This window comes from Streptomyces sp. NPDC005791 (assembly GCF_042871485.1).
In the GTDB taxonomy this organism is placed as follows: domain Bacteria; phylum Actinomycetota; class Actinomycetes; order Streptomycetales; family Streptomycetaceae; genus Streptomyces.
In genome coordinates, this window is sequence record NZ_JBIAIP010000015.1 from 113,215 (window position 1) to 169,204 (window position 55,990).

The following is a 55,990-nucleotide window of genomic DNA, read 5'->3' on the forward strand; positions in this document are numbered from 1 at the left end:
GCCGCGTCGTGGTTCTGTGGCACACACTGGACCGTAGGGGCCAGTTGCACCGTGTCGGCGAAGCCGGCCTCCCTTTTGGCCTGGACGAGAAGGTGCAGGACGCCGGCGAACTCCCGGCAGACGAAGGCCACGACGCCGGTCCCGTGCGGCGCGAAGAGCGGCTGGTCCCATCCGGCGACCTCGCGGCTCGCGGCCTCGACGCGGACCCCCACCACATCGAAGTGGCGGCGGTCCTGCCGGGTGATGTGCCGCCCGTCCCGCACCCAGCCGCTTCCCACCTCGTCGAGCGCGACCAGGTCGGCCTTGCGGGTGCGATCGCTGCGTAGCCCGGTGAACCATCCCAACCACTCGGCCGTGGGGGTCAGGGTGCCCGCACTGTGGTCGGCCGAGGCGGCCAGAGCTTCCAGGAAGGCCGGCTGCGGCCCTCGGGCCGACGCGGCCGGTGGCACGTAGGGAAGACAGGCGAACACGCTGCGGGCGTCCATGTTGACGACGTCGTCGCGGCGCAGCAGGGCGTGGATCTGCTTCAGCGTGAGCCAGCAGAAGTCGTCACCTGTCGAGATGTCCGCGTCGGTCTCGACGACCATGTTGCGGTTGCTCTTCTGGTGGAACCACGAGCCGTGCTCGGACTGCAGTACGTCGATGAGTGTCCGGCCGCGTCCTGGTCCGGCGAAGTGGTCCAGGTACCGTACGGAGGCGCCGCCGTGGGCGCCGGTGAAGTTGCTGCGGGTCGCCTGCACGGTGGGGGACAGCTGCAGCAGATTCCAGTTGCCGGGCTCCATCTTCGCCTGCATCAGGAAGTGCAGCACACCGTCGAACTCCTTGGCCAGGACGCCGAGTACGCCGACTTCGTGCTGACGGATGACCGGCTGCTCCCAGCTTCGGCCCGTCGCGTCGACGTCGCGCACACGCAGGCCCTCGACGGCGAAGAACCTGCCGCTGTCGTGGATCAGATTGCCCGTGTCCGCGGCGAACGACCAGCCCTTGAGCGCCGTGAGCGGTCTGGGTGTCACGCGGAACGCGTGTGCCCTCCGGCGTTCGGTGAACCAGGCGTCGAACGCCCGCGTGGACACCTTGGCGCCGTCGGTCTCCGCCGAGAGCGCCAGTCGCCCGGCCAGACCCAGGTCCTCTCGCGGTCGCAGTACGGGGACGGCCGCATCGGACCCACGGCCGGCGGGTGTGCGGACGCGTGTCGTCACGCTCGGCGCCGTCATGTGGCTCGGCCCGATGCCGCGGCCAGGGGCCGTGCCGACGCCGTCGGCTGCCACCGGTCGGGGTGGTTGCGGTACCACTCGACCACGGCTGCGATCCCCGCCTCGAAGCCGATCTGTGGACGGTAGCCGAGCTGCTCCCTGATCTTGCCGTCGTCGAGGGCGTACCGCAGATCGTGGCCCTTGCGGTCGGGGGCGGTACGTACGAGGGCCGGGTCGGCCCCGCACAGGGCGACGAGGGTGTCCGCGATCTCGCGGTTGGTGCGTTCGGTCCCGCCGCCGATGTTGTAGACCTCGCCCGCGCGGCCCCGGGTGAGCACGAGCTGCACGCCACGGCAGTGGTCCTCGACGTGCACCCACTCGCGCCGGTTGGCACCTGTGCCGTACAACGGCACCGGGGCGCCGCTGAGGAGCCGGGTGACGAAGTGCGGGACGAGTTTCTCCACGTGCTGGTGGCTGCCGTAGTTGTTGGAGCACCGGGTCGTCGACACGTCGAGGCCGTGGGTGCGCCAGTACGCCCGTGCCATCAGGTCCGCCGCGGCCTTCGACGCGGAGTACGGTGAGTTGGGCTGCAGCGGTGACTCCTCCGTCCAGAAGCCCTCGGGGATGGATCCGTACACCTCGTCCGTGGAGACGTGCACCACGCGGGGCACGGCCGTTCGCACACAGGCCTCCAGCAGGTTCTGTGTCCCGGCGACGTTCGTCCGCACGAAGTCGGCGGCGGCGTCGAGTGACCGGTCGACGTGCGACTCGGCCGCCATGTGGACCACCGCGTCGTGCCCGGGCAGCAGGTCCAGCAGAAGGGGCAGATCGCAGACGTCGCCGTGGACGAAGGTCAGCCGGGGGTGTGCGGCGGGGAGGTTGGCGCGGTCGCCGGCGTAGGTGAGGGCGTCGAGGACGGTGATGTCGGCCTGCTCGTAGCCCGGGTAGTCACCGGCCAGCATCCCGCGTACGTAGTGCGAGCCGATGAAGCCGGCGCCGCCGGTGACCAGGACCCTCATGCGGCCACCTCCACACGGGTGTGGTCGCCCACGATGAGCCGGTGCCCGTTCGTGGCTGCGGCGAGCGACACGGTGGCCGCACGGCCGATCACGGAGCCGCTGATGCCGCCCACCCGCACCACGGACGCGCCGCGCAGCACGATCGAGTCCCGGATGTCGGCATCGGAGAGTGTGCAGTCCCGGTCGATGGCCGTGTAGGGGCCGATCGTGCTGTTGTGCACGACGGATCCGGCGGCCACGATCAGCGGACCGGTCAGCCTCGAACCGGTCACCCTGGCACCGGCTTCGACCACCACCGGGCCCGAGCAGAGGCTCGTCGGGTCCACCTCTCCGATGATGCGCGGGCGCACCGCCTCCAGCAGCTCGCGATTGCACGCCAGCACGTCCTCGATGCGCCCGGTGTCCCTCCAGAAGCCGGAGTAGACGTGTGCGTCGACCCGGTCCCCCCGGGTGACCAGCCACTGGACCGCGTCGGTGATCTCCAGCTCGCCACGCTCGCTGGGGCCGATCGCCGCGACCGCCTCGTGCACCGAGGAGGTGAAGAAGTAGACGCCCGTGAGGGCCAGGTCGCTGCGTGGCTCGGCCGGCTTCTCCACGAGCCGGGTGACCCTCCCGTCGGGATCGACCTCGACGACGCCGAAGGCGCGCGGATCGGCGACCTTGTGCACCAGCAGGTCGGCGACCGGGCGTTCCTCCCGGAACCGGCGCGCCTGTGGGCCGATGCCGTCGGCGAGGATGGTGTCACCCAGGTACATCACGAAGTCGTCGTCGCCGAGGAAGTCACGGGAGACGCTCACGCAGTGGGCCAGACCGCTGGGCCGGTCCTGCTGGATGTAGCGGATCTTCGCGCCCCAGCTCCGGCCGTCTCCGACAACCGCCTCGATCTCGTGACGACGGTCACCGACCACCACACCGACTTCGGTGACACCGATCTCGCGCAGATTGTTCAGGACATGGCAGATCACGGGCTGGTTGGCGACAGGTATCAGCTGTTTGGGCATGGAATGGCTGAAAGGCCGCAGGCGTGTGCCCGAGCCCCCAGCGAGTACCAGAGCTTTCACGGCGTCCTCTTCTCGCAGACGGCGCGTCTCGTTGTTCCGGACGCGGTACGGAAGATGCGGAACTCCTCTGGAGGCGACCTCGAAGCGTGGTACAGCCGGTCGCGCGCAGCTGGCCACGTGGCTGTTCGACCCGTGCTGTAGCACCGGCTTCTAGCCTCACTCCACCCCACTGACGGACAGGTGGGCAGAACCCGGAAGGACGACCGTGAAGATTCTGTTCCTCCCCGGCGCCAGTGCGGCGACCGTGTTCGCCCTCGCTCCGCTCGCCACCGCAGCGCGCAACGCGGGCCATCAGGTCTTCATGGCGTCGACCGAGGAGATGGCTCCCTACGTCACGGGCACCGGGATTCCGCCTGTCTGTGTCTCGGCCCTGACCCCGCCGCAGTACATGTTCGCGGATCGTGACGGCAGCCCGGTCGCTCCGCCGCAGGACCCCGCGCAGGAGGAGAGCTTCGCGGGCCGGGGATTCGCGCGCTACGCGGCGGCCAGCATCGACGCCTTGGAGCGGCTCGGCCGGGACTGGCGCCCCGATCTGGTGGTCGGAGGGTCGTTGGCCTATGCGGCCGGGCTGCTCGCCGCGCGCCTGCACGTGCCCTGGGTCCGTCACTTCTGGGACCCGAGCGGGACGCGGGAGTCGGACCGCAGCGCGGCGGACGAGCTCCGCCCGGAACTGCACGCCGCCGGCTTGGAAGGGCTTCCCGAGCCGGACCTGTACGTGGACATCTGCCCGCCGAGCCTGCGTGCGCCGAAGGCCCCGGCCGCCCGGATGCTGCGCTGGGTTCCGGGCAATCAGCAGCGCCCCCTCGACAGCTGGATGTACACCCGTCCGGCCGGGAAGCGGGTGTGCGTCACGTCCGGCAGTCGTGCCGCGGACGGCCCGGTCAGAGAACGTGACTTCGCGTTCCTGCACGACCTCGCCGCCTCCCTGACGCCTCTGGGTGTGGAAGTCGTCATCGCGGCGCCGGAGGAGCTGGCTCGCGATCTTCGCCCGTCACTGGGTGCCGGCGTGCGTGCGGGCTGGGTCCCGCTGGACGTGCTGGCGCCCACCTGTGACCTCGTCGTCCACCACGGTGGCGGGGTCACCAGCATGACCGCGATGAACGCCGGAGTTCCTCAACTGGTGATCCCGCAGCTCACTCATTCCGTCGCTCCCGCCCGTCGGCTCGCCGAGTACGGCGCCGCTCGGGTCGTCCTGCCGGGCGAGGTGACGGCCGACAGCTGCGGCAGCGCCTGCGAGGATCTGCTGTCCACGGCGTCGTACGGCGAGGCGGCCCGGGCGCTCGCCGGCGAGATCGCCGCGCTGCCCCGCGCCGCCGAGGTCGTGATCGAGCTCGAACGGCTGACCACGGCCGGGTGAAACCGGCCAGAGGCCTCCGGGGACCCCCGGAGGCCTTCACGGATCAGGGGCACTGGGCCTTGGCGCTGGTCCGCTTACCGGTGATCTTCGCGGGGACGGAGGCCACCAGTTCGCCCTCCAGTGTGTGCACATAGCTGGTGCCGCTGCCGGCGAAAGTGTTTCCGCTCAGCGTCGCCTGCTGGCTGAGGGTCACGACGACCGTGGTGCCGGCCTGTTCGTCGCGAACAGGGGCGCTGATCAGGTAGACGAAGCCTTTTGCTCTGAGTGGGGCCCAGAACCCCTTGGACTCGCTCTGTCCCACCCCGCACGCCTGCCCGCTCGCGGTCAGGGCGAAGGTTCCGCCGTAGGCGTGCCCGGGCCGCTCGAGCCAGATGTCCCACACCCCGGCCGGGCGAGCCGCTCCCCGGTGCGCGTCCGGGGCGGCGGCAGCGGCCGTTCCGGGCGACAGAGCTGTCGTGAGTGCTGCGAGGGCGAGCAAGGCCGGTGCTCCGAGGCCGCGGCGTCTACCACTGCGTCTCATTTTCGCCTCCTGGTGGCGTGTTCATGATGGGTGGGCCCCCACCTTCACGGGACGTGCTGGAGGTTTCCTCAAGCGACGCTGCAGCGAACCGCGCGAGTCCACCTGGGCTCGAGGGACGGCGCCGTATCGTCGGTGCCGGTGAACCGATGAGGGGAGCAGTACCGGTATGAGCGCATCCGCCCGCGAGATCCTCGACCCGGGCAGGCTGAACCGGGCGTTGATGGCGCGTCAGCTCCTGCTCCGCCGCTCCGATCTCGAACCCGCGGGTGCGCTCTCGCACCTGCTGGGCGTCCACGCCCAGGTGCCCAACGACCCCTACGTCGCCCTCTGGTCGCGCCTGGAGGGGTTCGAGCCCGAGGCCTTGAGCGACATGCTGGCGGGACGTCAGGCGGCGCGCATCGCTCTCATGCGCTCCACCCTGCATCTGGTCACGGCCGACGACGCCCTCGCCCTGCGTTCCTTCGTCCAGCCGGTTCTCGACCGGGACCTGTACCGCAACAGCACGCACGGTCCCGCTGTCGCGGACCTGGACATGGCCGCGCTGGTGGCGGAGGGAAGGCGTCTGCTGGACGCCACGCCCCTGACGGCAGGCGAGCTGGGCGCGCTGCTCCAGGAGAGCCGCCCGGACCGTCGGCCGGTGTCCCTCGCCTACGCGGTGCGCAATCTCGTGCCGCTCGTCCAGGTGCCGCCCCGAGGTCTGTGGGGCGCCTCGGGCAAACCCCGGCACGCGACGGCGGAGGCCTGGCTGGGAGCGGACCTCGACGCGGGCGCCGCCGAGCCGGCCCGGGTGGTTCGCCGCTATCTCGCGGCGTTCGGGCCGGCGACCGTGAAGGACGTGCAGTCCTGGTGCGGTCTGACGCGGCTGCGGGACGTGCTGGAGAGCATCCGCGAGGAGTTGGTGACCTTCGAGGACGACCGCGGCAGGGAACTCCTCGACCTCCCCGACGCGCCGCGGCCGGATGCCGGTGTGCCGGTCCCGCCTCGGTTCCTTCCCGAGTACGACAACGTCTTCCTCGCCCACGAGAACCGGGAGCGCATCATCCCGGACGGCCTCTCCTTCGCTGAGTACTCCCGTACCCGGGGCTTCTTCATGTCAGCGCGAGGGGGAATCCTCCGCGGCAATCTCCTCCTCGACGGGTACCTGCGCGGAGTGTGGCGCGCGAGCCGGGTGCGCCGGGACTTCACTCTCGAGGTCGACGTCTTCACCCGTCTTACCCGGCCGCAGGAGACCGCCGTGGCACAGGAGGGCGAACGGCTGCTGGCCCTCGTCGCCGAGAGGGCCGACAGCGTTCAGGTCGTCGTGAGGGAGGCGAAGCCCTCCGACCAGTAGGCGTCCACCGATTCCTCGATGCGGCGGCGGGGCCGCCACCGCAGCAGGTCCCAGGCCACACCCGTGTCGACCTGGGCCCACTCCTCGGCGGCGACGCCCCCTGCGCGCACCGGGGCGGCCCGCTCGACGACCCGCGCGTCGATACCGCTTCGCTCGATGAGGAGCCGCACCAACGTACGCACCGGGACGGCCTCACCGCTCCCGACGGGGATCGCTTCGAGCGAAGCGGCGCCCGAGGACACGGAGGCGGCTGCCCGCACCGCCTCCGCCACATCCCGTACGTCCACGTAGTCACGATGCGCGGTCAGTCGCCCGAGGTGCACGACCGGCTCGACGCCCTCGCTCCGTGCGCGTGACAGCTGCTCGGCCACCACACCGAGCAGACTGCGCGGAGGGCTGCCCGGCCCGGCGACATTGGCCAGGCGCAACACCACGGCGTCCAGCCGCCCCCGCGCCGCCGCAACCCGCACGACTTCCGTGGCGGCCAGTTTGGCCCTGGCGTACGGCGTGCGGGCGCGCGGAACGGTGTCTCTGCCGATGCTCGCGCCCCACGGCAGCGGGCCGTATTCGAGTACCGATCCCAGATGAACCAGTCGCGGTCGCTGCGGCAGCAGCTCCAGCACCTTCACCAGGCGCTCCGTCGGAGTGGTGATCGCGGACCGCATCTGCTCGTCCGAAAGACCCCAGATGCCGCCCGTCGCGTTGACCACGATCCGGGGCCGGTACGACGCCAGTACGGCCGCCGCGGCTGTCGTGGGACCGGCCGTGATGTCCATCAGGACGTGCCGGCCGGGTGGCGCGGACCCGGGCGTGCCGCGGGACATGGACACGACGTCGAGGCCGGCCCTGCCGAGCGTCTCGCACACCTGACGTCCGACGAACCCGGTGCCGCCGATGACGACCGCCACCTCCCTGGCCATGATGTCTCCCTCCCACGTCGCGGTCCCTCGTCGGTCAATGTCCGGCGGTGGCCGGCGCCGGCGCCGGCTCGGCCGGGACGGCTTCGGCCGGGGCAGGTTCGGGCTTCCGGCCACGCGACCAGCGCCGCATCGCGGGCCGCTCCACGAGGGCGTACAGACCCCACGCCGTGACCATCGAGACGGCGAAGCAGCCGACCAGGAAGGCGATCGCGACCGGGGTGGACCACTGCGGGCCCGCGAGTTGCCCGAAGGCGTCGGGGCTCAGACCGAACGAGCGGTGCGCGTACTGCATCACGAGGTAGTGCGTGAGGTAGAACGCGAACGAGATCTCACCCAGCCAGCGGGCCGTCCGCCCGCTCAGCAGGGTTCTGCGTCCCTCGACGTCGGCGACGGCCGCGGCCGGAACGAGCAGCGCCAGGGGGATCACGGTCATCGCCACGTAGTCGTAGAGGAAGTGGACCGGCAGGTAGAGGGAGGCGAGATAGCCGACGGCCATCAGACCGACCGCGGAAGGGAGGCCGAGGCGGATCCACCGGCCGCTCAGCACGATGCGCGCCATGATGATGCCGAGGACGAACTCCAGTAGCCGGGCGACCGGGAAGACGTAGACGAACCAGATCTGCTGCCACGAAGCGGGACCCCACGGCCATTGGGGCGCGTCCGGGACGAAGGCGAGCGACACCGCGGGGACGGCGATGACCAGCGCGACGGTGATGCCGGCCGCGAACCACAGACGGTTCGGCCGGATGCGTCCCAGCAAGCGGAAGATCACCGGGAAGAGGAGGTAGAACACCGCCTCCACCCCCAGCGTCCAGGCGACCCCGTTCCCCGACTCCAGATAGGAGTGGTCGGGCACCCAGACGTGCAGCAGCGTCAGGTTGAGAAATGCCTTCCCCGGGGAGAACGCCAGATTCGCGAGGAGAATCAGGACGACCGCGATCACGAACATCACCAGGTGATTGGGGAAGACCTTGAAGAAGCGGCGCCGCCAGAACGCGCGTCGTGTGTCACCAGGACGTGCGGACCAGGCGAGTACGAACCCGCTGAGCACGAAGAAGAAGGAGACTCCGACCGAGCCGAGATTACTGACGGCGAAGAGGAAGTCCCCTCCCGTCTCCTGATTCGCGAAGAGGAACTGCGTGGCGCCGTGGAAGACGAAGACCATCGCGGCGGCGATGAATCGCATTCCGGTGAGAGAAGGCAGTCGTGAAGGCCGCGCTTCCTGATTCGGTGGGTACACGAGGCACTCCTTGATGCGTGGGGTCGCGTTGACCCGAGGAAGTTGACAGCCCTTCCTCGCGGCACGGTGGAGAATGCGCTCGCATTTCGCTTACTTGCTTGATCCGGATCCACTCCGGCTCTAGCGGGCTCCCGTACGTTCTCCGGAAGTCGGTCTGCTGTCGGCAGTGTGCTGATAACCGGAGGAAATGACATGACGACCATCGATCCCCAGACGACCGCAACACCACGGGGGGAGGCTGATCCGGAACCGGAGGTGGGACGGACCCAGTGGGTCGCCCTGGTGGTCCTGCTCGTCGCGGTGTTCATGGACATGTTGGACGGAAATGTCGTCAGCGTGGCCATTCCCTCGATCCAGCGGGAGCTCGGGGCCGGCTATGCGGCCGTCCAGTGGATCACCGCCGGTTACGTGCTCACCTTCGCCCTCCTGCTCATCACGGGCGGGCGGCTGGGTGACATCTACGGTCGCAAGAAGATGTTCCTGATCGGTGTGCTGGGCTTCACCGTCATGTCACTCGCGTGCGGCATCTCCACCAGCCCGGAGATGCTGGTCGTCGCGCGCCTGCTCCAAGGCGCCACGGCAGGTCTGATGGTGCCGCAGGTCCTGTCGATCATCCACGTGACCTTCCCGAAGGGGCAGCAGGGGAAGGTCTTCGCCGTCTACGGGATGGTGGGCGGGATCGCGGCGACCGTCGCGCCGCTCATCGGCGGCCTGATCGTCGACGCCGACCTGTTCGGACTCGACTGGCGGCCTGTGTTCCTGATGAACGTCCCCGTGGGCATCGCGGGCCTCTACATCGGCTGGAAGTGCATCAAGGAGTCCCTGGCCGAGCGCACACCACGCCTGGACCTGCCTGGAGTGCTGTTGGCCATGGCAACCGTGGTGCTGCTGATTTTCCCCCTCACCCATGGGCGGGAGTACGGGTGGCCCGCATGGGGCTTCGCGCTGATGGCGCTCGCGGCCGTCGGCCTCGCGGTGTTCGTGGCCTACGAACGCCGCACGGAACGCGCGGGTGACTCCCCGCTGGTACCCCTGCGGCTGTTCCGCACCCGGACCTTCGCCGCCAGCCTGGGGCTTCAGCTGGCGGTGTATCTGTTCACCGGAGCCTTCTTCCTGTGCTGGTACCTCTTCATGCAGCTCGGTCTCGGCTGGTCCCCCCTGCACGCCGGAACGACGGCTCTCGCCTTCTGCCTCGGGGCCTTCGTCAGCTCGGCTCTCTCGGTAACCGTGCTCGTTCCGAAGTTCGGCCGCGCGGTGCTGCAGGTCGGTGCCGTCCTGCTGCTGGTCGGTCTGCTGCTCTTCCTCTGGGCGCTCAGCTCGAAGGGGGCGGCGATCGGAAGCTGGCACATGGCCCCCGCACTCTTCGTCCTCGGCGTCGGCTTCGGCTGCCTCTCCCCGCCGATCCCGCAGTTCGCTCTCTCCGACGTCTCCCACGAGGACGCGGGTTCGGCCTCCGGACTCATCAACACCATGCAGCAGTTGGGCCTCGCCCTCGGCATCGCGCTGGTGTCCGTCCTGTTCTTCCTGCCGCTCGCCTCGCAGGCGGAGCGCGGTGCCGCGGACGCCGGCCCGGACGTCCGGGTGGCGCTGCAGTCCGCGGGCGTCCCGCAGGGGGATCTCGACGCCGTCACCGCAGCGTTCCGCGACTGTACGGCGGGGGTCTCCGGCGCGTCCGGCGGCGACTGCGTTCCCGCCGCCGTGCGCGGGGACGAAGAGGCCTCGGCCACCCTGGAGAAGCTGCGGGCGGAGGTGACCGGCGATTCGTTCACCCACGCGCTCAAGATCGCGGTCATCGGCTCGATGGCGGTCTCCGTCGCCACGCTGCTCATGTCCTTCGCCCTGCCCCGCCATGTCCGGCGACAGCAGGAGGCCTGAGGTTCCGGCTGACCTCCCGCAGCTCTCTCCGCACCACGGGGACGGCTGACCGCGGCCGTCCCCGGCCCACCGCGAGGTGCCCGCCCGGTCGCGGCCGGTTCTCGACACCCCCTGAGCGCCGTGGGTGTTTCCCGCATCGAAGCATCGAAGGAGCCGTCGTGTCCCTCCCTTCCCCCACCGCCCGTCCCTGGGTCCCCCGAGTCTCTCCGGCGACGTACGTCGAAGTGCTCGCGTTCTACGCCTTTCAGATGCCGCTGCTGGAGGAACGCCGCTTCGACGACTTCGCGACGACCTTCACCCCGGACGGCGTGTACGCGCACGCCAAGGACGGTTGGGAGCTGAGGGGGCGGGAGCAGCTGGTCTTCGAGATGCGCCGGAACGTGCCGCACTACGGAACGACCGTCTTCCGGCACTGGTTCGACAAGATGGTCATCGAGGAGCGCGGCAGCGACACGGTGGAGGTCTCCTACCGCGCCCTGGTGAGCCTGACGGACGAATCCGGCGGCGTCTCCTTCGAGCCGAGTTCCACCATCGTCGACACCCTGGTCCGTTGCGACGGTGCCCTCCACACCGCCTCACGGGTCGTCACCCACGACATCCCGGACCCCGCCGACTACTGGGCCGACAGGCTCACCCAGGAGACTCCGGCAGGTGCCGGCCCGGTCCGCGGCTGAGGGACTCCCCGTCCTTCGGGACCTCTCGTACGGATCATGCCGGTGGACAGACGCCTGCGGACGGTGCGGCACGACCTCGCCCGGTGCACCCGTTCCGACCAGCGTTGCCTCACCGGTCGGCACCACACCGCACCTGCTGACATGACCGCTCACGCTCTCGTAGGGTGCAGGTCTCGGGTTCGAAGCCCGAAGGCAGCTCTGTCGAAGCCTCAGGACGCACTCGCCGTGACCTGAGGCTTCGGCCTTGGCGGAATGGCGTGGCATCGCCGCAGCGTGTCACCGTCGCGGGAGGGCACACGGTATCCATGACCGATGGCACGACGCCCGAGCGGACGGGTACGGGGCGGCTCGCAGCGGCGGCCCGGTGGTGGCGGCGCGCTTTCTCCTATGACGGGGACGAGCGCGAGACCTTGCTGGTGATCGGGAAGAGCGCCCTGGCCGCCGTCCTGGCCTGGCTGGTCGCGTACGACGTCCTCGACGCCCGGTCACCCGCCTTCGCACCGTTCTCGGCCGTGCTGATCATGCAGGTGACCGTCTACCGCTCGGTCGTGCAGTCACTGCGTTACGTCGGTGCCGTCGTCGCGGGCGTCCTGGTGCAGGCCGCTCTCGGATTCCTCGCCGGGCCCGACCTGCTGACCTTCGCGCTCGTCGCCCTCATCGCCCTCACGATCGGCCGCTGGCACGTGCTGGGCGTCCAGGGGCCGCAGGTCGCGACCGCCGCCTTCTTCGCCTTCTCGACGTACACCTCGTCGTCCGGGGACGCCCAGCGGTTCTTCCGGCTGGGGGAGATCGTGCTGCTCGTCCTCATCGGCTGCGCGATCGGCACCGCCGTCAACGTGCTCGTGGCCCCACCGCTCCGCTACCGCAGTGCGGAGTACGGCATCCGCAGCCTCGCCCGCACCCTCCACGACCTGCTGACCGACATACACCCCGTCCTTGCCGAGGAGATGCCCGACCAGGACACCACCGGCGGATGGCGTGCCCGGGCGGAACGTACCGAAGGAATGATCACGCAGGCGAGGTCGGGACTGGAGGCCGCCAAGGAGAGCCTTCAGCTCAATCCCCGGCGCCTGATGCGCCGCTATCGGGGCCTTCCTGGCTTCCAGGGCTACGAGTCCGTGCTCGGCGCACTGGAACGCACGCTCTACCAGATGGCCTCACTCACCCGTGGCCTCGACCGCTCCGGGGAGGAGGACGAGGCCCAAAGGCCGTTCCTCCGCCGGTACGCGGCGTTCCTGGAGGCCATCGGTGCGGTCGTCGAGGTGCTGACGACGCTGGACGAGACCACCCTGCTTCCGCAGGCGAAGCGGTTGGAGCGGCTCACCGGCGAAGCCGAGGCGCGCCGGGACGAGGTGGTCGAGGAGGTCCACCGGCTGTCCGTGTCCCTCGCCGACCCCTCGGCCCCGTACGGCATCCTCGTCACCGAGGCGACACGCCTCCTGGAGGAGTTCCGGTACACCAGCCAGGTTCTCCTCGACGTCGCGCAGGGCGCGGACCGGCTGTCGGACAGGCCGCGACCGTAGGCCCCCGTGTACGACGGGTCGTGGAGCGAGTGGGGCCTCCCGCCGGACCGGCACGCGAACCGCCGAGTACCGGCCTGGCGGGTGCCCGAGTGACGGGACTGTCCTGTCAGCGGCCCAGCGAGGCGACCAGGTCCGCCGCCTCGTCCAGCACCGCCGTCCCGTCCGCGCCGAGCCGGTGGTCCGCCGCGCGCAAGGCGGTGGCGCGGGCGAGGGCGTCGGCGGGCACGCCGCCGTCGTCCGCGAACCGGGAGAGCAGCGCCTGCAGCAGGCGCCGGGCCTGAGCGCCTGCGGGGAACGACGGGTCGAAGGCCACCTGGGCCAGGATCAGCGAGGTCATGGCCCGGTCCAGAGCGGGCGGCCCCTCGTCGGCCGTCAGCCAGTCGATCACCCGGGGGCCCTCCGGAGCCAGGATCACGTTCTCGGGGTGCAGGTCCAGGTGGACGATCCGGTCCTCGGGGTCCTGGGAGAGCCGTGGAAGGATCGCGTGCAGCTCCCGCAGGAGCCGCGCCAGCAGGTCCGCGCCCTCGCTCTCGGTGACCGTGCCCGCCAGCAGCGCCTCGGCCAGCGTCGGGCCGGTCAGCCGCTGCATCACCAGGTCCGTGGGGAGCGCGTCCTCGGCCGGCGGTCCGATGCGTGGGACCGGGAAGCCCGAGGCCGAGAGGTACGACATCACCGCCAGCTCACCCGTGGTGTCGATGTTGCCGCGGTAGCGGCGCAGGACCCAGGGGCCGTCGAGTGCGTACACGTCGGCGGTGCGTCCCGAGCCCAGGAGCGGGCCTATATGCATGGGGGAGAACCTACCCGTGCCGGTCCCGCCCGGGGAGTCACCAGCGCATGTGAACATCCTCGGCCCAGCCCAGCAGGTGTTCCACGGCGGACTCGGCGCCGTCGTCCGTACTGATCCGGCCGTCGTAGTGCCCGAAGCGCCGGTCGGTGCGGTGGGCGATCACACCGGCGTCCGTGCGCACGGGCCGGTTGTGGGACGGCGTGCGTCGCCATGGGCGGAGCCTGTAGCGGAGCCGGCAGGCTACTTGGCGTCCGCATAGCGCTCGACGACCGCCGTGCTGAACGGGAACCGCACCGGCGTCTCTCCGAACGCGACCCGGCCGGCCAGCTCTCCGGCCTCACGGATCGCCTCCACCACCACGGGCGCCTCCTCGGCCGGGCAGTGCACGATCACCTCGTCGTGCTGGAAGAACACCAGCTCGGCCCGCAACCCCTCGGCGGCGAGCGTCCGCCGCAGTGCCGCGAGGAGCAGCAGCGCCCAGTCCGCGGCGCTGCCCTGGACCACGAAGTTACGGGTGAAGCGGCCCCGTGCCCGGGTGTTCGAAGAGGCGTAGCCGGGGGTGAAGCCGTATCCGCCGGGACCCTCCCCGGCCGGGGGTTCCGCGTTCTCCTGCGGGATGCCCGCCTCGTCGTCCTCGTCCGCCCCGGCAGCGGGTGGGCTCGTGCGGCCCAGCCAGGTGCGGACGAGGCGGCCCTCCTCGCCGGCTTTCGCCGCGTCGTCGACGTAGGCGACGGCGTGCGGGAACCGCCGCCGCAGCGCTGCCAGGTTCTTCAGGCCGTCACCCGAGGTCTGCCCGTAGATCGCGCCCAGCAGGGCCAGCTTGGCGTGGTCGCGGTCGCCGTGGAACGCCCGGTCGGACAGGGCCTTGTAGAGGTCGCCCTCGTGTCCGGCCACCTCCATCAGCCCCCGGTCCCGGGAGATCGCGGCCAGCACCCGCGGCTCCATCTGGTCGGCGTCGGCCACGACCAGCCGCCAGCCCTCGTCCGCGACGACCGCCTGGCGTATCACCTTGGGAATCTGCAGTGCTCCGCCACCGTTGGTCGTCCAGCGTCCGCTGACCGTGCCTCCGGGCTGGTACTCGGGGCGGAAACGGCCTTCGCGCACCCAGTCCTGGAGCCAGCCCCAGCCGTGCGCCGTCCAGACGCGGTACAGCTTCTTGTAGCGGATCAGCGGCTCGACCGCCGGGTGGTCCAGACCCTCCAGCTCCCAGCGCCGGGTCGACTTCACCTTGATCCCGGCCTGCGCGAACGCCTTCACGACATCGGCCGGCAGGTCGGGCCGCACCCGTCTGCCGAACGCCGCCGACACCTCGTCCGCGGCCTCGGCCAGTCTGCGGGGCTCGCCGCCGCCCGCATAGCGTTCGCCGAGCAGGTCGTTCAGCACGTCGCGGTGCACGTCGGCTCGCCAGGGGAGCCCGGATCGGTTCATCTCGGCGGCGACCAGCATGCCCGCGGACTCGGCGGCCGTGAGCAGCCGCATCCGGCCGGGGTGCTCCGTCGCCTCGTGGCGGCGCAGCTGTTCCGCGTAGACCTGCAGCAGTGCGTCGAACGGCAGGTCGGTGCCGGAGCGCGGCTCGAAGAGGGAGGACTGGGAGCCGGGCTCGGCCGAACGGGGCGGCGGGTCGGGCGGCACCGGGGCGTGCCGCAGCCGGGCCCAGGCCGCCGCGGCGGAGCGGGGCTCCCCGAGCCGTCCCTCGTGGCCGAGCAGCAGCAGCTCGGCGCACTCGATGTCGTAGCACCGCTCGACCCGCACACCCGCCGCGAGCAGCCGGGGATAGATGCCGGTGGTCGAACGCCAGACCCAACGGACCACTTCGGGGCGGGAGCGGACGGACTCGGCGAGGTCGGGCTCGGCCAGGACGGGACCGGCGGGCAGGCCGTCGCGGGTCAGCGGCACGAGGAGCGCGCCGCCCCCTTCCGCGATGGCCAGAGCCCAACGTTCGGTCATGGGCCGAGTCTTGCACCCGGCACTGACAGCGGGCCGCGCTCGCCGGGCGGGCGTGTCCGGCTGCCGCGAGGATGCGGAACAGGGTGCGCGCGGCGCGTACCGGGAACGCGGCAGGCGGCGGAGGAGACGGTGATGGAAGCGATCGTGTACGAGCGGTTCGGTGGTCCCGAGGTTCTGCGCCGGGCCCAGGTGGAGGACGTGCACCCGGGCCCCGGGCAGATTCGGGTGGAGGTCAGGGCCGCCGGGGTCAACCCGATCGACTACAAGATCCGTAACGGCTGGATGGAGGCGGCGTTCCCCACCCCGCTGCCCGCCACGCCCGGGAGCGAGTTCGCCGGAGTCGTCGACGAGACCGGCGCGGGAGTCACGGAGTTCGCGGCCGGCGACGAGGTGCTCGGCCGGAGCGCGACCGGCGCGTACGCGGCGTACGTCGTGGCCGACGTGGGATCAGTGGCTCCCAAGCCGGAAGGACTGGGCTGGGCGGAGGCCGCCGCGCTGCCCGTGGCGACCCTGACCGCTGCCCGGGTGCTCGACGAGCTCGCGGTGGCCGCAGGCGAGACCCTCCTGGTGCACGGGGCGTCCGGCGCCGTCGGGTCCGCCGCCGTCCAGCTGGCCGCGGCCCGGGGTGCCACCGTCGTCGGTACCGCCTCTCCGGCCAACCACGACTATCTGCGGGTGCTCGGCGCGGTCCCGGTGGCATACGGGGACGGCCAGGTGGACCGGGTGCGGGAGGCCGCACCGCAGGGTGTGGACGCGGTGTTCGACGCGGCGGGCAAGGGGGCGCTGGCGGACTCGGTGGAGCTGCGTGGTGGCACGTCCGACCGGATCGTCACCATCGCCGACCCGGACGCGGCGCACTACGGGGTCGTCTTCTCGGCGGGCGGCGGGGGCCGCCCGGACGAGGGCGGACGGCTCGCGGAGTACGCGGAGGCCGCGGCGGTCGGCGGCCTGCGCATTCCTGTCGAACGGACATTCGCGCTGGGTGAGGCGGCGCGGGCTCAGGAGCTGAGCGAGGCCGGACACGTGCGCGGCAAGCTCGTCCTGCTGCCCGGGGAGCACTGAGCTCCCTGCCCCGCCTACCCTGGTCCGATGGAATCGGTGATCGACCGGGCGTGCGCCGCGGCACTGTACGCGGACAGCGACGCGGGCCTGGACACCGGCGCCTCGCTCCTCGCCGCGGACCCGTCCGCCGACGAGGACGTGCACCGCCGGGGCGAGGAGTTCGTCCGGCGGGCCTGGAAGCGTGGCTGGCAGCCCGCCGATGTCGTACGTACGGTCCGCCGCGAGCTGGACGGTCCGTACGACGCGAGCGCACTCGCCGCCGCCCTGATCACGGCGGAGACGGCGCGGTACGGCCGGCTGCCGCCGCGCTGGGCGGACCAGCTCGCCGCGTTGCCCGCCCCGGCGCCCCGCAACCGGCCCGACCGCTTCACGTACGCCTCCGCGCTCCTGGAGCTGTACCGGCTGCTGCTGCGGCTGCCGGTCATCGAGCCGGTCGGGCCGCCGCCCGGCACGGCCGCCGACGCTCCGCACCGGCCTCCGGCCCCTGGCGAACCCCGCATGCTCACCAGGATCCGGGCGCTGTTGGCCAAGGCTGAGGCGACCGGTTTCCCGGAGGAGGCCGAGGCACTCACCACCAAGGCGCAGGAGCTGATGGCCCGGCACAGCATCGACGAGGCGCTCCTCGCCGCGCGTACGCACAGCGCCGATGAGCCGGGGGCGGTCCGGATCGGGGTCGACGCACCGTACGAGAGCGCGAAGGCCGTGCTGCTCGACTCCGTCGCCTCGGCGAACCGCTGCCGTGCCGTGTGGAACAGCGATCTCGGGTTCACCACCGTCGTGGGTTTCGAGCCGGACCTGGAGGCCGTGGAGCTGCTGTTCACCTCCCTGCTGGTGCAGGGCACGGCGGCGATGACGAAGGCGGAGGCCGGACAGCGGGCCGGCGGGCGCAAGCGGACCAAGACCTTCCGGCAGTCCTTCCTGATGGCGTACGCCCAGCGGCTCGGCAGCCGTCTCGCGGCGGACACCGCGCGGGTCACCGCCGCGGCCGGCTCGGAGGCCGGCTCCGGAGGCCGCGGCCAGGGCCCCGGGACCCTGCTGCCGGTCCTGGCGGCCAGGGACGTCGCCGTCACCGGCACGGCTGAGCGGATGTTCCCGAAGACCACCACGGCCCGGCTGCGAGGGGCGACGGACGTGGAGGGCTGGACCCATGGCACGGCCGCGGCCGACCGGGCCAGGATGGGCGGAGAGGGACCGGAGATCAGCCGCTGAGGGCTGTCCCGTCAGGCCTGACGGGCGCACCGCGAGAGCGACGGCACCCCGTTGCGTGTCGGAACGCCCGCACACCTCCCGTACGTGCGTGTCGCGCGTCGTGCGCCGATGCCGTACGGATCGCGGGACGGCCCCGTAGCCAGCAGGGCGACTCAAGTCGGGTTTGTCCGGAAATCCGGTTAGGCTCGGTCCATGAGCTGGCTCCGGGCGCTGAAGGAGACGGCCCGCTCGGGGCTGACGATCGAGCGGCGGCGTCTCGAACCGCTCATCGCGATCCGCGGCGCCGCGGGCCTCGCCCTCGTCGTCGGGGTGAGTCTGGCGCTCTTCGGCCCGGTGATCGCCGCCGGCTCCGCCTTCGGCGCGTTCCAGGCCGCCATCGCGACCTTCCAGCGCAGCTGGCGACCCCGGCCCGTACTCGCTCTGGTCTCCGGTGCCAGCCTGGCCGTGTCGACATTCGTCGGCTACGTCACCGTGTCCCACACCCTGCTGTTCCTGGCCCTGCTCGTCCTCTGGACGTTCACCGCCGGCATGGCCTGGGCGGCGGGCCCGACCGGCGGCATCATCGCGGCCTCCAACGTGGCGATCATGCTGGTCACGATCACTCTGCCCACCTCCGTCGCCGACGCCGCCGCCCACGCCGCGATGATGGCGTTCGGCGGGCTCGTCCAGGCGGCGCTGATCGTGTTGTTCCCGGTGCGCAGATGGGGCGCCCAGCGTGACGCGCTCGCCGACGCCCTGGCCGCCGAGGCCGACTACGCCCGCAGGCTGCGGAGCGACCCGGTGGCGCCCTTCGACCCGGTACCGCTGATGACCGCGCGCAACGCGGCGGCGGTCACCCCCCGGCAGGCCCGGCGCCGCCCCGCCGACCTGCACGGCGCGCGCGGGGTCGCCGAACGGCTGCGGCCGGTCCTCGCCTCGCTGGCGGATCCCGCGCTGGGCGTGCCGGCCGAGGGCCCCGAGCGCTACTGGGCGCGGGAGATCCTCGGTGCCGCCGGATCCCTGCTCGACTCGGCGGCCCGGGCGGTGCGCCGCGGCGACCCGGTGCGGCTGGACGAGACGGCGCTGTCCGTACTGAAGTCCCCCGACACCGAGGTCATCCTCACCGGCCCGCCCCGCCGGGCCGCCGACCGTCTCACCTCGTTGCTCGCCGATGTCGTCGAGATCGCCGAGGGGACCGGTACGGACGACCGGACGCCCGGTGGACCGCTCGTCCCGCACCGGCGCCGGCCCACCCTGCTGAGACTGGTCCCCGTCGTCCACGGCTCGATGCGCCGCGAACTGCGCCGCGGGTCGACGATCCTGCGCCACGCGGTCCGGGTGTCGGCAGTGGCCGCGGCCGGCTACCTCATGGGGGCGGTGCTGCCGTTCGGGCACGGCTACTGGGCGCCGATGACCGCCGTGATGGTGATGCGCCCGGAATTCACCCAGACGTACTCACGGTCCGTGGCCCGCTTCCTGGGCACCGTGATCGGTGTCGCCCTCGCCACCGGCATCGTGCAGACCGCACACCCGAACGCGGAGCTCTCCGCCGTGCTCGCCGTGGTCAGCGCCGGGCTGATGTACCTGCTGATGCGCACCGGATACGCCGTCGGCCAGGTCTGTGTCTCCGCCTATGTCGTCTTCCTGCTCGGGATGGCGGGCGACGACTGGTCGCAGACCGTACCCGAGAGGGTGGTGCTGACCCTCATCGGTGGGATCCTCGCCATGGCGGCGTACGCCCTCTACCCGGCCTGGGAAACCCCGCGGCTACGCGACCGGCTTGCCAACTGGGTGGTCACGGACGGGCGGTACGCGGCCACGGTCCTGGACCGGTACGCCGACCCCGCGTCCAGGAGCCTGATGGACGTGCGCGCCGCCCTCCTCACCACCAGGGAGGCCCGCGTCGCCTGGCAGGAGGCCCTGGATACGGCCCAGCACGAGCCCGTACGTCACCGGGGCATCTCCCGGACCTCCGCGGCGGACGCCCAGGACGCGCTCGCCCAGTTCGGCCGGGTCACGATGCTCATGGAGGCCCACCTGCCCGCCGCGTCCGCCACCCCCCTGCCCGAGGCCGCCGGGCTGGCCGACGCCTTGCGCCGTGCCACCGAGGAGGGTGCGAAGGCGGTGCGGGAGCGCCGCGTCCCCGACTGGGAGCCGGTCAGGGAGGCGTTGGCGCGCCGCGACGCCGCCCTCGGCTCCGAGCCCGATCCCTTCGTGCGCAACGGGGCCACGCTGCTGCTCCGCGCCTTGGAGGACTTCTCGCGGGCTCTGGAGATCAGCAGCGGTCGGGCATAGAGCCGGGCCGTGCCCGCCCTGCCAGGGGTGATCAGAGCAACTCCGGGTAGAGGGGAGCCACATTGCCGTTTTGTTCGTCTGTTCCTCATAGAGGGGGAGGAAGAGTGAACGGATGGGTGAGCGGATCAGCGGTAAAACTGTAATCGCGTGCGCACCCGGTGTGCACGTGCATCTGCTCATGCATTGGCATATGAACACAGCTATGATCCGAGCTAGTTGACATTTGCACCTTGCAACTCGGGGAGCGTCCTGTGCACCACGTGTACAACGGCATGGCGGCCACAGAGCTTCGCGGGGTCGTCTGGCAGAAGAGCAGACACAGCAACTCCCAGGGATCATGCGTGGAGTTCGCGAAACTGCCCGGCGGGAATGTGGCGATGCGGAACTCGCGCCACCCCGACGGGCCCGCACTGGTCTATACGCCGGCGGAGATCGAGGCGTTGCTGCTGGGCGTCAAGGACGGGGAGTTCGACCACCTGGCCACCGGCTGACCGCACGGACGTCCCTCGGCCGGACGCCGGTGCGGGCGGCGGTGGCAACCCGGCCGCGCGCTGTCAGGAAGGCGTCGACCGGGGCGGATCACACCGCCGCCGGACGGTCCGTCAGTCGGAACAGGGCCCAGACCACCTTGCCGATGCCCCCGTCGGACGGCGTGTCCCCGGCCGGTACGGGAGAGGGGTGCCAGCCCCAGCTGTCGCTGAAGGACTCCACCAGGAACAGGCCCCGGCCGGACTCGGCGGAATCCGGCGCCTCGCCCGCCACGGGCCCCTTCTCGCTGGGATCGCGCACCGCGCACACCAGACGTGAGGTCCAGCGCATCAGGTGCAGGCGTACGGAGCGGTCCTGGAGCTCCCGTGCGGTCTCGGCGGGGAGGGCGTGCCGCAGCGCGTTGGTGACCAGCTCGGACACGACCAGGGCGACGTCGTCGAAGCGGTCGCCCAGTTCCCAGGAGTTCAGCGTCGTACGGGTGAATCGCCGTGCCCCGCCCACCGCTTCGTACCGGGCCGGCAATGTGCAGTAGGCCGAACCGGCGACCGCCGAGAGGTCGATGGGGGGAAGCCCCTGCCGTAACGGCTCGAGCATCGTCGATCCATTCGTCCCCATACGAGGCACTCCCGGGATTCGCGGCTGTAGCGGCACTGCTTCTGGCGGGCACTGCGGGTACAGCGGCACAACACGAACGAGCACGCAGGTGCGCGAGGGCCATGGTTCCGAATGCGCAGAGCAGATGCAAGGGCAGATGCACGTGCACGCGGAAGTTACGCCCTGTAACGTGCTGGTTCGGACTCATTTCTTCCGCTTCCTGGTTTTGAAGCTTTGGGAAAGTCTTGCCCTCTCTGTAATCGAACGAGTACGGGCTGAAGCGTTTTGATGGCAGAATCCGCCTCCGGGGTTCGGGGGAGCTCCGGAGCAAGGGAAGCGATGGGGAGGGTTGGGGAGCCGGTGTCGGCAGGGGAGTCGAGTGGTTCTGTGGTGCGGCGCATCCTGCTGGGCTCACAGCTCAGGCGCCTGCGCGAGTCGCGCGGCATCACCCGTGAGGCGGCCGGCTACTCCATCCGCGCCTCCGAATCGAAGATCAGCCGCATGGAGTTGGGACGGGTGAGCTTCAAGGCCAGGGATGTCGAGGACCTGCTCACGCTGTACGGAGTCACGGACGAGGTGGAGCGGGATGCGCTCCTCGGTCTGGCCCGTGAGGCCAACGTGGCGGGCTGGTGGCACAGTTACGGCGATGTGCTGCCCGGCTGGTTCCAGACGTATATCGGTCTGGAGGGAGCGGCCTCGCTCATCCGGATCTACGAAGTCCAGTTCGTCCACGGGCTGTTGCAGACGGAGGCGTACGCCCATGCCGTCGTCGTGCGCGGCATGCCCGGTGCGCCGGCGGCCGAGATCGACCGCAGGGTCGCGTTGCGGCTGGCGCGGCAGAAGGCGCTCGTGTCCGAGCGTGCTCCCCGCTTCCACGCCGTGCTGGACGAGGCGGCCCTGCGTCGCCCGTACGGCGGGCGCGAGGTGATGCGCGCGCAGTTGCGGCACCTGATCGACATGTCGGAGCAGCCGAACATCACGCTCCAGGTGATGCCCTTCAGCTTCGGCGGTCATGCCGGCGAGAGCGGGGCATTCACGATGCTGCGTTTCCCGGAATCCGATCTCTCGGACATCGTCTATCTGGAGCAGCTGACAAGTGCGCTGTATCTGGACAAGGCCGAAGAGGTCGCCCAGTACGAAAAGGCCATGGACCGGCTCCACAAGGACAGCCCGGGGCCCGAGGAGAGTCGGGATCTTCTCCGAGGTCTACTTCAACTGACGTGAATCGCCAGTACGATGACGAACCCACAGGAGTCTGTGCCTGCAGTAAGGGATTGCATGTCCTTCCCCAGTGAACTGGCCCGCCAGTACATCGACGGTGAGTGGCTGACCGGCAACGGTGCGTGGGACATCATCGATATCAATCCCTACAACGGCGAAAAGCTCTGCTCCGTCACCGTGGCAACGGCGGCGCAGGTCGACCTCGCCTACCGGGCGGCCGAACGCGCGCAGCGGGAATGGGCGGCGGTCAGCCCTTATGCGCGACGGACCGTTCTGGAGAACGCGGTGCGGCTCGTCGGGGAACGCAGCGACGAAATCACCGAGCTGATCATCGACGAACTCGGGGGGACCCGGGCGAAGGCCGCATACGAGGTCCGCGCCGCGCAGGAGTTCCTGCGCGAGGCGGTCGGGCAGGCGCTCCGCCCCGCGGCGCGCCTGCTGCCCTCGGTCGCCGACGGCAAGGAGAACCGGGTGTACCGGCTGCCCGTCGGCGTCATCGGTGTGATCAGCGCCTTGGACTTCCCCTTCCTGGTGACGATGAAGACCGTCGCCCCCGCGCTCGCGCTGGGCAACGCCGTCGTGGTGAAGCCCCATCAGAGCGCCCCGGTCGCCGGCGGCGGACTGGTGGCCCGGATCTTCGAGGACGCGGGGCTGCCCGCGGGACTCCTCAACGTCCTGATCACCGACAGTGCGGAGATCGGTGACTCCTTCCTGCGGCACCCCGTGCCCAAGGTGATCGCCTTCACCGGTTCGGACCGGGTCGGCCGCCATGTCGCGGCCGTCGCCGCCGGGATGTTCAAGCGGGCCATCCTCGAACTGAGCGGCAACAGCGCCCTGGTCGTACTGGAGGACGCCGACCTCGACCACGCGGTACGGGCGGCCGTCCACAGCCGCTTCCTGTTCCAGGGACAGGTCGGCATGGCCGCCCATCGCATCCTGGTGGACCGGTCCGTGGAGCAGGAGTTCACCGAGCGGTTCACCGCGGCGGTGTCCGCGCTTCGGACGGGGGACCCGCGCGATCCGGCCACTCATATCGGTCCGGTCGTCAGCGCGTTCCAGGCCGAGGCGCTCACCGCGCTGGTCGACGGGGCGATCGAGGCCGGTGCCACGGCGCTCGTGCGGGGCCGCACGCGCGGCACCGTCGTCGAGCCGACCGTGCTGACGGGACTTCCGGAGGGGTCGCCACTGCTGGACCAGGAGATCTTCGGCCCCGTGGCCCTGCTGGTGCCGTTCGACGGTGAGGACGACGGCGTGCGGCTGGTCAACGACAGCCCCTACGGGCTGAGCGGCGCCGTCCATACGGCGGACGGCGAGCGGGGCGTGCGGTTCGCCCGGCGTATCAGGGGTGGGATGTTCCACGTCAACGGCTCGACCGTGCAGGACGATCCGGCGGCCGCGTTCGGTGGCGAGAAGGGGTCCGGTATGGGGCGGCTGAACGGCGAGGCCGCCGTCGAGGCGTTCACCACGCGGAAGTGGATTTCGGTGCAGCGCGGACGAACGGTTTTCCCCTTCTGACGTTCTTCTGATTTTCCTTCTTCTGGCTCTTCCTTCTGACACGGCGGACCGAAACGGAATCCGACCTCCTGGGTCAGTACGTTGGCTGCGCGAGCGGGCGGTACGCGGCCCCCCGCCCTCGCGTCCGACGGAAGGAAGACACCATGGTCACCCACGTTCCCGCAGAGGTCTCCGGCGACGAACGCGGCGCACTCCTCGCCTTCGTCGAGGCCCAGCGCGGCGCGATCCGGCGCTCCGTGCTGGGCCTCACCGAGGAGCAGGCCGCGAGCCGCCCCGGCGTCAGCGAGCTCTGCCTCTCCGGACTGCTCAAGCACGTCGCCGAGACGGAGCTGAACTGGTTGCGTATGGCCCAGCAGCGCCCGAACGAGCGGCAGCGGGACGCAGCGACCTGGGCCGACAGCTTCCGGCTCGTGGGTGACGAGACGGTCCCGCGGATGCTCGAGTTCTGGGCGAAGGTCGCCTCGGAGACAGAGTCGTTCATCCTCGACGACGTCGACAGCATGAACGACACCTTCCCGCTGCCGCCGGCCCCCTGGTACCCCGAGAACGAGCGCTGCTCCATGCGCTGGCTGCTGGTCCATCTCGTCGAGGAGGTCGGCCGCCACGCGGGCCACGCCGACATGCTGCGCGAGGCGGTGGACGGCAAGAAGGCCCTCGACCTGGTCGCCGAGGAGGCGGGCTACCCTGGGCGAAGTTGAATACAGAGGGTGAGTGGTATGTCGGCGATCCGTCTCCTGGTCCTCGGCGCCGTGCGCCAGCACGGCCGGGCGCACGGCTACCAGGTGCGCAACGACCTGGAGTACTGGGGCGCGCACGAGTGGTCCAGCGCCAAGCCCGGGTCGATCTACCACGCACTCAAACAGATGGCGAAGCAGGGACTGCTGGTCGCCCACGACGTCGCCCCGTCCACGGCCGGGGGACCGCCCCGCACCGAGTACGAGATCACCGGCGCCGGCACGCAGGAGTACTTCACCCTGCTGCGGGCCGCGCTGACCTCGTACGACCAGAGCACGGACGTGCTCTCCGCCGGCATCGGCTTCATCGTCGACCTGGAGCGGGCCGAGGCGCTGGAACTCCTGCGGCAGCGTGTCGCCGCCATCGAGGGCTGGCGGACGTCGGTCACGGAGCACTACACGCCGGCGGACGGACCGGAGTCGCTCGGGCACATCGGCGAGATCATGCACCTGTGGGTTCATTCGGCGGACGCGGGAGTCGAGTGGACCCGCGGCCTGATCGCGCGCATCGAAGCGGGCGCGTACACCTTCGCGGGTGAGGGAGGCCCCTTCATCGGGGTGCTCGCCGAGGGGCAGGAGAACCCGTACGCCACCGGGGTCCGTGATCCCGGGGATGCCGGCTGATCAAGTTTGACTAATGGTTGCCGCCGGGTTTACCTTTCCCCTGCTAGTCAAATTTGACTACATGAGTGAGGGGTCGGTGGACACCGTGAGTGACGCGATCGTCGTCGAAGGAGTGCACAAGCGGTACGGAGCGAAACGCGCGCTGGACGGACTCGACCTCGTCGTCCGCAGTGGTGCCGTCCACGGGGTGCTCGGCCCCAACGGGGCAGGCAAGACCACTGCCGTACGGGTGCTGACGACCCTGCTGCGGCACGACGAGGGCCGGGCGGAGGTGGCGGGGTTCGATGTGCGGTCCGCGGCCGGCGAGGTCAGGCGGCGGATCGGACTCCTCGGGCAGCACGCCGCGGTCGACGAGGAGCTCGACGGCAGGCAGAACCTGGAGATGTTCGGCCGGCTGTACCACCTGGGCGCACGCCGGGCGGGCCTGCGGGCCGAGGAGCTGCTGGAGCGGTTCGGGCTCGTGGACACCGGACGCAAGGCGGTCAAGCAGTACAGCGGGGGCATGCGCCGTCGCCTCGACCTGGCGGCATCCCTGATCACGGACCCAAGGGTGCTCTTCCTGGACGAGCCGACGACCGGTCTCGACCCGCGGGGGCGGGCCGAGGTGTGGAACGCCGTCCGGTCCCTGGCCGCAGGGGGCACCACCGTGCTGCTGACCACCCAGTATCTGGAGGAGGCGGACCAACTGGCCGACCGGATCTCGGTGATCGACGACGGCCGGGTCATCGCGGAGGACACGGCCGACGGGCTCAAGGCGATGGCCGGCGGTAACCGTGTCGACGTGGTCGTCCGCGACGCGGGCCGGCTCGCAGAGGCGGCCGGGCTGCTCGGCGAGGGGGTGACCGTGGACGCGGACCGTCGGCTGCTCGGCGCACCTGCCCCGGACCGCATGCGGGCCCTGACACGGATCGTGCGGGCGCTCGAAGAAGCGGGCATCGAGGCCGAGGACATCGCGGTGCGCCGTCCCACGCTGGACGAGGCGTTCCTGTCGCTCACGGGAGCCGGCGGCGGGGCCCACGTCCCCATGGACACGGAGGTGGCGGTATGAGTACGGCGACGGCGGGACCGGGACGCATGGGCTGGGCGCTGACGGACTCCTGGACGATGACCCGGCGCGAACTGGCGCACTGGGCACGGCAGCCGGTCCAGGTGGTCGTCGGCCTGGTCTTCCCCGTGATGCTGCTCCTGATGTTCAACTACCTGGTCGGCGGCGGCAGCGGGGTCGACGGGGACAACACCGATTACCTGGTGCCCGGCATGCTCGCGCTCACCATGGCCTTCGGCCTGGAAGGCACGATGCTGGCCGTCACCCAGGACCTGCACAAGGGCGTCATCGACCGGTTCCGTTCCATGCCGATGGTCTCGGGCGCGGTTCTGGTCGGGCGGAGCGCCGCCGACATGCTCCAGTCGGTGGCCGGGCTCGCCGTGATGACCGGGGTCGGGTACGTCCTCGGCTGGCGCTGGCACAACGGCACGGCCGCCGCCCTGGCCGCGCTGGGGCTGCTGCTCCTGCTGCGGTTCGCGATGCTGTGGATCGGCATCCAGCTCGCGCTGGTGGCGGGCAGGCCGGAGATGGTGCAGGCCGTGCAGATCCTGGTCTGGCCGGTGGGTTTCCTCTCCAACGTCTTCGCGTCACCGGAGTCGATGCCGGGCTGGCTGGGCGGGGTCGTCGAGTGGAATCCGATGTCGGCCACGGCCACTGCGGTGCGCGGCCTGTTCGGCAACCCGGGCGGCGGCTCAGGATCCTGGGCCGCCGAACACGCCGAACTGCTCGCGGTGCTCTGGCCGGTGGCGCTGCTCGCGGTGTTCTTCCCCCTGGCGGTCAGGAGGTTCGCACGGCTCAGCCGCTGAGCACCTACGCGGCCCGTCAGTGGTGGAACGAGGTCTGCGCCCCCGGGTCCCGGTTCAACGGGTGCTGTTGAGCGCGTAGGTCGGGCAGGAGCCCGCGCAGGTCGCCCAGCAGCAGCTCCGCGAGGTCCGAGGAGAAGCCGTTGCGGCAGACGACACGCAGCACCGACAGGTCCTGGCGGTTGGCGGGGAAGGTGTAGGCGGGCACCAGCCAGCCGCGCTCCCGTAGCCGCCTCGACACGTCGAAGACGTCGTACGCCCGCACCTCGGGTGTCGTCGTCACCGCGAACACCGGAAGTTCGTCGCCCCCGGTCAGCAGTCTGAAGTCGCCCAGGGCCTCGAAGCCCGTGGCGAGCCGTCGCGCGATGTCCCGGGAGGCCTGCTGCACGGCCCGGTAGCCCTCCCGGCCCAGTCGCAGGAACGTGTAGTACTGCGCCACCACCTGCGCGCCGGGCCGGGAGAAGTTCAGCGCGAACGTCGGCATGTCGCCGCCCAGGTAGTTGACCCGGAAGACCAGTTCCTCCGGCAGTTCGGCCGGTGAGCGCCACAGGGCCCAGCCCACACCCGGGTAGACCAGGCCGTACTTGTGGCCGGAGGTGTTGATCGAGGACACCCGGGGCAGCCGGAAGTCCCACACCAGGTCCTCGTCGAGGAACGGTGCCACCATCGCCCCGGACGCCCCGTCCACATGGACCGGGATGTCGAGCCCGGTGCGCTCCTGGAGATCGTCCAGGGCCGCGCAGAGACCGGCGATCGGCTCATAGGAACCGTCAAAGGTGGAACCGAGGATTCCGACCACGCCGATGGTGTTCTCGTCGCACAGCTCGGCGGCCGCCTGCGGGTCGAGATGGAAGCGTTCGCCCTCCATCGGGACCTGGCGGGGCTCCACCTCCCAGTACGCGCAGAATTTCTCCCAGCAGACCTGCACATTGACGCCCATCACCAGATTGGGCCGGGCGGACGCCGGATAACGGTCGGCGTTCCTGGCCGACCAGCGGCGTTTCAGCGCCATACCCGCCAGCATGCAGGCCTCGCTGGAGCCCGTGGTCGAACAGCCCACCGTGGACGAGGGGGCGGGGGCGTTCCAGAGGTCGGCGAGCATCGCCACACAGCGCCGCTCCAACTCGGCGGTGCGCGGGTACTCATCCTTGTCGATCATGTTCTTGTCCCGGCACTCACTCATCAGCACACCGGCCTGCGGTTCCATCCAGGTGGTGACGAAGGTCGCGAGGTTGAGCCGGGAGTTCCCGTCGAGCATCAGCTCGTCGTGGACGAGCCGGTACGCGGTCGAGGGCGGCAGCGGGCCGTCCGGGAGGCGGTGCGTCGGTGGCGCCGCGACCATCGGCGCGGTCGGGTCGGCCTCCCCGAAGAAGGGGTTGAGGGCGAGCCTGCGGTGCTCGTCGGACGGTGCGGACCCGCCGTGCGTACCCGTGTGGAGCGGCATGAACGATCCCCTCAGTTCCCGGCCGCCAGTCCGGTCCTGATGGCCCGGGTGAATTTCACGACGCGCTCGGCCTGGACGCGCGCTGCCCTCAGGGTCTGTTCGGCGACCGGGATGTCGCCCTGTCCCGAGACATGGGAGGTGCCGTAAGGATTGCCGTCGACGAACTTCGACGGGTCCGTGTAGCCGGGAGGGACGAGGATGCCGCCGAAGTGGTAGATCGTGTTGTACAGCGCCAGCAGGGTGGACTCCTGACCGCCGTGGGTGGTGCTGCTGGCGGTGAAGCCGCTGTAGACCTTGTCGGCGAGCTTCCCCGCCTGCCAGAGGCCTCCCAGTGTGTCGAGGAACTGTTTGAGCTGGGCGGTGACATTGCCGTACCGGGTGGGCGTACCGAAGATCACCGCGTCGGCCCAGACCATGTCGTCCGGCGAGACCTCGGGGATGTCGGCGGTCGCCTTCGCGTGCTCGGCCCAGGCCGGATTCGAGTTGACGGCCGCCTGCGGGGCGAGCTCCGCGGCTTTGCGCAGGCGTACCTGCGCGCCGGCGTTCTCGGCGTCCTTCGCCAGCGCCTTGGCGATCGTGGAGATGGTGCCGGTGGAGGAGTAGTAGATGACGGCGACGTTGACGGACGTGGTCATGCGAGGGCCTCCGGGAGCGGGGTGGTGAGGTGCGGCGCCGGGCTTGTCGATCACGGCTGTCAGCGGCTGTGGTCCGTCATGCCCGTGATGTGGTGTCTCCTGCGGAAAGCTTTGCTCCGGTTCGTGTCGCGCGCATCCTTGCTTACGCCAGTGGAACCCAGGCGTCCGCCGCAGCGTTGATAGCTTGGGGCGGCCACGCAGCCGCGTACACACCGACCAACCCTGGAGCCCGGACCCTTGAATACGCTTGCGCTCGGCCCGAGCTGGCTGGACCCGGATTATCTGCTCAACACCTTCGGGCTCCCCGGCCTCCTGCTCATCGTGTTCGCCGAGTCCGGACTGCTGATCGGCTTCTTCCTGCCCGGTGACTCCCTGTTGTTCACCACCGGCCTTCTGGTGACCACGGGGGATCTGAAGTACCCCCTGTGGCTGGTCTGTGTCCTGGTGGCCCTCGCGGCGATCATCGGCGACCAGGTCGGCTACCTCTTCGGCCGCAAGGTGGGACCGGCCCTCTTCAAACGACCGGACTCCCGACTCTTCAAGCAGGAGAACGTCGAGAAGGCCCACGAGTTCTTCGAGAAGTACGGCCCGAAGTCGCTGGTACTGGCCCGCTTCGTGCCCGTCGTCCGGACGTTCACGCCGATCATCGCCGGTGTGAGCCGGATGGACTACCGCTCGTTCATCACGTTCAACATCATCGGCGGCATCCTCTGGGGCGTCGGGGTGACGGTGCTCGGCGCGGCCCTGGGCAAGATCGACTTCGTGCACGAGAACATCGAGATGATCCTCATCCTGATCGTGCTGGTCTCCGTGCTGCCGATCGTGATCGAGTTCCTGCGGGCCCGCAGCAAGTCGAAGAAGGAAGGCGCCGCGCACCAGGGGGACGACCACGGCCCCTCGGACGGCGGAGCCGGCGACGACGGGCAGAACCCTGCCGCCCAGCGCTACACCGGCGACCAGGCGGCACCGTACGACGCCGGTCGTCACGACGGCCCGTACGGCACCGACCAGGGCGCTCGGTACGGCGACGATCAGTACGGCACCGGCCAACCGGGTCAGTACGGCAACGATCAGTACGGCCACGGTCAGCAGGGTCAGTACGGGGGCGGTCAGCAGAACGCCGCCCAGTACGGCGCCGCGTACGGCGACCAGTACGGCAACCAGGGCGCCCAGTACGGCAGCCCCCAGTACGGCAGCCCCCAGGGCGGTGCCCAGTACGGCAGCGGGCAAGGCGGTCGGTACGGCGAGAGCCAGAGCCAGTACGGCGGGAGTCAGGGCCAGTACGGCGGAGGCCAGGGCGGCCAGTACGGCACCGGCCAGGGCGGCCAGTACGGCGGCGGCCAGGGCGGCCAGTACGGCGGCGGCCAGTACCCCGGTGGGCAGGGCGCCCCGTACGGCGACGGACAGGAAGGTCGGTACGGCGGCGCCGCGGAGCAGGGCGCCCCGTACGGCAACCCCCAGGGCGGGCAGTACGGCAGCGGCCAGCCCGCCCCGTACAACGGCGCACCCGACGGCCGGTACGGCGGTGGCGGTGCCCAGCCCGGCCCGTACGCCGACGGCGGCGCCCCCTACGGTGACCGGCCCGCGGCCCGGCCGGGCGACGGCCAGGAGGACGACCCGGGTCAGTACGGCTGGCAGAGCAGGCGCTGACCCCGCCCGCGCACGCACCGACGGCGCCCCGGTCCCCCGGCATCCGCCGAGAGGGCCGGGGCGTCGTCCTCGTGCGGTACGCCGTCAGAAGCCACGCGTTCGCTTGGCCGCCCGGCGGGACGCTCCCTCGACGGCACCCGGCACCCGCATGAACAACCGGGAGATCTCGCTCCCGAGATTGACACCGATGGCGATCGCCAGGGCCGTGGCGACCGCCGTGGACAGCGAGGTCAGCCCGGTGTCCACCTCGTTCTGCGCGACGCCCAGCAGACCGAAGTAGGTCGCCGAACCGGGCAGCAGCGGACCGATCGCGGCCGTGATGTAGGGCAACGACGAGCTGTAGTGGTAGCGCGAGAACAGCTGGCCGAACAGCCCGACCAGACCGGCGGCGACCGCCGTCGCGGCCACCGGCGAGATGCCGCCCTCGCGGGCCATCGCCCCGTAGATGACCCAGGCCACACCCCCGTTGAGGGTCACCGCGAGCACCGTGGAACGTTCCTGCTGGAGCAGGATCGCGAAGGCCAGCGTGAGTGCCATCGAGGCCAGGATCTGGAGCACCGGCCGGTCGTTGGGTACGAAGCGCGCCTCCGGGTTGAGCTCGGCGCCGAGCTGGACCCCCAGATAGAGCATCAGCAGCACACCGGCCACGATGCCGATGAAGAAGTACATGACCTCCAGGAGCCGGGCTCCCGCGGTGATGTAGTAGCCGGTCAGACCGTCCTGCACCCCGGCGACGAGGGCCCGTCCGGGGAGCAGCGCGAACAGCCCACCGGTGATCACCGCGGAGGGCCGCACATCCGTCGAATGGGTGAGGGTCAGCGCGATGCCCATCGCGGCCGGAGGCATGGCCGCAGCCGTGAACTGGTAGAACTCGGGCAGCCCGCGTCCGGCGCAGAGCCACGCCAGCCGGTCACCGAGCATCGCGCCCGCCGCCGCCACGATGAAGACGAGCACACCACCGCCGACCAGCACCGACGCCGAGCCGGCGAGCAGGCCGGCGGCGGCCGTCAGCACCCAGCCGGGGTACGGGTGCCGGTTACGGCGGATCTCGGCCAGGCGCCGGTAGGCCTCTTCCAGCGACACCTCGACGTGTTCCGCCGTGGTGATGTCGTCGATCAGCCGGAACACCGCTGCCAGCCGGGTGTAGTCGGTGCCCCGGCGGCGTACGGTGCGGCTCGCCGTCACGGGGTCGTCGACCAGCGACGGCTGGTACGAGATGGACAGCAGGGTGAAGGTGACCGTCGGCTCGCAGCGGTCGAGCCCGTACGAACGCGTCACCGCGAACATGGCGGCTTCGACGTCCTCCGCGCCCTCGCCGCCCGCGAGGAGCAGCTCCCCGATACGCAGCGTCAGGTCGAGCACGCGCGGTACGGCGGGACCCGAGTCGTCCGTCCGCTGCACGCTCTCGGGCGCCGGACGCTCCGTCACCGGCATACGCAGCATCGTGCGCATCCGGTCCTGCCAGGGGGCTTCCTTGGTCAGCCGGACCATCGGAATGCCGTGCGCGGGAGTGAACGCGGGCGGCTGCTGCTGCGCGTTGTAGCCGCTCGGCGGGACGAAGGCGGACGCGAGGGAGTCGGATCCCGGTCCGGAAGCGGAACCAGGACCGGAGCCCGACGGTGCCACCGGCTCGGTGTGCAGACCGGCCGGAAGGGCGAATTCCGACGTCGGATGGTCGTCCTCGGACGGAGCCGCCGGCTGCTCCACACCGGCCGGCGGGACGAAGGCGCTGCGTGCCTCGTCGGACTGGGGCTTCTGGTCCTCAGGACCGCCCTGTTCCGCCACCACTCGACCTCGTTCCCTCTCGACCGCTCGTTACGGGAGCGCTTCTGCCCAGTATGGGCACGGACATGGGCCGCCACACGCAACGGGCGGCGCACCGGTGAAGGTGCGCCGCCCGTTGTCCGTACGACAGGCGGGGCCGGTCGGCCCCATGCGCCGTGATCCGCGCCGTCCCGCTCGTAAGCGGAAGCCGGAGGGGGTTACGTCAGTGCTTGCCCTGCGTCTCGAGGCGCTTGTAGGAGGCCTCGATCTCGGCCTCGGCCTCGGCGCGGCCGACCCAGTCGGCGCCCTCGACGGACTTGCCCGGCTCCAGGTCCTTGTAGACCTCGAAGAAGTGCTGGATCTCCAGGCGGTCGAACTCCGACACGTGCTGGATGTCGCGCAGGTGCTCCACCCGGGGGTCGGACGCCGGGACGCACAGCAGCTTGTCGTCGCCGCCGGCCTCGTCCGTCATGCGGAACATGCCGATGGCGCGGCACTTGATGACGCATCCGGGGAAGGTCGGCTCGTCCAGGATGACCAGCGCGTCCAGCGGGTCGCCGTCCTCGCCGAGGGTGTTCTCTACGAAGCCGTAGTCGGCCGGGTAGCTGGTCGAGGTGAAGAGTCGACGGTCCAGGCGGATCCGACCGGTCTCGTGGTCCACCTCGTACTTGTTCCGCGAACCCTTCGGGATCTCGATGGTGACGTCGAACTCCACGGGTGGCTCCTCCATGATCAACACTTACGACTGGTGGTTAAGTGTCCCTCACGCAGACGAGTGCTCGCGAAAGGGGCTGGTCAACGGTGGCCGAGCCGGTGGAGAGACCGACGGACGAACCGTTGCACAGGTGGGGCAAGTGGAAAATCCCGGTGTACCCGAAGCGCGGGAACGGACGGGACGACCTCCGGCTCGTCGCAGGCTCCGCGGTGCTCGGCCTGGTGGTCGCCGCCGGCGCCGTCCTGGCCGCCGGTCCCTGGGACACCGGTCAGCGTAAGGCCGAGCGGGACCGGGTGGCCGCCCAGCAGCGCGCAGGTGGTGTACATCACGAAGAGGCCACTCCCGGCGCTCCGGAACCCGCCCCCAGTGCGCCCCCCGTCCTGAGCGCCCTAGGAGCCACGGCCGGCCTCAAGGCCCCGGCGGGCGCGAGCGGCCTCGAGACGGCCCTCGATCACCTCCTGGAAACACCGGCGCTCGGCTCCGTACGCACCGCCGTGGTCGTCGACGCGGCCACCGGAGAACAGCTGTACGCCCGGGACGCGGCGTCCCCCATGACCCCCGCGTCCACGGTGAAGATCGCCACGGCCGCCGCCGCGCTCTCCGCGCTCGGCCCCGCCCACCGCATCGCGACGACGGTCACGCTGTCCCCGGACTCCCGGACGCTCACCCTCGTCGGCGGCGGTGACCCCACCCTGGACAAGGCGGCTTTGCGCGCCCTGGCAGCGGACACGGCACGCTCCCTGCGCGACGGCGGAACAGGGGCCGTGCGGCTGGCGTACGACACCTCGCGCTACTCCGGTCCGGCGCTCCACCCCATCGGCCCCAACGAGAACATCGCGCCCGTCAGCGCGCTCATGCTCGACGAGGGCCGCCTCGACACGAGCGACCGGGGGCCCGCCCCCCGTACCGGCGACCCTGCGGGCGACGCCGCGCGGGACTTCGCGGATCTCCTCGACGACGCGGGTGTCGCCACCCGGACCGCTCCTGTGCCGGGGCGGACCCCGGCCGGTGCCCGGACGGTGGCGACACACTGGTCGAAGCCGCTCTCCGCACTGGTCGAACGGGCTTTGACCAACAGCGACAACGACCTCGCCGAGGCCTTGGCCCGGCAGACCGCGCTGAAGGCCGGGCAGCCGGCCTCCTTCGCCGGGAGCCGCCGGGCCGTGACCGCCCGGCTCAAGGCGCTCGGCCTGCCACTGGCCGGCGCCCGCCTCGCGGACGGCAGCGGTCTCGACCGCGCGGACAAGGTGACGGCGGAACTCCTGGCCCAGCTGCTCGCGCTCGCCGCCGGACCGGACCATCCCGAGCTGCGTCCCGTCCTCACCGGTCTCCCGGTCGCCGGCTTCAGCGGCACGCTCGGTGACCGCTACGACGCGACCTCCCCGGCGACCGGCCTGATCAGGGCCAAGACGGGCACCCTCACCGGGGTGAACAGCCTCGCCGGGACGGCGGTCGACGCACAGGGCCGACTGCTCGCCTTCGCCTTCCTGGCGTCGGGCACCACGTCCCCGGACGAGGCGGAGGCATCGCTCGACACCCTGGCCACCACTCTCGTCGAAGGCACCCGGTGAGCGGCTGACACCCCACCAAGGAGCGGCCACCTCACGTACGGTTGACGCATGACGAGCATCGGTGGTGCCGAGATGGTCGACTGGAATCTCGCGGTCGCGACTGCGACCCGGTTCGTGCGGCCGGGTCCCGAGATCAGCCGCGAGGAGGCCCGCGCCGTCGTCGCGGAACTCCGCCGGCATGCCAAGGCTTCGGAGGAGCACGTCCGTGCGTTCACCCGGATGATTCCGGACGGGCACGAACCCGAGGACACCCCGGTCCTGGTCGTCGACCGGGCGGGCTGGATCAGGGCCAACGTCGCGGGCTTCCGAGAGCTGCTGGGTCCGCTGCTCGGAAAGATGCAGGACCGCCGGGGCAGTGGCCCCGGCAATGCCGTGCTCGGCGCGGTCGGCGGCAAGGTGACCGGCGTCGAGCTGGGCATGCTCCTGTCCTTCCTGTCCTCCCGGGTCCTCGGGCAGTACGAGACGTTCGCCCCGGCCACCCGGGAGCTCCCCGCGTCCTCCAAGGGAGGTGGCAGGCTCCTCCTGGTCGCGCCCAACATCGTCCACGTCGAACGCGAACTTGAGGTCGACCCGCACGACTTCAGGCTCTGGGTGGCCCTCCACGAGGAGACGCACCGGACCCAGTTCACCGGCGTGCCCTGGCTCCGCGACCATCTGCGGGGCGAGATCCAGTCGTTCCTCGACGAGACCGACGTCGACCCGATGACCTTGCTCGAACGCCTCCGTGAGGCCGCGCAGGCCTTCTCCGGAGGGAGCCGGCCCGAGGGCGAACAGGGAGAGAAGGGTGAGGGCGGCGGGCGCAGTCTCGTCGACATCGTCCAGACCCCCTCCCAGCGCGAGATCCTGGGCCGCCTCACGGCCGTGATGTCCCTGCTCGAAGGGCACGCGGACTTCGTGATGGACGGTGTCGGCCCGGATGTGGTGGCGTCCGTCGCCGAGATCCGGGAGAAGTTCCAGCAGCGCCGGGCGCGTGGAGCCAGCCGGCTGGACCTCGCGCTGCGCAAGCTCCTGGGGCTCGACGCGAAGCTGCGGCAGTACCGCGACGGGGAGAAGTTCGTCCGGGCCGTGGTGGACGAGGTGGGCATGGACGGCTTCAACCGGGTGTGGACCTCGCCCAACACCCTTCCCACCAAGGCCGAGATCGCCGCACCGGCGGACTGGGTGGCGCGGGTGCACCGTAAGGCAGATTCGTGATCCTGACCGGTCCGGCGGGAGGAGATTGCCTCCCCAATCACCCATCCGAGGGACCGTAGGGGCATGGGAAGGCGTGCAATGCTCGATGAACAGCCTGGCTCTGTCACCATCGACGCACTCTGAGTGACGGGACTGCGTCCCGCCCGCTCCGAGGCACCCCCCCAGAACTCCACCCGAAGGGCACCGGACATGGGTCCCCATCCTGCGGTCGCGGCGATACGCCTGGCGGTCCGCCGCGTACTCCACGACGTCATCGCCGAACACAACCGTCACACCGAACAGGCCGGACACGCCGAGTTCGCCGAAGCCGGGACGGGGGGGCGCCGCACCGCACTCCCCGAACGGCCCGACACCCCGCTGGTGCTCGTCGCGTGCTCAGGAGGTGCCGACTCGATGGCTCTCGCCTCCGCCCTCGCCTTCGAGTCGCGCAAGCTCCCCGTCCGCGCCGGCGGCATCACCGTCGACCACAACCTCCAGCCCGGCTCCGGACTCCGCGCCGACGAGGTCGTCTCCCGACTCGCCGGGATGCGGCTGGACCCGGTCGAGGCCGTGGCCGTACAGGTCGGCCGTGACGGCGGGCCCGAGGCCGCCGCGCGTGATGCCCGCTACGCCGCCCTGGACGCCGCGGCGGAGCGCCACGGCGCCGCCGCCGTGCTCCTCGGCCACACCCGCGACGACCAGGCCGAGACCGTCCTGCTGGGCCTCGCGCGGGGTTCGGGCATCCGTTCCCTCTCCGGGATGGCCGCCGCCTCCGGCCCGGCAGGCCGCTACCGCCGACCGTTCCTCCAGCTCGACCGGCAGACCGCCCGCAAGGCCTGCCTCGTGCAGTCGATCCCCGTCTGGGACGACCCCCACAACATCGACCCGGCCTACACCCGCTCCCGGCTGCGCCACGAAGGCCTGCCCGCCCTCGAGAAGGCGCTGGGCAAAGGTGTCGTGGAAGCCCTGGCCCGTACGGCGCAGCTCTCCCGCGACGACGCCGACGCCCTCGACACCTGGGCCGCCGAGGCCGCGCGGTCGGTCCGTGACGACGCCGGACGGCTGGAGTGCGCCAAGCTTTCCGTCCTGCCCCCTGCGGTACGCCGCCGTGTGCTGCGCCGGGCCGTGATCGACGCCGGGTCCCCCGCGGGTTCGCTCTTCGCCCGCCATGTCGAGGAAGTCGACCGGCTCATCACCGGCTGGCACGGCCAGGGCGCCATCAACCTGCCCGGCCGCGTCGAGGTACGGCGGCAGGGTGGCAGACTGGTGATTCGGCAGAGCTGAAGCGCAAGCGGCTGAAGTGCAGGCGAAACGCCGGTCCGGCCCGGGGACAGTTCCGGGTCCGGCAGGGCAGAGAAAGAGACGCGGTGAACGAGAAGGACATGGGCACCGACCTTGAGTCGGTGCTCCTCACCAAGGAAGAGATCGACGCGAAGCTCGTCGAGCTGGCAGCGAAGATCGACGCGGAGTACGCGGGCAAGGACCTGCTCATCGTCGGCGTGCTCAAGGGCGCGGTGATGGTCATGGCGGACCTGGCGCGCGCGCTGTCCACCCCCGTCACCATGGACTGGATGGCCGTCTCGTCGTACGGCGCGGGCACCCAGTCCTCGGGCGTCGTCCGGATCCTCAAGGACCTCGACACCGACATCAAGGGCAAGCACGTCCTGATCGTCGAGGACATCATCGACTCCGGTCTCACGCTGTCCTGGCTGCTGACCAACCTCGGTTCGCGCGAGCCCGCGAGCCTGGAGGTCTGCACGCTGCTCCGCAAGCCGGACGCCGCGAAGGTCGCGATCGACGTGAAGTGGGTCGGTTTCGACATCCCCAACGAGTTCGTCGTCGGCTACGGCCTGGACTACGCGGAGAAGTACCGCAACCTCCCCTTCGTCGGTACGCTCGCCCCCCACGTCTACGGAGGCTGAGGCGGGCGCCTCGGCGGCCTGCGTCCTAACCCGGCCGGACTCCCGGGAACCCTCGTGGCGTTCGGGCCGTTGGAGCTTTCGAAGACGGGGTTGTCGGGCCTCCCCTGCGGTCACGGGTGACAATGCTGGGGTACCGTCCGAAGAACAGTCTTTTCTCACAGCAGCATTTACCTACGGGCAGGAGGGACGGGGCGACTTCGCTCCGTATGGATGGACGTGAAGCGATACTTCCGTGGGCCGGTCATGTGGATCGTGCTGGCCGTCCTCGCCGTGGTCGTGCTGATGCAGGTCGTCGGCTCGTCCGGCGGCTACAAGACGGTGGACACCGGCAAGGTGATCCAGGCGATCAGCAAGAACCAGGTGGAACAGGCCAAGCTGACCACCGGTGACGAACAGATCCTGAAGATCGAGCTGAAGGACAAGCAGAAGCTCGAAGGCGAGTCCGGCAGCAAGTTCCAGGCGAGCTACATCGGCAACCAGGGTGTCGAGCTTGCCGATACGCTGCAGAAGAAGTTCGAGAGCGGTGACATCGAGAAGGGTTACACCGTCTCGCCGTCGAAGCAGTCCCCGTTCGTCTCGATCCTTCTCTCCCTGTTGCCCTTCGTCCTGATCGTGGTCGTGTTCCTGTTTCTGATGAATCAGATGCAGGGCGGCGGCTCCAAGGTCATGCAGTTCGGCAAGTCGAAGGCCAAGCTGATCACCAAGGACACGCCGAAGACGACGTTCGCCGATGTGGCGGGGTCGGACGAGGCCGTCGAGGAACTGTACGAGATCAAGGAATTCCTCCAGGAGCCGGCGAAGTTCCAGGCCGTCGGCGCCAAGATCCCCAAGGGCGTCCTGCTGTACGGGCCGCCCGGTACGGGTAAGACGCTGCTCGCTCGCGCCGTCGCAGGCGAAGCGGGCGTCCCGTTCTACTCGATCTCCGGTTCCGACTTCGTCGAGATGTTCGTCGGTGTCGGTGCCTCCCGTGTCCGTGACCTCTTCGAGCAGGCCAAGGCGAACGCTCCGGCGATCGTCTTCGTCGACGAGATCGACGCCGTCGGACGGCACCGCGGTGCCGGCATGGGCGGCGGTCACGACGAGCGCGAGCAGACGCTCAACCAGTTGCTCGTCGAGATGGACGGCTTCGACGTGAAGGGCGGCGTCATCCTGATCGCCGCCACGAACCGGCCCGACATCCTCGACCCGGCGCTGCTGCGTCCGGGACGCTTCGACCGGCAGATCGCCGTCGACCGGCCGGACATGCAGGGCCGTCTCGAGATCCTCAAGGTGCACCAGAAGGGCAAGCCGGTCGCGGAGGACGTCGACCTCAACGCGGTCGCCCGTCGTACGCCCGGCTTCACCGGTGCCGACCTGTCGAACGTGCTGAACGAAGCGGCGCTCCTCACGGCGCGCAGCAACAAGAAGCTGATCGACAACCACATGCTCGACGAGGCCATCGACCGCGTCGTGGCGGGTCCGCAGAAGCGGACCCGGATCATGTCCGAGAAGGAAAAGAAGATCACCGCGTACCACGAGGGCGGACACGCCCTGGTCGCGGCGGCCTCGCCCCAGTCGGACCCGGTCCACAAGATCACGATCCTCTCCCGCGGCCGTGCCCTCGGTTACACGATGGTGCTCCCGGAAGAGGACAAGTACTCCACGACGCGCAACGAGATGCTCGACCAGCTGGCGTACATGCTGGGCGGGCGTGCGGCCGAGGAGCTGGTCTTCCACGACCCGACGACCGGTGCTGCGAACGACATCGAGAAGGCCACTGCCACGGCCCGCGCGATGGTCACGCAGTACGGCATGACCGAGCGCCTGGGCGCGATCAAGTTCGGTGGAGACAACACCGAGCCGTTCGTGGGCCGGGAGATGGGCCACCAGCGCGACTACTCGGAAGAGGTCGCGGCGCTGGTCGACGAAGAGGTCAAGAAGCTCATCGAGACCGCGCACAACGACGCGTGGGAAATCCTCGTCGAGAACCGCGACATCCTCGACGCACTGGTCCTCGAGCTCCTCGAGAAGGAGACGCTCGGCAAGGAGCAGATCGCCGAGATCTTCGCCCCGATCGTGAAGCGCCCGGCTCGCCCGGCGTGGACCGGTTCCGCCCGGCGTACCCCGTCGACGCGTCCGCCGGTGCTCTCTCCCAAGGAGCTGGCCCTGACCAACGGCGCTGCCAATGGTTCGGCCACCCCGGAGATCGCGCCCAAGGACATCACGTCGAAGAACACCGGCACCTCCCCGGAGGCGCTCCCCGAGGATCGCCCCGAGAGTTAGCCCCTGCCCGACCTGGTGTGTCCCCTGTCACGGGGGCTCCACCAGGCCCGGAATGGATGCCGCGCCCCCCAGGTTCTAGCCTGTGGGGGCGCGGCTATTTCGTTTGCTGCGCCATGCCTGTCCCGTCATGTGCGAGGTCCGGGCGGGCCTGCGCGTGTGACTGCACAGAGGAACGAGGCACAGATGACCGACCCGGTGACGCTGGACGGGCAGGGTTCGATCGGCGTATTCGACGAGAAGCGGGCGGAGGCCGCCGTACGGGAGCTTCTCCTCGCTGTCGGGGAGGACCCGGACCGCGAAGGTCTGCTCGAGACCCCGGGCCGTGTGGCGCGTGCGTACAAGGAAATATTCGCGGGACTCCACCAGGAGCCCGAGGACGTCCTGACGACGACGTTCGACCTCGGTCATGACGAGATGGTGCTGGTCAAGGACATCGAGGTGTTCAGCACCTGCGAGCATCACCTCGTGCCCTTCCACGGTGTCGCGCACGTCGGCTACATCCCGGCGACGAGCGGCAAGATCACGGGGCTGTCGAAGCTGGCCCGGCTGGTCGACGTCTACGCCAGGCGGCCGCAGGTCCAGGAGCGGCTCACCACGCAGATCGCCGACTCCCTGATGGCGATCCTGGAGCCGCGCGGGGCCATCGTCGTCGTCGAGTGCGAGCACATGTGCATGTCGATGCGGGGCATCCGCAAGCCCGGGGCGAAGACGATCACGTCTGCCGTTCGCGGGCAGCTGCGCGATCCAGCTACCCGCGCGGAGGCGATGAGCCTCATCATGGCGCGCTGAGAAGGAACGCCGAGGAGGGAAACGGGGATCGCTGCGTAGAGCCGACGCGTGTGGCCCGTGGTGACGGGCCGGCTCTCAGGCGGCCTGAGCCGTGTTCCTCTCGTCGTCCCCGTCGTCCGGGAGCTTGCAGACACGCTCCAGGAACATGGCGGCGGCGATGACCGCGACGCCCGCCAGGACGGCGAAGCCGGCGTAGATGGCCTGATCCCGTCGGGGCGGGACGTCGAGGGAGCCGAGCAGGAAGACGCCGGTGCCGCCGTACATCCCCGCGACCAGAGCGACGACGAGGGCACTCGCCTGGCCGAAGAGCACGGCGCGTGCCGCCATCATCGGCTCCACACCCTTCGCTCCGGGACGACGCTCCCGCTGGGCGCGCAGCCGTGCACGGATCGACAGGGCGGCGGCCAGCAGGACGACGGCGATCACAGCCAGCACGACGGGGGCGGCGAGCGGCACGCTCGGCAGTGTCCCCAGGGAGTCCCAGAGACGGGCTCCGCCCCAGGACAGCACGCCGGCTCCGGCGAAGAGGCCGGCCAGGAGCCCGAGCCGTAGTTGCTTCACCGAGAGTGCCGCCCTTCGTCGCCGTTGCCCGTGTCGTTCGCCCGTAGGCGGTAGTCCTTGAGCCTAACGACTACTCGGGCAGACGGAGTTCCAGGTCGGGCCGGGGGAGCACTCCCTCGCGGCCGACACCGGCCAGCAGCCCGGCCACCGGGCCGGCGCCGGGCAGCTGGGCCTCCGGCTCCACGTCGTGCCACGGGGCGAGGACGAAGGCGCGCTCGCGGGCGCGCGGGTGCGGGAGGGTCAGCAGGGGGTCGTCGGAGACGACGTCGGCGTACGAGACGATGTCGACGTCGATGGTGCGAGGCCCCCAGCGCTCGTCGCGGACGCGGTCGAAGGCCTCCTCGATGGCCTGGCCACGCTCCAGGAGTGACGAGGGGGGCAGGGTCGTCCTCACGACGATCACCGCGTTGAAATACGACGGCTGGGAGCCGGGATCGACGCCCCAGGGCTCCGTCTCGTAGACCGGGGAGACGGCTTTGACCCGGAGGCCGGGGGTGTCCTCCAGGGCGTCGATCGCGCCCTGGAGCGTCTCCAGCCGGTTGCCGAGGTTGGAGCCGAGGGAGATCACGGCGCGTTTGGGGTTGGAGAGGGTGACGTCTGCCGCGTCGACCTGCTCGACCACGGCGGCGGGGACCGGCTGTACGGTCGGGTCGCTCTGCCCCTCGGTGGAAAATGCAGTCATGCTCGGCTCCGGATGATGGTGATGGTCACGTCGTCGAAGGGGACGGTGATCGGGGCATCCGGCTTGTGGACGACGACCTCGACCTCCTCGACCCCTTCGTGCTTGAGGCACTGCTGCGCGATGCGTTCCGCGAGGGTCTCGATCAGGTCGACCGGCTCACCCCTGACGACATCGACGACCTCTTCCGCGACCACGCCGTAGTGAACGGTCTTCGACAGGTCGTCGGCGGCTGCCGCGGGGCGGGTGTCCAGGCCCAGCACCAGGTCCACGATGAAGGTCTGGCCCTCTTGCCGTTCCTTGGGGAAGACACCGTGGTTCCCACGGGCCTTGAGGCCGCGCAGCGCGACACGATCCACGCGAATCACTCCTGCTGTTCGTCGTCTCTGGAGACACCCGGCCGCGTGCGGGCGGTGGAGTGCCTTCTTTCGAATCTACCCGCGAGCACCGACAGCGACCGCCCGCGGGGGCGCGGACCGGCCCGGCAGGGGGTTGGTAGCCGCGTATACCCCGCGATGAGGGTGCGCAATCCCCGCGAACCACTCCGCCCGCTCAGGTGGTCGGCTCTTCGTCCTCTTCCTCGCCGGTATCGGCCAGTACGGGGGAGCCGTGGTGGGACCAGAGCTTCCAGCCCTCCGGTGTGCGCCGGAACACGTTGGTGGCGACGACGAGCTGTCCCACGAGTGGGCCCAGTGCGTCCCCCTCCTCCGCGGGGCCGCCGCTGAGGATGTTCTCGGTGCAGGTCACCAGCGCGGTGTCGCCGGTCATGGACACCACGACATCGGTCAGGAAGAACTGGATGTACTCGGTGTTGGCCATGATCAGCGCATAGCTCCGCAACACCTCACCACGGCCGGTGAGCACCGGCCAGCCCGGGTGGACGCAGGAGACGGTGAGGTCCTCCCCGGGCAGCCACAGGCCGGAGAGCGCGTCGAGATCGCCGCGTTCCATCGCCTCGTAGAAGGCGGTGTTGGCCCGCTCGACCGCCGCGATGTCGGCGGCGGCCTCCTCGTGCTCGTCGCGGGCGGCGCTCACGCGGCTCCCTCGACGGCGCGGGCGACCCGCACGGCGTCGGCCGTGGGCCGTACCGCGTGCACCCGGACCGCCCAGGCGCCCGCGTCGGCCGAGAGGGCGGAGATCGCGGCCGTCGCGGCGTCCCGCTCGCGGGCGGGCGGCGGGGCGGCGCCCTCGCCCGCCAGGACACGGCCGAGGAAACGCTTACGGGAGGCGGCGACGAGCAGCGGCCTGCCCAGGTCCCGCAACCGGCCGAGGTGCGCGATCAGCGCCAGGTCCTGGGCGGCGTCCTTGGCGAAGCCGAGCCCTGGGTCGATCACCAGCTTCTCCGGGTCGACACCGCCGTCGATCACGGCCTCCATGCGCGCGCGCAGCTCGGCCACGACCTCGCCGACGACGTCCGCGTACACCGCGCGGCTGTTCATCGACTCGCTGAAACCGCGCCAGTGCATGACGACGAAAGGCACTCCGGCGTCCGCGACGACCGGGATCATGCCCGGGTCCGCCAGGCCACCACTCACGTCGTTGACCAGGGCCGCACCGGCGGCGACGGACTGCTCGGCGACACTGGCCCGCATGGTGTCCACGGAGATGGTGACGCCCTCGGAGGACAGTCCCCGCACCACGGGGAGCACCCGCCGCAGTTCCTCGGCCTCGTCCACCCGGCTGGCGCCGGGGCGGGTCGACTCACCTCCGACGTCGATCAGGTCCGCACCCTCGGCCACCAGTTCGAGGCCGTGCTTGATCGCCGCAGTGGTGTCGAACCAGCGGCCACCGTCGGAAAAGGAGTCGGGCGTCACATTGACGACTCCCATGACCGCACATCGGTCCCACTCCGGCAGACCCCGGACCGTGCCCCGCCCTCGCAACGTACTCATGCGACCAGCCTAGGCCGTGTCGGCGAAGGGGGCGGTCGGTCGGTACGCACACCCTTCGGACGTGGCGCGGGCCCCGCTCAGGGGGAGCCGGCGCCCGCCACGGTCTCCACGGCGACCTGGGCGCGCGGCACGTCCTGTGCGTCCGCGTCGATCGAGCGACGCAGGGCCTCATGGAGGCGGGCAGGGGTGAGGACCCCGAGGAAGCGGCCGGTGCCCTCCTGGTCGATGACGGCGATCCAGCCGGCGTCGTGCTGCAGCATCGTGGCGAAAGCCTGCTTGAGCGGCGCACCGAGCGGCAGCCACGCCTCCATGCGGCGGGCGTGCTCCCGGACCGTGCCTTCGGCCGTCGCCGCCCCGCCACCCGCCGGGACCCAGCCGTGCAGCTTGTCCTGGCTGTCGAGGACGACCGCCCAGCGCGCGCCGCCGGCCCGCAGCCGCTCGGTGGCCTTCGCCAGCGGATCGTCGAGATGGACGACCGGCGGCTGTTCCAGGTCGCTCTCCTCGATGGGGGTGACCGAGAGCCGCTTCAGGCCCCGGTCCGCCCCCACGAAGTCGGCGACGTACGGCGTGGCCGGGGCCCCGAGCACGGTGGCAGGGGTGTCGAACTGCTCGATGCGGCCCTGCCCGTACACGGCGATCCGATCGCCGAGCCGGACGGCTTCCTCGATGTCATGGGTGACGAACAGCACGGTCTTACGGACCTGTGCCTGCAGTTTCAGGAACTCGTTCTGCAGCCTTTCCCGTACGACCGGATCGACGGCGCCGAAAGGCTCGTCCATCAGGAGTACCGGCGGGTCGGCGGCCAGGGCCCTTGCCACGCCCACCCGTTGACGCTGACCACCGGAAAGCTGCTCGGGATAGCGACCGCCATAAACGGAGGGATCCAGTCCGACGAGATCGAGTAGTTCGGCTGCGCGCTTCCTGCCCTTTTCCCGTCCCCAGCCGAGGAGATGGGGAACGGTCGCCGTGTTCTCCAGGACCGTCTTGTGGGGGAAGAGGCCGACCTGCTGGATCACATAACCGATACGGCGGCGGAGCCGGACCGGGTCGATGGCGGATATGTCGTCCCCGTCGAGGAATATCCGGCCGTCGGTCGGTTCGGTCAGACGGTTCACCATTTTCATGGTGGTCGTCTTGCCACAGCCGGAAGGCCCGACGAGCGTGACCAGTTCACCCTCGGCGACCTCGAAGGAAAGGTCGTCGACGGCGGTGGTGCCGTCCGCGTACCGCTTGGTGACGTGCTCGAAACGGATCATGGTTCCCCATTGTGACGCGGGCTCTGTGAAGGCCATGTTGCCGGAATACGACAGCCTCGGCGATTGTCGGTGGTCGAGGATAGGGTCACTCATGACCGGATCAGGGGTGGCATCGCGACGGTGAACAGGGGGTGGGGCGGATGGCCGAGCAGAACTGCCTGGTCGCGAACGACTGGATCTGCGGAGAGTATCTACGCTCCCGCAGCCATGAGTTGGCCGAGGCGACCGTCCAGCACATCTGGATCACAGCGGCTTCCGTACTGATAGGGCTCGCGGTCGCATTTCCGCTCGCGCTGCTCGCGCGCCGGGGACGGCGTTTCGCCGCTCCGGTGCTGGGCCTCACCACCGTGCTCTACACCGTGCCCTCACTCGCGATGTTCTCGCTGCTGCTGCCGCTCTTCGGGCTGTCCGCGGCACTCGTGGTCACCGGGCTGGTGCTCTACTCGCTGACCATCCTCGTCCGCAACATCCTGGCGGGCCTGGAAGCGGTTCCGCAGGAGGCCAGGGACGCCGCGAAAGGCATGGGGTACGGACCCGTCCGGCTCCTCTGGGAGGTCGAACTCCCCCTGGCACTACCGGCGCTGATGGCCGGGCTGCGGATCGCCACGGTGTCGACGGTCGCGCTGACCACGGTCGGCTCGCTGGTCGGCAAGGGAGGCCTCGGCAATCTCATCGAGGACGCGCTGCCCAGCTTCTTCAAAGCCCAGGTGCTCACCGCCTCGGTGCTCTGCGTGCTGCTCGCGGTGGCCGCGGATCTGCTGCTGCTCGGCGTGCAGCGACTGCTCACGCCCTGGACCCGGATACGGACGCCCGCCGGGGCGGGCATCGCGAAGGCGGAGGCGGTCTGATCCATGGGAGTCATCGGGGAGGCGTGGACCTGGCTCACCACCGGCGCCAACTGGTCCGGGGACGGCGGGGCGGCACACCGGCTGACCGAGCACCTGTACGTCAGCGGGATCGCCCTCGCGGCGGCCTGTGTCATCGCCCTGCCGGTCGCGCTGTACCTGGGGCACGTGGGCAAGGGGGGCGCCCTCGCGATCAACCTCTCCAACGTGGGGAGGGCGGTCCCGGTGTTCGCGGTGCTGGCCCTCTTCATGATGACGCCCCTGCGCAACTCCGGCTATCTGCCGACGGTCATCGCGCTGGTGCTGTTCGCCGTGCCCCCGTTGCTCACCCATGCCTACGTCGGGATGACGGAGGTGGACCGGTCGGTGGTGGAGGCCGCGCGGGGCATGGGGATGTCCGGCGCGCAGCTCTTCGTACGGGTCGAACTTCCCCTCGCCTACCCGATGATCATGAGCGGTCTCCGGTCCGCCGCCGTCCAGGTGGTCGCCACCGCCTCGATCGCCGCGATGGTCGGCCTCGGAGGCCTGGGCAGGATCATCACCGCAGGATTCAACACCTACGACACCGCGCAGGTCTTCGCGGGCGCCGTGCTGGTCGCCCTCCTGGCCCTCGTGGTGGAGGGCGTTCTCGTGGCGTTGGACCGGTTGCTGTCGCCCCTGCGGCGGCGCCGGACCGTATGAGGGCGCGGACTTCCAGGACTGTGCACACCATTTTTTCGCGGACGGAGAACAGCATGAGCAGGACCTCGCGCATAGCGGGTGCGGTCGTCGCAACGGTCGCGCTGGCAGGGTCGCTCGCCGCCTGTGGCGGCGACAGCCTGGAGAAGGAGAAGAGCGGTTCCGGCACGGGCGCCGGCGCGGACTCCGCGAAGGGCTCGCTCGTCGTCGGTGCCGCAGGCTTCACCGAGTCCAAGGTGCTTGCCGAGCTGTACGCCCAGGTCCTGGGCGGCGCCGGATACGACGCCTCGGTCACGACGGTGAAGAACCGTGAACTGTACGAACCGTCCTTGGAGAAGGGCGAGATCGACGTCGTCCCGGAATACGCCGCGACCCTGGCGGAATTCCTCAACGCCAAGGTCAACGGAGCGAAGGAGGCCGAGTCGAAGCCGGTCGCCTCGGGTGACGTGGCGGCCACCGTCGCCGCGCTGGAGAAGCTCGCGACCCCGCTCGGACTGAAGGTCCTCCCGGCGGGCAAGGCGGTCGACCAGAACGCCTTCGCGGTGTCCAGGGAATTCGCCGACAAGAACAACCTCAAGACACTTTCGGATCTCGGCAGTTCCAAGATCAAGGTGAAGATCGCTGCCGGTGACGAGTGCGAGGTGCGCCCGTTCTGCGCCCCGGGGCTGAAGAAGACGTACGGCATCGATGTCACCGGGATCGACCCCAAGGGGGTCGGCACGCCGCAGTCCAAGCAGGCGGTCAAGGACGGCAAGGACCAACTGGTCCTCACGACCACCACGGACGCGGTGCTGGACTCCTACGGCCTGGTGTTCCTGGAGGACGACAAGAAGCTGCAGAACGCGGACAACGTCCTTCCCGTCGTCAATGCCGAGGATGCGGGCGCTCCCGAGATCGCCGAGGCGCTCGGGAAGCTCACCGGCGTACTCACCACGGAGGATCTGGCAGAACTGAACCGCAAGGTCGACGCGGAGCGCGCCAAGCCCGCCGATGCGGCTGCGGACTATCTCCGGTCGAAGGGGCTGATCAAGAAGTAAAAAGGCGTACGGGAAGGCTACTTAGGTAACCGGCGGGGAACAGATTGGCGGGCGGACTCCCAAGTGACTCGTACGCACGGTAAATTTCGAGCCATGCCACGAGGACGCCACCGCCATTCGCCGCCCCTTCACAGAATCCTGCCTCCCGTCGTGGTGGCCGGAGTGCCGGTCCTCTGTGCCGCCGGCGCCTGGTTCCTCGCGGACCCCCTGCCGCTGCGCGCTCTGGTGGCGGTGACGGCGGCCGCCGCCGTCACCGGTGCCTGGCTGATGCGTGGCTGGGACCGGGCCGCCGGGTTGCGTGTCGCGGAGCTGACCCGCGCCCGGGCGAGCGAGGAGTGGAAGGCCGAGGAGCGCATAGCCGAGATCGAGGCGGACCTCGAGGAATCACGGGAACTGCGCACCCGGCTGGAGACCAAGCTGCGCCGCAAGCGCGTGGAACTCGCCGCACTGCGGGGCGAGCACGCCGCGCTGCTGCGCCGGTACGCCAATGCCGAGACGGAGCGGGCCAGCGCCCTGGAGGGCCGCAGGCAGCTCGCCATCGAGGCGTCCTCACCACGTGAGCTGCTGCCAGCGCGGTCCACGCCGACGCCGGGCTCCTATCTGCGTGCCGCCCAGGCCCTGCGGGACCTGACGCGCAACGCCGCACTCCAGGAGGCGCGCCGCACGGCCGAGTCGGCCCGGCGGCGCGACCTCGCCGAGCGGTCGGCGGACAGGGACACGGAGGGCGACGGCCCCAAGGGGAAGCACGCGGCGGTCGTCGGAGCGGGTGACCTCCAGCACCGCCGTCCCGAGGCAACCCTCCCCGCGCCGCAGTTGTCGCCCGCCCCCGTGCGCCCGCCCCGCGCCGTGCCCGCGGCATCCGCCGTCGTCCCGTACGCCGCGGCGCGCCGTCATCTCGTCCCGCAGGGCACCTTCGACTTCTTCGGCACGCAGAAGGCGAACGCCGAGATCGAGGCCGTGCAGAACGAGGACCTCGCGGACGTGGTGGGCGAGGAGGCACTCGCGGCGCACCGTACGACCGCGGCCGGGAACCGTGCCGTCGGCAAGGTCATCGACCTGACGGCGCACGACGACACCGAGCAGCTGGAGATCGTGGAGCTGCGCAGCGCCATCTCCTCCTGAAGGCTGTCCCAGCCGTGGGGGTCCTTACTTGTCGATGTCCCCGACGACGAAGAAGAGTGAGCCCAGGATCGCCACCATGTCGGCGACGAGCGTGCCCGGCAGCAGTTCGGTGAGCGCCTGGATGTTGTTGAACGAGGCGGAGCGCAGCTTCAGCCGGTACGGGGTCTTCTCACCGGTCGACACCAGGTAGTAGCCGTTGATGCCCAGCGGATTCTCCGTCCACGCGTAGGTGTGGCCCTCCGGGGCCTTCAGCACCTTGGGCAGCCGCTGGTTGATGGGCCCGGGCGGCAGGTCGGCGATCCGTCCCAGGCAGGCGTCGGCGAGGTCCAGCGCGTTGTGGGTCTGCTCCAGCAGGCACTCGAAGCGGGCCAGGCAGTCGCCCTCGGTCCGGGTGACGACCTTCAGCGTGTCCCGCAGCTCCCCGTACGCCAGGTACGGCTCGTCGCGCCGCAGGTCGAAGTCGACCCCGGATGCGCGGGCGATCGGCCCGGACACCCCGTAGGCGTGCACGGCCTCGGCGGACAGCACGCCCACGCCGCGGGTACGGCCCCGGAAGATCTCGTTGCCGAGCACCAGCCGGTCGTACACGTCCATCCGTGAGCGCACGGACGCCACCGCGTCCCTGGCCCGGCCGAGCCAGCCCGCGGGCAGGTCCTCCTTGAGGCCGCCGACCCGGTTGAACATGTAGTGCATCCGGCCGCCGGAGATCTCCTCCATCGCGGCCTGAAGCTCCTCACGCTCCCGGAACGCGTGGAACATCGGGGTGATCCCGCCGAGTTCCAGGGGGTAGGAGCCGAGGAACATCAGATGGTTGAGGACCCGGTTGAGCTCGGCGAGCAGTGTCCTCGTCCAGACGGCGCGCTCAGGGACCTCCATGCCGAGCATCCGCTCGACGGCCATGACGACCCCGAGCTCGTTGGAGAACGCCGACAGCCAGTCGTGGCGGTTGGCGAGCATGATGATCTGCCGGTAGTCCCTGGCTTCGAACAGCTTCTCGGCGCCTCGGTGCATGTAGCCGACGACGGGTTCCGCCTGCTGGATCCGCTCGCCGTCCAGAACGAGCCGCAGCCGGAGCACCCCGTGGGTGGAGGGATGCTGCGGACCGATGTTCAGCACCATGTCGGTGCTCTCCGCCGCGCCGCCGATGCCGATGGTCGTCTCCGTCATGCGGGACAGTATCCCTCCTCGCGATCCGGGACCCGGTGCCGCAGCCAGCCGAAGTCGCCGAGCCCGCCCCGCGCCGTCAGCTCCGCCGCCTCTCCGGCCGAGGCGAGCGCCCGCACGTAGCCGACGGGGTCGGCCGACGCCCGTGCCAGCGGGGGGCGTTCGCCGCCGACGCCCAGCTCCCGCAGCGCCGTCCGCTGATCCAGGAGCTCGGCCGCTCCCCCTGCCGCCGCCGCGCAGGAGTCCAGCGCCACGTGGGAGGTGAGGTCGCAGCTCCCGTCGGGCACCGGCGGTACCTCGCGGCCGTCCCGGAACCCGGTCAGCGTCCCGAACGGCGGCCTCGACGCCCGTACATGCGCGTAATCCACCGCCACCGCGGTGCCGCCGGCCAGCGAGGAGACGGCCAGCGCCCAGGCCTCGTCGCGGGGCCGGCCGATCTCCGCGCGGTCGCCGGGCCGGGACAGCGGCCACCAACGGCTCAGCCAACCGGCGTCCGCCCCGGTCACCGGATCACCGAGCCGCTCGGTGCCGTCCGCCCTCCGCACGAGGACGTAGCGGGGCACCCCGTCCGCGTCGGCCTCGGCGACGTCCGTCGGGACGTTGTCCAGCCATTCGTTGGCGAACAGCAGCCCCCGCACACCCCGCGGGGGTTCGGCGCACCATTCGACGGCCGGGTCAAGACCGGGTGGGCGCGGGGCGAGCTCCACGGCGTACGCCCGTACGGTGAGCCCCGGGGCCAGGGTCCCGTCCCGCAGGGCCGCCAGCACCCCGGCCGACAGCTCGCCGCGGCCCGCTCCCACGTCGACCAGGGCGACCGAGTCGGTCCCCAGCTCCCGTGCCGTGCCGGCCAGCAGCCGGGCGACGGCGGTGGCGAACAGCGGGGAGGCGTGCACCGAGGTGCGGAAATGGCCCGCGGGGCCCTCCGGGCGCCGGTAGAACCCGTCTTCCCCGTACAAAGCGGTCTCGGCGGCTTCCCGCCAGCGGCACCAGTCATACGTCACGTAGGCAAGTCTCCACCTTGGGGAGTACGGTCCCAGGACCCGGATCGGCCCTTCGGCTGACCCGGGCACCGATCAGCTGTCCCTACGCTGGGTAACGTGCAGCGCTTCTACGATTTCATCCGCAGACACCCGACGGGCGTCGACATCCTCTGGGCTGTCCTCCTCCTCGGGGTCTCCGGCGTGTCCATCGTGGCCGACCAGGTCGGTGGCGGCCGGGAGCGCGTGGCCGCGGTGCCGATCGCCGTGGGTCTGTCCGTCGTCGTCGCGCTGCGCCGTCGTGCTCCGGAGAGGATGCTGCTGCTCGCGATCCTGATGGGGATCGCCCAGCTGCTGTTCGGTGTGCGGCCCGGTGCGGCGGACTTCGCCCTGCTGGTGATCACGTACACCGTGGCCACGGTGGGGGAGCGCTGGGCTTCCCGGCTCGCCCTCGGGTGCAGCCTGACCGCCGCGGGGCTCTCGCGGCTGCGCTGGCCCGACGACGCCCCGGTGGGCGGCTGGGCGCAGACGGCCGGTTACGTCGTCATCATGACCGTGCCCTTCGTCCTGGCCTGGGTGCTCGGTGACTCGATACGCACCCGGCGGGCCTACTTCAGCCAGCTGGAGGAGCGGGCCGCCCGGCTGGAACGGGAGCGCGAGGCGCAGTCGAAGGTCGCCGTGGCCGCCGAACGGGCCCGAATCGCCCGCGAACTGCACGACGTCGTCGCGCACAACGTCTCGGTGATGGTGGTGCAGGCCGACGGCGCCGCGTATGTCATGGACTCGTCCCCCGGGCAGGCCAAGCAGGCGCTGGAGACGATCTCCGGCACGGGCCGCCAGGCGCTGGCCGAGATGCGGCGGCTGCTCGGAGTGCTCAGGACCGGCGATGCGCAGGAGAGCGGGGAGTACGTCCCCCAGCCCGATGTCGGGCAGATCGAGGAACTCGTCGGCAAGGTCAGGGAGACCGGCCTCGCGGTGGACTTCAAGATCGAGGGCACCCCGCGCCCGCTGCCGAGCGGGGTCGAGCTGACCGCGTACCGCATCGTCCAGGAAGCCCTCACCAACACCCGCAAGCACGGTGGCCCGGATGCCGGGGCGAGCGTGCGGCTGGTCTACTTCGACGACGGCCTGGGCCTGCTGGTCGAGGACGACGGCCGCGGAGCCCCGCACGAGCTCTACGCGGACGGTGGGGCCGACGGCGCGGGACAGGGAATGATCGGTATGCGCGAGCGGGTCGGCATGGTCGGCGGCACGCTCGACGCGGGCCCGCGCCAGGGCGGCGGATTCCGGATCAGCGCCCTGCTCCCGCTCAAGCCGGCCAACCAGTGACGACAGGAACAGGACACCACCGCATGGCGATCCGAGTGATGCTCGTCGACGACCAGGTGCTGCTGCGCACCGGCTTCCGGATGGTGCTCGCCGCCCAGCCGGACATGGAGGTCGTCGCGGAGGCCGGCGACGGGGCCGAGGCGATCGAGGTACTGAGGGCCACGGCCGTCGACGTGGTGCTGATGGACGTACGCATGCCACGGCTCGACGGCGTCGAGGCGACCCGGCGCATCTGCGCACAGACCGATCCGCCCAAGGTGCTGATCCTGACCACGTTCGACCTGGACGAGTACGCGTTCTCCGGCCTGAAGGCCGGCGCGAGCGGGTTCATGCTCAAGGACGTACCGCCGGGCGAACTGCTCTCCGCCATCCGCTCGGTGCACAGCGGCGACGCCGTCGTGGCGCCGTCCACGACCCGCAGGCTGCTCGACCGGTTCTCCCCGATGCTGCCGAGCGGCAGGAAGGAGCCGCAGCACAAGCGGGTCGAGAAGCTGACCGAGCGGGAACGCGAGGTGATGCTCCTGGTCGCCCAGGGCCTGTCGAACGGCGAGATCGCCGGCCGGCTGGTGCTGTCCGAGGCGACCGTGAAGACCCATGTGGGACGCATCCTGACCAAACTGGGCCTGCGCGACCGCGTCCAGGTGGTCGTCCTCGCGTACGAGACGGGGCTGGTCAGGGCCGGTGGCCAGGGGGGCTGACGGCGCGGGCTGTCCTCCACGGACCGACGGGCCGTCCGGCGGGGATCGGCCTCCTGCCGGACACGGACGGCCCGCGGCGGCACCGCGTCCGGCGTACCTGGACGAGTACCAGGCACGCTCGCTTCGAGCGACCCGTGGGCCGCTCAGCGCAGGACGCCCTCCAGGAAGTCGCTGCCCAGCCGGGCCACGACCGTCAGGTCCAGTGAGTGCAGGACGTACCGGCCGCGTCGGCGGGTGGTGACCAGGCCGGCCTTCTTGAGCAGGGCCAGGTGGCGGGAGACCTCCGGCGGCGTGATGCCGTGCGAGTCGGCGAGTTCGCCCGTGGTGTACGGGGAGCGGGCCAGGTTGCGGCACATCCGCATGCGCATGGGGTGGGCCAGTGCCCCCATCCGGAGCTGGAGCAGCTCGACGGAGGCGGGGGAGGGCAGCTCGGGGCGGTGCACCGGGTAGTGGATCACGGGACGCCAGCCGGGGGCGTGCAGCACCGTCAGGTGCGGCCAGCCGAAGCTGGTCGGGATGAGGGTGAGACCGGTGCCCGCGGCCGCCCCCCTGGCCTCGGTCCGCCCGGTGGTCAGCTTGTCGACGACGATCCTGTCCGTTTCCTCTTCCAGGGACAGGGCCGCGGAGACCGCGCCCAGGGCAGCGCCGAGGCCCTTGCGCCGGAGCACCTCGGTCTTGTGCCGGGCGTCGGCGGCCAGCTGCACCTGGGCCCGCTGCCAGGTGTCGGCGAAGAACGCGTGGTCGCAGTCCTCGAAGAGGCGTCGCACCCAGCCGCGTACGGAGCCGGGGTCGGCCAGCAGCTGCCGGGTGAAGGCCAGCTGCTTCGGGCCTCTGGCCGACGCCATGTCGAGCGCACGGGTGCGCATCGCGCTGTCACCGAGCGGGGAGGGGCCCCCGGTTCCGTACAAGCTCGTGCAGCTGAACTCCAGGGCGGCCGACACGAACCGTTCGTCGTCGAGCCGGTCCAGGATGTCCAGATCCTCGGCGAGGGTCGATCCGGTCCTGCCGTCCCCGCCGCGGACTCCGGCGAACGGCATGAAGACGTCGGAGAAGATGTTGCGCCACAGGAACTCCGCCTCGTGCAACCGGTCCGCGAGGTCCGGCTCCAGGGCCGCGGAGGTCGCGGTCGCCCAGCCGTGCAGGCCGGGGTGGTGCCCGGGCTCGGAGAGCGCGTGCAGGGCGAGCCCCAGCTCGGCGAGGGGGGAGGTCTCGAAAACTATGCGCTCGGGGGGCAGGCCCGCGATGTCGATGTGCACGCTCACCCCTCCATGGTGCCGGGCGCGGGGGCGGGATCCGATGTCACTTGACGACGGCCGTCAATCCACGGGCGGACCTGCCGGGCCGGGGCGAGGCTGGAGGCATGGACATCGTTCAGCAGTACATGCTCGACAGCCTGCGCGCCGATCAGCACGGCGAGGTGCCGCCCCCGTTGCCCGGCTCGCACGACCAGGAGGTTCTGCGCACCATCCGCCGGCGCATCCGTGACTGGGCCGCCGCCCACCGCCCGCCCTACTCCTGAGGCGCCGCCTGCTCCGGGAGACGCCTGACGAACCCGGCCACCGCTGTCCGTACGTCGTCGGCCGTCCACTCCAGCCCCGCCGACGCCACCGTGACCTCGGTGTACGAGAGTCCGGGCGGACCCGCCGGGGCCGGGGACCAGCGGCGGAAGAGCGTCACACCCGTCTCCTCGGCCTGGAGCACCGACGCCTCGTCCAGCACCTGCGAGGCGTAGGGCAGCCAGACCTGGAACTGGTGCGTGTGCGGTGGTTCAGGGTGCACCCTGAACCACGGAACCGCCGATGCGGCGAGGCCCTCCGTCAGGGCACCGGCGACCACCTTCGCGTGCGCGACGTACGACGGCAGCCTCGGCAGCTCCCGTTCCAGGCCCAGCAGTGCGGAGAGAGCTGCCGGGTACTGCTGGAAGACCTGACCGCCGTAGCGGTGGCGCCAGGTCCTCGCCTCCTCGATCAGTGTGTCCGGGCCGGCGAGCACCGCTCCGGACAGACCGTCCAGGGACTTGTAGAACGACACGTACACACTGTCGGCGAGCGCCGCGATCTCCGGCAGACCGCGCCCGAAGTGCGAGGCGCACTCCCAGAGGCGCGCCCCGTCCAGATGCACCACCGCGTCCCGCGCCCGGGCGGCGGCCACGACGGCCTCCAGCTCCTCCCAGGAGGGCAGGACGAATCCGGCGTCCCGCAGCGGCAGCTCCAGCATCAGCGTGCCGAACGGCTCGGGGAAGTCACGGATCTCGTCCGCCGTGACCTGCCGGGGTGCGGTCGTCGGATGCACGGTGCGCAGTCCGCTCACCGAGGTGAGTGCGCCGCGCTCATGCACCTCCGGGTGGGAGAGCGGATGCAGGGCCACGACCGGATCACCCGTGCGCCCTGCCCAGCACCGCAGCGCGACCTGCTGGGCCATCGTCCCCGTGGGGAAGAACGCCGCGGCCTCCATGCCCAGCAGGTCCGCCGTGCGCCGCTCGACCTCGGCGACCACCCCGTCGCCGTACACGTCCGTCCATGCGCCCGGGTCGTGGACCGAGCCGGCGTCGGCGGCCAGTGAGGCCAGCCGCCCGGCCAGCGGGTGGTCCGCGGACATCCGGGCCAGCACCCTTCCCGACTGCTGCCAGGCGGTCAGCCTGCGGTTGCGCTGCTCCTGCTCATCGGTGACTCCCATGGGACGATCATCACCCGGGCCGCTGACACGGCCCGCCCCGGGTTCCTCGCCGCCGAAAGTTATCCACAGGCTGTGGACGGTCGGGGCGTGGGGCGAAACGCTGGCGTAGCATGCAGAGAAATCGTCCGGTACCCC

The 55,990-nt window shown here is 70.7% G+C and carries 52 protein-coding genes and 1 pseudogene (1 of these 53 cut by a window edge); 29 read left to right on the forward strand and 24 right to left on the reverse strand.

The window, feature by feature from the left end:
- The 3 genes in view from ACFYSH_RS26845 to ACFYSH_RS26855 are tightly spaced (at most 11 nt apart) and all read right to left on the reverse strand, a layout consistent with a single transcriptional unit that may run on beyond the window.
- On the reverse strand, positions 1-1,199 hold the 5' portion of the coding sequence (locus tag ACFYSH_RS26845; RefSeq protein ID WP_359469154.1) for an NDP-hexose 2,3-dehydratase family protein. 268 nt of this gene lie to the left of the window's left edge; the window shows 1,199 of its 1,467 coding nt (coding positions 1-1,199); its start codon is at positions 1,197-1,199; its stop codon lies beyond the left edge, outside the window.
- 11 nt (positions 1,200-1,210) lie between these two features.
- Positions 1,211-2,212 (reverse strand): dTDP-glucose 4,6-dehydratase, encoded by a 1,002-nt coding sequence (rfbB, locus tag ACFYSH_RS26850; protein WP_359469157.1) that lies wholly within the window; start codon positions 2,210-2,212, stop codon positions 1,211-1,213.
- Complete coding sequence (locus tag ACFYSH_RS26855) at positions 2,209-3,273, reverse strand: glucose-1-phosphate thymidylyltransferase (RefSeq protein ID WP_359469159.1); 1,065 nt, start codon at positions 3,271-3,273, stop codon at positions 2,209-2,211. Before ACFYSH_RS26855 ends, rfbB begins: the two co-directional genes overlap by 4 nt.
- 205 nt (positions 3,274-3,478) lie before the next feature.
- Between ACFYSH_RS26855 and ACFYSH_RS26860 the strand changes: the two genes are divergently transcribed.
- Positions 3,479-4,630 carry a nucleotide disphospho-sugar-binding domain-containing protein gene (locus ACFYSH_RS26860; protein ID WP_359469162.1) on the forward strand — a complete coding sequence of 384 codons (1,152 nt, stop codon included), beginning with the start codon at positions 3,479-3,481 and terminating at the stop codon, positions 4,628-4,630.
- A gap of 43 nt (positions 4,631-4,673) precedes the next feature.
- Here the strand turns inward: ACFYSH_RS26860 and ACFYSH_RS26865 are convergent, their stop codons facing one another.
- Positions 4,674-5,150, reverse strand: a complete 477-nt coding sequence (locus ACFYSH_RS26865) for a hypothetical protein (RefSeq protein WP_359469165.1) — start codon at positions 5,148-5,150, stop codon at positions 4,674-4,676.
- A 166-nt stretch (positions 5,151-5,316) separates the two neighbouring features.
- Here ACFYSH_RS26865 and ACFYSH_RS26870 point away from each other — a divergent pair, with 166 nt between their 5' ends.
- The gene (locus ACFYSH_RS26870; protein WP_359469168.1) at positions 5,317-6,480 is read left to right on the forward strand and encodes a winged helix DNA-binding domain-containing protein; all 1,164 of its coding nucleotides are present in this window, start codon (positions 5,317-5,319) and stop codon (positions 6,478-6,480) included.
- On the opposite strand, the gene ACFYSH_RS26875 is transcribed toward ACFYSH_RS26870, so the two are convergent.
- Both ACFYSH_RS26875 and ACFYSH_RS26880 read right to left on the reverse strand, forming a co-directional pair.
- Positions 6,441-7,400, reverse strand: a complete 960-nt coding sequence (locus tag ACFYSH_RS26875) for an NAD(P)-dependent oxidoreductase (protein WP_359469170.1) — start codon at positions 7,398-7,400, stop codon at positions 6,441-6,443. The genes ACFYSH_RS26870 and ACFYSH_RS26875 overlap by 40 nt on opposite strands.
- Before the next feature lie 34 nt (positions 7,401-7,434).
- Positions 7,435-8,586, reverse strand: coding sequence for an acyltransferase (locus tag ACFYSH_RS26880; protein WP_359469172.1), 1,152 nt, complete (start codon positions 8,584-8,586; stop codon positions 7,435-7,437).
- Positions 8,587-8,832: 246 nt separating this feature from the next.
- On the opposite strand from ACFYSH_RS26880, the gene ACFYSH_RS26885 reads away from it, so the two are divergent.
- The 3 genes from ACFYSH_RS26885 to ACFYSH_RS26895 all read left to right on the forward strand — a co-directional run bounded on the left by ACFYSH_RS26885 (position 8,833) and on the right by ACFYSH_RS26895 (position 12,712).
- Complete coding sequence (locus ACFYSH_RS26885) at positions 8,833-10,515, forward strand: MFS transporter (protein WP_359469175.1); 1,683 nt, start codon at positions 8,833-8,835, stop codon at positions 10,513-10,515.
- A gap of 158 nt (positions 10,516-10,673) precedes the next feature.
- Positions 10,674-11,189 (forward strand): nuclear transport factor 2 family protein, encoded by a 516-nt coding sequence (locus ACFYSH_RS26890; protein WP_359469178.1) that lies wholly within the window; start codon positions 10,674-10,676, stop codon positions 11,187-11,189.
- 305 nt (positions 11,190-11,494) lie between these two features.
- The gene (locus tag ACFYSH_RS26895) at positions 11,495-12,712 is read left to right on the forward strand and encodes an aromatic acid exporter family protein (protein WP_388755909.1); all 1,218 of its coding nucleotides are present in this window, start codon (positions 11,495-11,497) and stop codon (positions 12,710-12,712) included.
- Between the two features lie 106 nt (positions 12,713-12,818).
- Here ACFYSH_RS26895 and ACFYSH_RS26900 read toward each other — a convergent pair whose 3' ends face one another.
- The 3 genes and pseudogenes from ACFYSH_RS26900 to ACFYSH_RS26910 form a co-directional block, all read right to left on the reverse strand.
- Positions 12,819-13,499 (reverse strand): phosphotransferase, encoded by a 681-nt coding sequence (locus tag ACFYSH_RS26900; RefSeq protein ID WP_359469183.1) that lies wholly within the window; start codon positions 13,497-13,499, stop codon positions 12,819-12,821.
- A 37-nt stretch (positions 13,500-13,536) separates the two neighbouring features.
- A pseudogene (locus tag ACFYSH_RS26905) lies at positions 13,537-13,689 on the reverse strand (DUF2804 domain-containing protein); the annotation flags it as partial.
- A 50-nt stretch (positions 13,690-13,739) separates the two neighbouring features.
- Positions 13,740-15,446, reverse strand: coding sequence for a bifunctional 3'-5' exonuclease/DNA polymerase (locus ACFYSH_RS26910; RefSeq protein WP_388755912.1), 1,707 nt, complete (start codon positions 15,444-15,446; stop codon positions 13,740-13,742).
- 132 nt (positions 15,447-15,578) lie between these two features.
- On the opposite strand from ACFYSH_RS26910, the gene ACFYSH_RS26915 reads away from it, so the two are divergent.
- The 4 genes from ACFYSH_RS26915 to ACFYSH_RS26930 all read left to right on the forward strand — a co-directional run bounded on the left by ACFYSH_RS26915 (position 15,579) and on the right by ACFYSH_RS26930 (position 20,482).
- Positions 15,579-16,508, forward strand: coding sequence for an NADP-dependent oxidoreductase (locus ACFYSH_RS26915; protein ID WP_359469188.1), 930 nt, complete (start codon positions 15,579-15,581; stop codon positions 16,506-16,508).
- A gap of 27 nt (positions 16,509-16,535) precedes the next feature.
- Positions 16,536-17,717, forward strand: a complete 1,182-nt coding sequence (locus ACFYSH_RS26920; RefSeq protein ID WP_388755915.1) for a DUF2786 domain-containing protein — start codon at positions 16,536-16,538, stop codon at positions 17,715-17,717.
- 192 nt (positions 17,718-17,909) lie between these two features.
- Positions 17,910-19,991: an FUSC family protein gene (locus ACFYSH_RS26925; RefSeq protein WP_359469194.1), complete on the forward strand. Its 2,082-nt coding sequence runs from the start codon at positions 17,910-17,912 to the stop codon at positions 19,989-19,991.
- A gap of 251 nt (positions 19,992-20,242) precedes the next feature.
- A complete protein-coding gene (locus ACFYSH_RS26930) occupies positions 20,243-20,482 on the forward strand; it encodes a DUF397 domain-containing protein (protein ID WP_359469196.1) in 240 nt (79 codons plus the stop codon).
- 88 nt (positions 20,483-20,570) lie between these two features.
- Here ACFYSH_RS26930 and ACFYSH_RS26935 read toward each other — a convergent pair whose 3' ends face one another.
- Complete coding sequence (locus tag ACFYSH_RS26935; RefSeq protein WP_359469199.1) at positions 20,571-21,074, reverse strand: ATP-binding protein; 504 nt, start codon at positions 21,072-21,074, stop codon at positions 20,571-20,573.
- Positions 21,075-21,413: 339 nt separating this feature from the next.
- Between ACFYSH_RS26935 and ACFYSH_RS26940 the strand changes: the two genes are divergently transcribed.
- The 6 genes from ACFYSH_RS26940 (at position 21,414) to ACFYSH_RS26965 (ending at position 27,019) form a co-directional block, all read left to right on the forward strand.
- Positions 21,414-22,298, forward strand: a complete 885-nt coding sequence (locus tag ACFYSH_RS26940) for a helix-turn-helix transcriptional regulator (RefSeq protein ID WP_359469202.1) — start codon at positions 21,414-21,416, stop codon at positions 22,296-22,298.
- Positions 22,299-22,352: 54 nt separating this feature from the next.
- Positions 22,353-23,810, forward strand: coding sequence for an aldehyde dehydrogenase family protein (locus tag ACFYSH_RS26945; RefSeq protein WP_388755920.1), 1,458 nt, complete (start codon positions 22,353-22,355; stop codon positions 23,808-23,810).
- 143 nt (positions 23,811-23,953) lie between these two features.
- Positions 23,954-24,508: a DinB family protein gene (locus ACFYSH_RS26950; protein WP_359469207.1), complete on the forward strand. Its 555-nt coding sequence runs from the start codon at positions 23,954-23,956 to the stop codon at positions 24,506-24,508.
- Between the two features lie 18 nt (positions 24,509-24,526).
- The gene (locus ACFYSH_RS26955) at positions 24,527-25,168 is read left to right on the forward strand and encodes a PadR family transcriptional regulator (RefSeq protein ID WP_359469210.1); all 642 of its coding nucleotides are present in this window, start codon (positions 24,527-24,529) and stop codon (positions 25,166-25,168) included.
- An 85-nt stretch (positions 25,169-25,253) separates the two neighbouring features.
- Positions 25,254-26,216 carry an ATP-binding cassette domain-containing protein gene (locus tag ACFYSH_RS26960; RefSeq protein ID WP_388755982.1) on the forward strand — a complete coding sequence of 321 codons (963 nt, stop codon included), beginning with the start codon at positions 25,254-25,256 and terminating at the stop codon, positions 26,214-26,216.
- Entirely contained in the window at positions 26,213-27,019 is an 807-nt protein-coding gene (locus ACFYSH_RS26965) for an ABC transporter permease (RefSeq protein WP_388755923.1), read from the forward strand. The genes ACFYSH_RS26960 and ACFYSH_RS26965 overlap by 4 nt, the downstream gene beginning before the upstream one ends.
- 16 nt (positions 27,020-27,035) lie before the next feature.
- On the opposite strand, the gene ACFYSH_RS26970 is transcribed toward ACFYSH_RS26965, so the two are convergent.
- Both ACFYSH_RS26970 and wrbA read right to left on the reverse strand, forming a co-directional pair.
- Positions 27,036-28,460: a glutamate decarboxylase gene (locus tag ACFYSH_RS26970; protein ID WP_388755926.1), complete on the reverse strand. Its 1,425-nt coding sequence runs from the start codon at positions 28,458-28,460 to the stop codon at positions 27,036-27,038.
- Positions 28,461-28,471: 11 nt separating this feature from the next.
- On the reverse strand, positions 28,472-29,095 hold the full coding sequence (wrbA, locus tag ACFYSH_RS26975) for an NAD(P)H:quinone oxidoreductase type IV (RefSeq protein ID WP_388755929.1): 624 nt from the start codon (positions 29,093-29,095) through the stop codon (positions 28,472-28,474).
- Positions 29,096-29,332: 237 nt separating this feature from the next.
- On the opposite strand from wrbA, the gene ACFYSH_RS26980 reads away from it, so the two are divergent.
- Positions 29,333-30,745 carry a VTT domain-containing protein gene (locus ACFYSH_RS26980; protein WP_388755932.1) on the forward strand — a complete coding sequence of 471 codons (1,413 nt, stop codon included), beginning with the start codon at positions 29,333-29,335 and terminating at the stop codon, positions 30,743-30,745.
- An 84-nt stretch (positions 30,746-30,829) separates the two neighbouring features.
- On the opposite strand, the gene ACFYSH_RS26985 is transcribed toward ACFYSH_RS26980, so the two are convergent.
- Together ACFYSH_RS26985 and ACFYSH_RS26990 are read right to left on the reverse strand one after the other, a co-directional pair.
- A complete protein-coding gene (locus ACFYSH_RS26985) occupies positions 30,830-32,533 on the reverse strand; it encodes a threonine/serine exporter family protein (RefSeq protein ID WP_359469223.1) in 1,704 nt (567 codons plus the stop codon).
- Positions 32,534-32,732: 199 nt separating this feature from the next.
- Positions 32,733-33,224, reverse strand: a complete 492-nt coding sequence (locus ACFYSH_RS26990; RefSeq protein ID WP_359469360.1) for an inorganic diphosphatase — start codon at positions 33,222-33,224, stop codon at positions 32,733-32,735.
- A gap of 86 nt (positions 33,225-33,310) precedes the next feature.
- On the opposite strand from ACFYSH_RS26990, the gene dacB reads away from it, so the two are divergent.
- The 6 genes from dacB to folE all read left to right on the forward strand — a co-directional run bounded on the left by dacB (position 33,311) and on the right by folE (position 40,941).
- On the forward strand, positions 33,311-34,795 hold the full coding sequence (gene dacB / locus ACFYSH_RS26995) for a D-alanyl-D-alanine carboxypeptidase/D-alanyl-D-alanine-endopeptidase (protein WP_359469226.1): 1,485 nt from the start codon (positions 33,311-33,313) through the stop codon (positions 34,793-34,795).
- 48 nt (positions 34,796-34,843) lie between these two features.
- Complete coding sequence (locus tag ACFYSH_RS27000; RefSeq protein ID WP_359469228.1) at positions 34,844-35,989, forward strand: zinc-dependent metalloprotease; 1,146 nt, start codon at positions 34,844-34,846, stop codon at positions 35,987-35,989.
- A 189-nt stretch (positions 35,990-36,178) separates the two neighbouring features.
- Positions 36,179-37,252, forward strand: coding sequence for a tRNA lysidine(34) synthetase TilS (gene tilS / locus ACFYSH_RS27005; protein ID WP_359469231.1), 1,074 nt, complete (start codon positions 36,179-36,181; stop codon positions 37,250-37,252).
- 98 nt (positions 37,253-37,350) lie between these two features.
- Positions 37,351-37,890 carry a hypoxanthine phosphoribosyltransferase gene (hpt, locus tag ACFYSH_RS27010; protein WP_359469362.1) on the forward strand — a complete coding sequence of 180 codons (540 nt, stop codon included), beginning with the start codon at positions 37,351-37,353 and terminating at the stop codon, positions 37,888-37,890.
- A gap of 210 nt (positions 37,891-38,100) precedes the next feature.
- On the forward strand, positions 38,101-40,152 hold the full coding sequence (gene ftsH, locus ACFYSH_RS27015; protein WP_359469234.1) for an ATP-dependent zinc metalloprotease FtsH: 2,052 nt from the start codon (positions 38,101-38,103) through the stop codon (positions 40,150-40,152).
- Between the two features lie 183 nt (positions 40,153-40,335).
- Positions 40,336-40,941: a GTP cyclohydrolase I FolE gene (gene folE, locus ACFYSH_RS27020; RefSeq protein WP_359469236.1), complete on the forward strand. Its 606-nt coding sequence runs from the start codon at positions 40,336-40,338 to the stop codon at positions 40,939-40,941.
- 75 nt (positions 40,942-41,016) lie between these two features.
- On the opposite strand, the gene ACFYSH_RS27025 is transcribed toward folE, so the two are convergent.
- The 6 genes from ACFYSH_RS27025 to ACFYSH_RS27050 all read right to left on the reverse strand — a co-directional run bounded on the left by ACFYSH_RS27025 (position 41,017) and on the right by ACFYSH_RS27050 (position 45,329).
- Positions 41,017-41,502 carry a DUF3180 domain-containing protein gene (locus tag ACFYSH_RS27025; RefSeq protein ID WP_359469238.1) on the reverse strand — a complete coding sequence of 162 codons (486 nt, stop codon included), beginning with the start codon at positions 41,500-41,502 and terminating at the stop codon, positions 41,017-41,019.
- A gap of 70 nt (positions 41,503-41,572) precedes the next feature.
- Positions 41,573-42,184 (reverse strand): 2-amino-4-hydroxy-6-hydroxymethyldihydropteridine diphosphokinase, encoded by a 612-nt coding sequence (gene folK / locus ACFYSH_RS27030; protein WP_359469241.1) that lies wholly within the window; start codon positions 42,182-42,184, stop codon positions 41,573-41,575.
- Positions 42,181-42,540 (reverse strand): dihydroneopterin aldolase, encoded by a 360-nt coding sequence (gene folB / locus ACFYSH_RS27035; RefSeq protein WP_359469244.1) that lies wholly within the window; start codon positions 42,538-42,540, stop codon positions 42,181-42,183. Before folB ends, folK begins: the two co-directional genes overlap by 4 nt.
- A gap of 193 nt (positions 42,541-42,733) precedes the next feature.
- Positions 42,734-43,216 (reverse strand): nuclear transport factor 2 family protein, encoded by a 483-nt coding sequence (locus tag ACFYSH_RS27040; protein ID WP_359469247.1) that lies wholly within the window; start codon positions 43,214-43,216, stop codon positions 42,734-42,736.
- The gene (gene folP, locus ACFYSH_RS27045; RefSeq protein ID WP_359469250.1) at positions 43,213-44,073 is read right to left on the reverse strand and encodes a dihydropteroate synthase; all 861 of its coding nucleotides are present in this window, start codon (positions 44,071-44,073) and stop codon (positions 43,213-43,215) included. Before folP ends, ACFYSH_RS27040 begins: the two co-directional genes overlap by 4 nt.
- A 77-nt stretch (positions 44,074-44,150) precedes the next feature.
- Complete coding sequence (locus ACFYSH_RS27050) at positions 44,151-45,329, reverse strand: betaine/proline/choline family ABC transporter ATP-binding protein (RefSeq protein WP_359469253.1); 1,179 nt, start codon at positions 45,327-45,329, stop codon at positions 44,151-44,153.
- Positions 45,330-45,469: 140 nt separating this feature from the next.
- Between ACFYSH_RS27050 and ACFYSH_RS27055 the strand changes: the two genes are divergently transcribed.
- The 4 genes from ACFYSH_RS27055 (at position 45,470) to ACFYSH_RS27070 (ending at position 49,011) form a co-directional block, all read left to right on the forward strand.
- Positions 45,470-46,177, forward strand: a complete 708-nt coding sequence (locus tag ACFYSH_RS27055; RefSeq protein ID WP_359469255.1) for an ABC transporter permease — start codon at positions 45,470-45,472, stop codon at positions 46,175-46,177.
- A gap of 3 nt (positions 46,178-46,180) precedes the next feature.
- Positions 46,181-46,855: an ABC transporter permease gene (locus ACFYSH_RS27060; RefSeq protein WP_359469258.1), complete on the forward strand. Its 675-nt coding sequence runs from the start codon at positions 46,181-46,183 to the stop codon at positions 46,853-46,855.
- 53 nt (positions 46,856-46,908) lie between these two features.
- The gene (locus tag ACFYSH_RS27065; RefSeq protein WP_359469261.1) at positions 46,909-47,889 is read left to right on the forward strand and encodes an ABC transporter substrate-binding protein; all 981 of its coding nucleotides are present in this window, start codon (positions 46,909-46,911) and stop codon (positions 47,887-47,889) included.
- A 93-nt stretch (positions 47,890-47,982) separates the two neighbouring features.
- Positions 47,983-49,011, forward strand: a complete 1,029-nt coding sequence (locus ACFYSH_RS27070; RefSeq protein WP_359469264.1) for a hypothetical protein — start codon at positions 47,983-47,985, stop codon at positions 49,009-49,011.
- A gap of 24 nt (positions 49,012-49,035) precedes the next feature.
- Here the strand turns inward: ACFYSH_RS27070 and ACFYSH_RS27075 are convergent, their stop codons facing one another.
- The gene (locus ACFYSH_RS27075) at positions 49,036-50,178 is read right to left on the reverse strand and encodes an NADH-quinone oxidoreductase subunit D (RefSeq protein ID WP_359469266.1); all 1,143 of its coding nucleotides are present in this window, start codon (positions 50,176-50,178) and stop codon (positions 49,036-49,038) included.
- Positions 50,175-51,176 (reverse strand): SAM-dependent methyltransferase, encoded by a 1,002-nt coding sequence (locus tag ACFYSH_RS27080; protein ID WP_359469268.1) that lies wholly within the window; start codon positions 51,174-51,176, stop codon positions 50,175-50,177. Before ACFYSH_RS27080 ends, ACFYSH_RS27075 begins: the two co-directional genes overlap by 4 nt.
- A gap of 96 nt (positions 51,177-51,272) precedes the next feature.
- On the opposite strand from ACFYSH_RS27080, the gene ACFYSH_RS27085 reads away from it, so the two are divergent.
- Both ACFYSH_RS27085 and ACFYSH_RS27090 read left to right on the forward strand, forming a co-directional pair.
- The gene (locus tag ACFYSH_RS27085; protein ID WP_359469271.1) at positions 51,273-52,481 is read left to right on the forward strand and encodes a sensor histidine kinase; all 1,209 of its coding nucleotides are present in this window, start codon (positions 51,273-51,275) and stop codon (positions 52,479-52,481) included.
- A gap of 23 nt (positions 52,482-52,504) precedes the next feature.
- Positions 52,505-53,179 carry a response regulator transcription factor gene (locus ACFYSH_RS27090; RefSeq protein WP_359469274.1) on the forward strand — a complete coding sequence of 225 codons (675 nt, stop codon included), beginning with the start codon at positions 52,505-52,507 and terminating at the stop codon, positions 53,177-53,179.
- 143 nt (positions 53,180-53,322) lie between these two features.
- Here ACFYSH_RS27090 and ACFYSH_RS27095 read toward each other — a convergent pair whose 3' ends face one another.
- Positions 53,323-54,435: a DUF5937 family protein gene (locus ACFYSH_RS27095; protein ID WP_388755985.1), complete on the reverse strand. Its 1,113-nt coding sequence runs from the start codon at positions 54,433-54,435 to the stop codon at positions 53,323-53,325.
- 104 nt (positions 54,436-54,539) lie between these two features.
- On the opposite strand from ACFYSH_RS27095, the gene ACFYSH_RS27100 reads away from it, so the two are divergent.
- Entirely contained in the window at positions 54,540-54,698 is a 159-nt protein-coding gene (locus ACFYSH_RS27100; RefSeq protein ID WP_359469276.1) for a hypothetical protein, read from the forward strand.
- Here the strand turns inward: ACFYSH_RS27100 and ACFYSH_RS27105 are convergent.
- On the reverse strand, positions 54,689-55,855 hold the full coding sequence (locus ACFYSH_RS27105) for a beta-eliminating lyase-related protein (protein ID WP_359469278.1): 1,167 nt from the start codon (positions 55,853-55,855) through the stop codon (positions 54,689-54,691). The genes ACFYSH_RS27100 and ACFYSH_RS27105 overlap by 10 nt on opposite strands.
- Between the last annotated feature and the right edge of the window lie 135 nt (positions 55,856-55,990).

Bases quoted from the DNA above. Each gene is read 5' to 3' on its own strand.
- ACFYSH_RS26955 (WP_359469210.1), top strand. From the start codon at position 24,527: ATGTCGGCGATCCGTCTCCTGGTCCTCGGCGCCGTGCGCCAGCACGGC.
- ACFYSH_RS26895 (WP_388755909.1), top strand. From the start codon at position 11,495: ATGACCGATGGCACGACGCCCGAGCGGACGGGTACGGGGCGGCTCGCA.
- ACFYSH_RS27100 (WP_359469276.1), top strand. From the start codon at position 54,540: ATGGACATCGTTCAGCAGTACATGCTCGACAGCCTGCGCGCCGATCAG.
- ACFYSH_RS27065 (WP_359469261.1), top strand. From the start codon at position 46,909: ATGAGCAGGACCTCGCGCATAGCGGGTGCGGTCGTCGCAACGGTCGCG.
- ACFYSH_RS27055 (WP_359469255.1), top strand. From the start codon at position 45,470: ATGGCCGAGCAGAACTGCCTGGTCGCGAACGACTGGATCTGCGGAGAG.
- ACFYSH_RS26910 (WP_388755912.1), bottom strand. From the start codon at position 15,446: ATGACCGAACGTTGGGCTCTGGCCATCGCGGAAGGGGGCGGCGCGCTC.
- ACFYSH_RS26965 (WP_388755923.1), top strand. From the start codon at position 26,213: ATGAGTACGGCGACGGCGGGACCGGGACGCATGGGCTGGGCGCTGACG.
- ACFYSH_RS27070 (WP_359469264.1), top strand. From the start codon at position 47,983: ATGCCACGAGGACGCCACCGCCATTCGCCGCCCCTTCACAGAATCCTG.
- folK (WP_359469241.1), bottom strand. From the start codon at position 42,184: ATGACTGCATTTTCCACCGAGGGGCAGAGCGACCCGACCGTACAGCCG.
- rfbB (WP_359469157.1), bottom strand. From the start codon at position 2,212: ATGAGGGTCCTGGTCACCGGCGGCGCCGGCTTCATCGGCTCGCACTAC.
- ACFYSH_RS26915 (WP_359469188.1), top strand. From the start codon at position 15,579: ATGGAAGCGATCGTGTACGAGCGGTTCGGTGGTCCCGAGGTTCTGCGC.
- ACFYSH_RS27000 (WP_359469228.1), top strand. From the start codon at position 34,844: ATGACGAGCATCGGTGGTGCCGAGATGGTCGACTGGAATCTCGCGGTC.
- ACFYSH_RS26875 (WP_359469170.1), bottom strand. From the start codon at position 7,400: ATGGCCAGGGAGGTGGCGGTCGTCATCGGCGGCACCGGGTTCGTCGGA.
- ACFYSH_RS26935 (WP_359469199.1), bottom strand. From the start codon at position 21,074: ATGCTCGAGCCGTTACGGCAGGGGCTTCCCCCCATCGACCTCTCGGCG.
- ACFYSH_RS27060 (WP_359469258.1), top strand. From the start codon at position 46,181: ATGGGAGTCATCGGGGAGGCGTGGACCTGGCTCACCACCGGCGCCAAC.
- ACFYSH_RS26950 (WP_359469207.1), top strand. From the start codon at position 23,954: ATGGTCACCCACGTTCCCGCAGAGGTCTCCGGCGACGAACGCGGCGCA.
- ftsH (WP_359469234.1), top strand. From the start codon at position 38,101: ATGGACGTGAAGCGATACTTCCGTGGGCCGGTCATGTGGATCGTGCTG.
- ACFYSH_RS26900 (WP_359469183.1), bottom strand. From the start codon at position 13,499: ATGCATATAGGCCCGCTCCTGGGCTCGGGACGCACCGCCGACGTGTAC.
- ACFYSH_RS26940 (WP_359469202.1), top strand. From the start codon at position 21,414: ATGGGGAGGGTTGGGGAGCCGGTGTCGGCAGGGGAGTCGAGTGGTTCT.
- wrbA (WP_388755929.1), bottom strand. From the start codon at position 29,095: ATGACCACGTCCGTCAACGTCGCCGTCATCTACTACTCCTCCACCGGC.
- ACFYSH_RS27075 (WP_359469266.1), bottom strand. From the start codon at position 50,178: ATGACGGAGACGACCATCGGCATCGGCGGCGCGGCGGAGAGCACCGAC.
- ACFYSH_RS27105 (WP_359469278.1), bottom strand. From the start codon at position 55,855: ATGGGAGTCACCGATGAGCAGGAGCAGCGCAACCGCAGGCTGACCGCC.
- ACFYSH_RS26870 (WP_359469168.1), top strand. From the start codon at position 5,317: ATGAGCGCATCCGCCCGCGAGATCCTCGACCCGGGCAGGCTGAACCGG.
- hpt (WP_359469362.1), top strand. From the start codon at position 37,351: ATGGGCACCGACCTTGAGTCGGTGCTCCTCACCAAGGAAGAGATCGAC.
- ACFYSH_RS26945 (WP_388755920.1), top strand. From the start codon at position 22,353: ATGTCCTTCCCCAGTGAACTGGCCCGCCAGTACATCGACGGTGAGTGG.
- ACFYSH_RS26885 (WP_359469175.1), top strand. From the start codon at position 8,833: ATGACGACCATCGATCCCCAGACGACCGCAACACCACGGGGGGAGGCT.
- folE (WP_359469236.1), top strand. From the start codon at position 40,336: ATGACCGACCCGGTGACGCTGGACGGGCAGGGTTCGATCGGCGTATTC.
- ACFYSH_RS27090 (WP_359469274.1), top strand. From the start codon at position 52,505: ATGGCGATCCGAGTGATGCTCGTCGACGACCAGGTGCTGCTGCGCACC.
- ACFYSH_RS26865 (WP_359469165.1), bottom strand. From the start codon at position 5,150: ATGAGACGCAGTGGTAGACGCCGCGGCCTCGGAGCACCGGCCTTGCTC.
- ACFYSH_RS26920 (WP_388755915.1), top strand. From the start codon at position 16,536: ATGGAATCGGTGATCGACCGGGCGTGCGCCGCGGCACTGTACGCGGAC.
- tilS (WP_359469231.1), top strand. From the start codon at position 36,179: ATGGGTCCCCATCCTGCGGTCGCGGCGATACGCCTGGCGGTCCGCCGC.
- folP (WP_359469250.1), bottom strand. From the start codon at position 44,073: ATGAGTACGTTGCGAGGGCGGGGCACGGTCCGGGGTCTGCCGGAGTGG.
- ACFYSH_RS26925 (WP_359469194.1), top strand. From the start codon at position 17,910: ATGAGCTGGCTCCGGGCGCTGAAGGAGACGGCCCGCTCGGGGCTGACG.
- ACFYSH_RS26970 (WP_388755926.1), bottom strand. From the start codon at position 28,460: ATGCCGCTCCACACGGGTACGCACGGCGGGTCCGCACCGTCCGACGAG.
- ACFYSH_RS26880 (WP_359469172.1), bottom strand. From the start codon at position 8,586: ATGCGATTCATCGCCGCCGCGATGGTCTTCGTCTTCCACGGCGCCACG.
- ACFYSH_RS27050 (WP_359469253.1), bottom strand. From the start codon at position 45,329: ATGATCCGTTTCGAGCACGTCACCAAGCGGTACGCGGACGGCACCACC.